At 60.1% G+C, this 55,998-nt stretch carries 53 protein-coding genes, 2 tRNA genes and 3 pseudogenes (1 of these 58 cut by a window edge); 15 read left to right on the top strand and 43 right to left on the bottom strand.

Going from position 1 to position 55,998, the window contains the following annotated elements; all coding sequences use genetic code 11:
• The 7 genes in view from YA0848_RS05980 to YA0848_RS05950 are tightly spaced (at most 52 nt apart) and all read right to left on the bottom strand, a layout consistent with a single transcriptional unit that may run on beyond the window.
• A protein-coding gene (locus YA0848_RS05980; protein WP_039594008.1) for a TIGR03752 family integrating conjugative element protein crosses the window boundary here: on the bottom strand, positions 1–1,011 show its 5' portion. It extends 426 nt beyond the left edge of the window; the window shows 1,011 of its 1,437 coding nt (coding positions 1–1,011); its start codon is at positions 1,009–1,011; its stop codon lies beyond the left edge, outside the window.
• Positions 1,001–1,909, bottom strand: coding sequence for a TIGR03749 family integrating conjugative element protein (locus tag YA0848_RS05975; protein ID WP_039594009.1), 909 nt, complete (start codon positions 1,907–1,909; stop codon positions 1,001–1,003). The genes YA0848_RS05980 and YA0848_RS05975 overlap by 11 nt, the downstream gene beginning before the upstream one ends.
• Complete coding sequence (locus tag YA0848_RS05970; protein WP_039594010.1) at positions 1,906–2,598, bottom strand: PFL_4703 family integrating conjugative element protein; 693 nt, start codon at positions 2,596–2,598, stop codon at positions 1,906–1,908. The genes YA0848_RS05975 and YA0848_RS05970 overlap by 4 nt, the downstream gene beginning before the upstream one ends.
• Positions 2,595–2,996, bottom strand: a complete 402-nt coding sequence (locus YA0848_RS05965; RefSeq protein ID WP_024718124.1) for a TIGR03750 family conjugal transfer protein — start codon at positions 2,994–2,996, stop codon at positions 2,595–2,597. The genes YA0848_RS05970 and YA0848_RS05965 overlap by 4 nt, the downstream gene beginning before the upstream one ends.
• A gap of 10 nt (positions 2,997–3,006) precedes the next feature.
• Positions 3,007–3,333 (bottom strand): TIGR03745 family integrating conjugative element membrane protein, encoded by a 327-nt coding sequence (locus tag YA0848_RS05960; RefSeq protein ID WP_232925047.1) that lies wholly within the window; start codon positions 3,331–3,333, stop codon positions 3,007–3,009.
• Between the two features lie 52 nt (positions 3,334–3,385).
• Positions 3,386–3,619, bottom strand: coding sequence for a TIGR03758 family integrating conjugative element protein (locus YA0848_RS05955; RefSeq protein WP_039594011.1), 234 nt, complete (start codon positions 3,617–3,619; stop codon positions 3,386–3,388).
• Entirely contained in the window at positions 3,616–3,972 is a 357-nt protein-coding gene (locus tag YA0848_RS05950) for an integrative conjugative element protein, RAQPRD family (RefSeq protein ID WP_039594058.1), read from the bottom strand. The genes YA0848_RS05955 and YA0848_RS05950 overlap by 4 nt, the downstream gene beginning before the upstream one ends.
• A gap of 375 nt (positions 3,973–4,347) precedes the next feature.
• On the opposite strand from YA0848_RS05950, the gene YA0848_RS05945 reads away from it, so the two are divergent.
• Both YA0848_RS05945 and YA0848_RS05940 read left to right on the top strand, forming a co-directional pair.
• A complete protein-coding gene (locus YA0848_RS05945; protein WP_024718120.1) occupies positions 4,348–4,671 on the top strand; it encodes a helix-turn-helix domain-containing protein in 324 nt (107 codons plus the stop codon).
• Positions 4,668–5,957, top strand: a complete 1,290-nt coding sequence (locus YA0848_RS05940; protein WP_039594012.1) for a type II toxin-antitoxin system HipA family toxin — start codon at positions 4,668–4,670, stop codon at positions 5,955–5,957. The genes YA0848_RS05945 and YA0848_RS05940 overlap by 4 nt, the downstream gene beginning before the upstream one ends.
• A 15-nt stretch (positions 5,958–5,972) precedes the next feature.
• Here YA0848_RS05940 and YA0848_RS05935 read toward each other — a convergent pair whose 3' ends face one another.
• The 16 genes and pseudogenes from YA0848_RS05935 to YA0848_RS05860 all read right to left on the bottom strand — a co-directional run bounded on the left by YA0848_RS05935 (position 5,973) and on the right by YA0848_RS05860 (position 24,541).
• The gene (locus YA0848_RS05935; RefSeq protein WP_039594013.1) at positions 5,973–6,722 is read right to left on the bottom strand and encodes a TIGR03747 family integrating conjugative element membrane protein; all 750 of its coding nucleotides are present in this window, start codon (positions 6,720–6,722) and stop codon (positions 5,973–5,975) included.
• A complete protein-coding gene (gene traD, locus YA0848_RS05930; RefSeq protein WP_039594014.1) occupies positions 6,715–8,889 on the bottom strand; it encodes a type IV conjugative transfer system coupling protein TraD in 2,175 nt (724 codons plus the stop codon). Before traD ends, YA0848_RS05935 begins: the two co-directional genes overlap by 8 nt.
• Positions 8,890–8,899: 10 nt before the next feature.
• Entirely contained in the window at positions 8,900–9,451 is a 552-nt protein-coding gene (locus tag YA0848_RS05925) for an integrating conjugative element protein (protein WP_024718116.1), read from the bottom strand.
• Positions 9,448–9,978 (bottom strand): transglycosylase SLT domain-containing protein, encoded by a 531-nt coding sequence (locus tag YA0848_RS05920; RefSeq protein ID WP_046510186.1) that lies wholly within the window; start codon positions 9,976–9,978, stop codon positions 9,448–9,450. Before YA0848_RS05920 ends, YA0848_RS05925 begins: the two co-directional genes overlap by 4 nt.
• A gap of 35 nt (positions 9,979–10,013) precedes the next feature.
• On the bottom strand, positions 10,014–10,751 hold the full coding sequence (locus YA0848_RS05915; protein ID WP_039594015.1) for a TIGR03759 family integrating conjugative element protein: 738 nt from the start codon (positions 10,749–10,751) through the stop codon (positions 10,014–10,016).
• A 9-nt stretch (positions 10,752–10,760) separates the two neighbouring features.
• The gene (locus YA0848_RS05910; RefSeq protein ID WP_039594016.1) at positions 10,761–11,417 is read right to left on the bottom strand and encodes a hypothetical protein; all 657 of its coding nucleotides are present in this window, start codon (positions 11,415–11,417) and stop codon (positions 10,761–10,763) included.
• Positions 11,414–12,001, bottom strand: coding sequence for a PFGI-1 class ICE element type IV pilus protein PilL2 (gene pilL2 / locus YA0848_RS05905; RefSeq protein WP_039594017.1), 588 nt, complete (start codon positions 11,999–12,001; stop codon positions 11,414–11,416). Before pilL2 ends, YA0848_RS05910 begins: the two co-directional genes overlap by 4 nt.
• Positions 12,002–12,227: 226 nt before the next feature.
• Positions 12,228–12,536 carry a hypothetical protein gene (locus tag YA0848_RS05900; RefSeq protein ID WP_024718111.1) on the bottom strand — a complete coding sequence of 103 codons (309 nt, stop codon included), beginning with the start codon at positions 12,534–12,536 and terminating at the stop codon, positions 12,228–12,230.
• Positions 12,537–12,968: 432 nt separating this feature from the next.
• On the bottom strand, positions 12,969–13,796 hold the full coding sequence (locus YA0848_RS05895; RefSeq protein WP_024718110.1) for a DUF932 domain-containing protein: 828 nt from the start codon (positions 13,794–13,796) through the stop codon (positions 12,969–12,971).
• 263 nt (positions 13,797–14,059) lie between these two features.
• The gene (locus tag YA0848_RS05890; protein WP_039594018.1) at positions 14,060–14,611 is read right to left on the bottom strand and encodes an STY4534 family ICE replication protein; all 552 of its coding nucleotides are present in this window, start codon (positions 14,609–14,611) and stop codon (positions 14,060–14,062) included.
• Positions 14,612–14,930: 319 nt separating this feature from the next.
• Positions 14,931–15,763 (bottom strand): annotated as a pseudogene (locus YA0848_RS05885) (phosphoadenosine phosphosulfate reductase domain-containing protein).
• 144 nt (positions 15,764–15,907) lie between these two features.
• Positions 15,908–16,270: a DUF3085 domain-containing protein gene (locus YA0848_RS05880; protein ID WP_039594019.1), complete on the bottom strand. Its 363-nt coding sequence runs from the start codon at positions 16,268–16,270 to the stop codon at positions 15,908–15,910.
• Positions 16,271–16,353: 83 nt separating this feature from the next.
• A pseudogene (locus YA0848_RS05875) lies at positions 16,354–17,156 on the bottom strand (GTPase).
• 308 nt (positions 17,157–17,464) lie between these two features.
• Positions 17,465–18,167, bottom strand: a pseudogene (locus YA0848_RS05870) (DUF5983 family protein).
• 1,603 nt (positions 18,168–19,770) lie between these two features.
• Positions 19,771–21,795: a DNA topoisomerase III gene (locus tag YA0848_RS05865; protein ID WP_039594020.1), complete on the bottom strand. Its 2,025-nt coding sequence runs from the start codon at positions 21,793–21,795 to the stop codon at positions 19,771–19,773.
• A gap of 430 nt (positions 21,796–22,225) precedes the next feature.
• A complete protein-coding gene (locus YA0848_RS05860; RefSeq protein WP_307847764.1) occupies positions 22,226–24,541 on the bottom strand; it encodes an ATP-binding protein in 2,316 nt (771 codons plus the stop codon).
• 460 nt (positions 24,542–25,001) lie between these two features.
• On the opposite strand from YA0848_RS05860, the gene YA0848_RS05855 reads away from it, so the two are divergent.
• Positions 25,002–25,199 (top strand): DUF7740 domain-containing protein, encoded by a 198-nt coding sequence (locus YA0848_RS05855; RefSeq protein ID WP_039594059.1) that lies wholly within the window; start codon positions 25,002–25,004, stop codon positions 25,197–25,199.
• Between the two features lie 205 nt (positions 25,200–25,404).
• Here YA0848_RS05855 and YA0848_RS05850 read toward each other — a convergent pair whose 3' ends face one another.
• The 10 genes from YA0848_RS05850 to YA0848_RS05805 form a co-directional block, all read right to left on the bottom strand.
• Entirely contained in the window at positions 25,405–25,800 is a 396-nt protein-coding gene (locus tag YA0848_RS05850; protein WP_019689279.1) for a single-stranded DNA-binding protein, read from the bottom strand.
• Positions 25,797–26,312, bottom strand: coding sequence for a DUF3158 family protein (locus tag YA0848_RS05845; protein WP_024718099.1), 516 nt, complete (start codon positions 26,310–26,312; stop codon positions 25,797–25,799). Before YA0848_RS05845 ends, YA0848_RS05850 begins: the two co-directional genes overlap by 4 nt.
• Positions 26,309–27,133 carry a PFL_4669 family integrating conjugative element protein gene (locus tag YA0848_RS05840; RefSeq protein WP_039594022.1) on the bottom strand — a complete coding sequence of 275 codons (825 nt, stop codon included), beginning with the start codon at positions 27,131–27,133 and terminating at the stop codon, positions 26,309–26,311. Before YA0848_RS05840 ends, YA0848_RS05845 begins: the two co-directional genes overlap by 4 nt.
• Before the next feature lie 617 nt (positions 27,134–27,750).
• Entirely contained in the window at positions 27,751–28,938 is a 1,188-nt protein-coding gene (locus tag YA0848_RS05835) for an STY4528 family pathogenicity island replication protein (protein WP_039594023.1), read from the bottom strand.
• Positions 28,938–29,498 carry a DUF2857 domain-containing protein gene (locus YA0848_RS05830; protein ID WP_039594060.1) on the bottom strand — a complete coding sequence of 187 codons (561 nt, stop codon included), beginning with the start codon at positions 29,496–29,498 and terminating at the stop codon, positions 28,938–28,940. Before YA0848_RS05830 ends, YA0848_RS05835 begins: the two co-directional genes overlap by 1 nt.
• A gap of 11 nt (positions 29,499–29,509) precedes the next feature.
• Positions 29,510–31,234 (bottom strand): ParB family protein, encoded by a 1,725-nt coding sequence (locus YA0848_RS05825; RefSeq protein WP_039594024.1) that lies wholly within the window; start codon positions 31,232–31,234, stop codon positions 29,510–29,512.
• On the bottom strand, positions 31,227–31,487 hold the full coding sequence (locus tag YA0848_RS05820; RefSeq protein WP_039594025.1) for a hypothetical protein: 261 nt from the start codon (positions 31,485–31,487) through the stop codon (positions 31,227–31,229). The genes YA0848_RS05825 and YA0848_RS05820 overlap by 8 nt, the downstream gene beginning before the upstream one ends.
• Positions 31,471–32,334, bottom strand: a complete 864-nt coding sequence (locus tag YA0848_RS05815; RefSeq protein ID WP_024718093.1) for a ParA family protein — start codon at positions 32,332–32,334, stop codon at positions 31,471–31,473. The genes YA0848_RS05820 and YA0848_RS05815 overlap by 17 nt, the downstream gene beginning before the upstream one ends.
• A gap of 36 nt (positions 32,335–32,370) precedes the next feature.
• Positions 32,371–32,583: an AlpA family transcriptional regulator gene (locus YA0848_RS05810; protein WP_024718092.1), complete on the bottom strand. Its 213-nt coding sequence runs from the start codon at positions 32,581–32,583 to the stop codon at positions 32,371–32,373.
• Positions 32,584–33,077: 494 nt separating this feature from the next.
• Positions 33,078–33,971 carry a LysR family transcriptional regulator gene (locus YA0848_RS05805; RefSeq protein WP_039594026.1) on the bottom strand — a complete coding sequence of 298 codons (894 nt, stop codon included), beginning with the start codon at positions 33,969–33,971 and terminating at the stop codon, positions 33,078–33,080.
• A gap of 728 nt (positions 33,972–34,699) precedes the next feature.
• Between YA0848_RS05805 and YA0848_RS05800 the strand changes: the two genes are divergently transcribed.
• Positions 34,700–34,775, top strand: a tRNA-Glu gene (locus YA0848_RS05800).
• 3 nt (positions 34,776–34,778) lie between these two features.
• A tRNA-Gly gene (locus YA0848_RS05795) sits at positions 34,779–34,854 on the top strand.
• 99 nt (positions 34,855–34,953) lie between these two features.
• On the opposite strand, the gene YA0848_RS05790 is transcribed toward YA0848_RS05795, so the two are convergent.
• The 6 genes from YA0848_RS05790 to YA0848_RS05765 all read right to left on the bottom strand — a co-directional run bounded on the left by YA0848_RS05790 (position 34,954) and on the right by YA0848_RS05765 (position 42,162).
• Positions 34,954–36,693: a dipeptidase gene (locus tag YA0848_RS05790; protein ID WP_169903247.1), complete on the bottom strand. Its 1,740-nt coding sequence runs from the start codon at positions 36,691–36,693 to the stop codon at positions 34,954–34,956.
• Positions 36,694–36,788: 95 nt separating this feature from the next.
• The gene (locus YA0848_RS05785) at positions 36,789–38,006 is read right to left on the bottom strand and encodes a phospholipase D-like domain-containing protein (RefSeq protein ID WP_169903246.1); all 1,218 of its coding nucleotides are present in this window, start codon (positions 38,004–38,006) and stop codon (positions 36,789–36,791) included.
• Between the two features lie 50 nt (positions 38,007–38,056).
• Positions 38,057–38,704, bottom strand: coding sequence for a MotA/TolQ/ExbB proton channel family protein (locus YA0848_RS05780; RefSeq protein ID WP_169903245.1), 648 nt, complete (start codon positions 38,702–38,704; stop codon positions 38,057–38,059).
• Between the two features lie 18 nt (positions 38,705–38,722).
• On the bottom strand, positions 38,723–41,002 hold the full coding sequence (locus tag YA0848_RS05775) for a TonB-dependent receptor (RefSeq protein ID WP_169903244.1): 2,280 nt from the start codon (positions 41,000–41,002) through the stop codon (positions 38,723–38,725).
• A gap of 24 nt (positions 41,003–41,026) precedes the next feature.
• Positions 41,027–41,752: an energy transducer TonB family protein gene (locus YA0848_RS05770; protein WP_034096702.1), complete on the bottom strand. Its 726-nt coding sequence runs from the start codon at positions 41,750–41,752 to the stop codon at positions 41,027–41,029.
• Between the two features lie 2 nt (positions 41,753–41,754).
• Positions 41,755–42,162, bottom strand: a complete 408-nt coding sequence (locus YA0848_RS05765; protein WP_034096703.1) for an ExbD/TolR family protein — start codon at positions 42,160–42,162, stop codon at positions 41,755–41,757.
• A 190-nt stretch (positions 42,163–42,352) separates the two neighbouring features.
• Here YA0848_RS05765 and YA0848_RS05760 point away from each other — a divergent pair, with 190 nt between their 5' ends.
• Together YA0848_RS05760 and YA0848_RS05755 are read left to right on the top strand one after the other, a co-directional pair.
• Positions 42,353–42,907, top strand: a complete 555-nt coding sequence (locus YA0848_RS05760; RefSeq protein WP_034096704.1) for a GNAT family N-acetyltransferase — start codon at positions 42,353–42,355, stop codon at positions 42,905–42,907.
• Positions 42,904–44,478, top strand: coding sequence for an alkaline phosphatase D family protein (locus YA0848_RS05755; RefSeq protein WP_034137622.1), 1,575 nt, complete (start codon positions 42,904–42,906; stop codon positions 44,476–44,478). Before YA0848_RS05760 ends, YA0848_RS05755 begins: the two co-directional genes overlap by 4 nt.
• Positions 44,479–44,509: 31 nt before the next feature.
• Here the strand turns inward: YA0848_RS05755 and YA0848_RS05750 are convergent, their stop codons facing one another.
• A complete protein-coding gene (locus YA0848_RS05750) occupies positions 44,510–45,136 on the bottom strand; it encodes an alanyl-tRNA editing protein (RefSeq protein ID WP_169903243.1) in 627 nt (208 codons plus the stop codon).
• 89 nt (positions 45,137–45,225) lie between these two features.
• Here YA0848_RS05750 and YA0848_RS05745 point away from each other — a divergent pair, with 89 nt between their 5' ends.
• Positions 45,226–46,158: a LysR family transcriptional regulator gene (locus YA0848_RS05745; protein ID WP_034112741.1), complete on the top strand. Its 933-nt coding sequence runs from the start codon at positions 45,226–45,228 to the stop codon at positions 46,156–46,158.
• Positions 46,159–46,184: 26 nt separating this feature from the next.
• On the opposite strand, the gene YA0848_RS05740 is transcribed toward YA0848_RS05745, so the two are convergent.
• Both YA0848_RS05740 and YA0848_RS05735 read right to left on the bottom strand, forming a co-directional pair.
• Positions 46,185–46,592 carry a PA2817 family protein gene (locus YA0848_RS05740; protein WP_034096707.1) on the bottom strand — a complete coding sequence of 136 codons (408 nt, stop codon included), beginning with the start codon at positions 46,590–46,592 and terminating at the stop codon, positions 46,185–46,187.
• A 74-nt stretch (positions 46,593–46,666) separates the two neighbouring features.
• Positions 46,667–49,114 (bottom strand): acyl-CoA dehydrogenase, encoded by a 2,448-nt coding sequence (locus YA0848_RS05735; RefSeq protein WP_169903242.1) that lies wholly within the window; start codon positions 49,112–49,114, stop codon positions 46,667–46,669.
• Between the two features lie 192 nt (positions 49,115–49,306).
• Here YA0848_RS05735 and YA0848_RS05730 point away from each other — a divergent pair, with 192 nt between their 5' ends.
• The 4 genes from YA0848_RS05730 (at position 49,307) to YA0848_RS05715 (ending at position 52,471) form a co-directional block, all read left to right on the top strand.
• Positions 49,307–49,966 carry a transglutaminase-like domain-containing protein gene (locus YA0848_RS05730; protein WP_034096709.1) on the top strand — a complete coding sequence of 220 codons (660 nt, stop codon included), beginning with the start codon at positions 49,307–49,309 and terminating at the stop codon, positions 49,964–49,966.
• A 44-nt stretch (positions 49,967–50,010) separates the two neighbouring features.
• Entirely contained in the window at positions 50,011–50,628 is a 618-nt protein-coding gene (locus YA0848_RS05725) for a glutathione S-transferase family protein (RefSeq protein WP_034096710.1), read from the top strand.
• 134 nt (positions 50,629–50,762) lie between these two features.
• On the top strand, positions 50,763–51,695 hold the full coding sequence (locus YA0848_RS05720) for an ABC transporter ATP-binding protein (protein WP_034137625.1): 933 nt from the start codon (positions 50,763–50,765) through the stop codon (positions 51,693–51,695).
• Complete coding sequence (locus YA0848_RS05715) at positions 51,692–52,471, top strand: ABC transporter permease (RefSeq protein WP_034096712.1); 780 nt, start codon at positions 51,692–51,694, stop codon at positions 52,469–52,471. Before YA0848_RS05720 ends, YA0848_RS05715 begins: the two co-directional genes overlap by 4 nt.
• A gap of 60 nt (positions 52,472–52,531) precedes the next feature.
• Here YA0848_RS05715 and YA0848_RS05710 read toward each other — a convergent pair whose 3' ends face one another.
• Complete coding sequence (locus YA0848_RS05710; RefSeq protein ID WP_034137626.1) at positions 52,532–53,071, bottom strand: TetR/AcrR family transcriptional regulator; 540 nt, start codon at positions 53,069–53,071, stop codon at positions 52,532–52,534.
• Positions 53,072–53,162: 91 nt separating this feature from the next.
• On the opposite strand from YA0848_RS05710, the gene YA0848_RS05705 reads away from it, so the two are divergent.
• The 3 genes from YA0848_RS05705 (at position 53,163) to YA0848_RS05695 (ending at position 55,965) form a co-directional block, all read left to right on the top strand.
• Positions 53,163–54,356 carry an MFS transporter gene (locus YA0848_RS05705; protein WP_169903241.1) on the top strand — a complete coding sequence of 398 codons (1,194 nt, stop codon included), beginning with the start codon at positions 53,163–53,165 and terminating at the stop codon, positions 54,354–54,356.
• 42 nt (positions 54,357–54,398) lie between these two features.
• Positions 54,399–54,710, top strand: a complete 312-nt coding sequence (locus tag YA0848_RS05700) for a cupin domain-containing protein (protein WP_034112745.1) — start codon at positions 54,399–54,401, stop codon at positions 54,708–54,710.
• A 106-nt stretch (positions 54,711–54,816) separates the two neighbouring features.
• Positions 54,817–55,965: a TDT family transporter gene (locus tag YA0848_RS05695; RefSeq protein WP_034096716.1), complete on the top strand. Its 1,149-nt coding sequence runs from the start codon at positions 54,817–54,819 to the stop codon at positions 55,963–55,965.
• Positions 55,966–55,998 lie beyond the last annotated feature (33 nt).

Raw genomic sequence — 55,998 nt, 5'->3', positions numbered from 1 at the left:
AGCGTTGCTGCCCCTGTTGTCCTGCTGCCAGTTGCCACTGCGCTCGCCCTCTTCGGGCACGGTGCGGATGGTGCCGTCATGGAACACGAACGTCACACTGCGGACCTGGCCGCGCACGCAGGACAGCGTCCAGTCGCCTGATGCGGTACCGCTGACCACCGCGCCGGACACCTCGGGGAGGTCGATGCCGTTGGCGGTGAGGTTGTCGGGACCAATGAGGATCTTGAACGGGTAGGGGTCATTCACCGTACCGTCCACCGGCACGCGCCCGATCAACGCAGTCATCGCAATCGAGCCCATCAGCGTGGCGTTGGTTGGTACGGTGTAAACCGGCGTTGCGGTGGACACACTCGCCGCCTTGCTGCCAGCTTCCACGACGGTCTCCCGGGTCGCTTCCAGCGTTTTCTGCGCGGGCCCGAAACGGGTGGGGAAGCTGAAGCTGTCGCGCTTGCCGGAGGCGCTACTTTTGTCATCGCGTCTGGCATCGTCCGGTTCAATCCAGTGAATACCGTCACTGCCGAGTCCATCGCCGTCCCCGGGTTTCAGGCCCAGCCCGATGGGAAGGTCGGCATCGCCACGTTGACTGGACAGCCCTTCGATTTGGCGCTGCAGGTCTTGCAGCAAGCCCTGAGCTTGCTGCCGCTCGCCGGAGACCTGTTCACGGTCGTTGCGCAACTGGTTGCGCTCAGTCTCCAGCGCACTTTGGATGCGCCGGTCAATTGAGCCTTCACGCTGACGCAACCGCTCGTTTTCAGACTTCTGCGTTTTGTTGTCCGCCATCGCACCCTGCAATTCGGTACGCAGTTGCTTGACCTGACCTACCAGCGTCGCCACGGTGTCGCGAGGCGTATCGCCTTCGATACCCAATGCCTTTGCCTCTTGCGATGTCAGCCGGGGAGTGCCGTCATTGACCGGTTGGGCGTTACCGCCGGAAAACAGCTTGATCCCGACGAACACCAGCAAGAGCGCCATGGGCACCATCAGCCACTTCAGCAGACCGTTACCTTTCATGACGAACTCCGTCCTTCGGGGCAGGCGTTGAGGGGGACGGCAGATTCAGCGCCGCATTGATCGGGCTCACTCTCGGCAGCAGAGATTCGGCCACGCCATGCCCCCGGGTCACCAGGTAAACCACCGAGGTGTCTTCCGATGTACCGGCAGGCCCCAGGCTTGAATGCTGAAACGTTGCGGTCGTGAAATCACCCAGCAGTTCGCGCGGATCGAGGGCGAGCCAGCGGGTCGACCTGTTGACCAACCTGACGGCGGTCACCCGCAGATCATCCAGCCGCCAGGCGGCGATGGCTCTGGCCTGAACGGGCAGGGTGGGCAGCAGCGCGTCTAGGGGCAGATGGCGGCGCAGGTTCACGCGCGTCACGCCAGGAACGGACTCGACCGTGCGCAGCGGGGCGTACAGGTTCTGCGCGGCGTAGCGGGTCAGTACCACGGGCACGGGTGTTTCATGAGCGGCGCGAGGCGGGCTGGTCGTCTCGGCGCTGCCATCAGAAGCCTGGGATGTCTGCGCCTCGCCGTAGCGTTGAGCCGGGCCCTCAGCCTCAACAATACGCACCGGCTCCATCGCTGCCCGACCTGCTTGAGCGGGCTCGGCAACGATGTCCAGCAGGATCAGTGTCCCGTTGTCAGCATCCTGCAGTTGCAGGCGTGTTGGTTCGATGGGCTCACTGGCGCGCAGATAGAGTGCACCACCGGCACTTTGTACCCGCAGGCGGCCGGCGAGCGTGGTAGGCACCCCCACGCGGACGTTGCGGTCGATGAACACGATCCGCTCCTGATCCACGACCAGGGAAACCGCCAGGGGCAGGCGCTCCCAGCGCAGGATCTCCACGGCGTGGACTGTCGGCGACAGCACAACGGTGAGCAGCAGGCTGAAGGCACAGAGCAGGTGTTTCATGGCGTCTCTCCCATAGCGCCACCCAGCCCGCCCGGCGTTGTGCTGGCAGGTGTGACGGGGGCGGGGGTGATGATGCGTTGCGGCGCGCCGCTGTAGCAGTCCAGGGCCAGGCCGAAAGGGTTGCGCTCGGGGTCGACGTCCACCCGTACGACCTTGAGCGGGTAACGAACCAGCGCTCGTTTGACCTGCTCGGCGCCGTAGTACTCATCCGCCGTCACATCAAGCGTGACGATCCAATCGCGGTCGGAGACGACTTTCACTCGCTGGGCCGGGTTCTCGCCGTAGCCACGCCCCGGAATTTCATAAATGCCTCTTACCCGCTGGCGTAACTCACCTGCCGTACGACGGTATTCATAGTCATTGCGCAGAAAGGTTTGGCAGGCAGGGGTGAAGTAGGGCGCAAGTACATGAATGTTGCGCGCATAGTCTTCGTCACCGTTGGTGGGCCAACGCTGGAGTTGCTGCCAGATGTAGAACGAGAAGGCGTAGACGCTTTCGGGTGGCACTTCCCACCATTTCCGGGTACTGCCGGAGCGCAGGTCGGGCGGGACGTGCACGGTCAGGTCACGCGGTGCGCTCCACCAGCCGCCGCCCATCACCAAGGCGATAACAAGTAGTGCACCAAGCCCCAGCCGCAAGGTCTTGATGTGCGACTGGAGGTGAGTGATTTCGTTCTTGAACCGGCTCACGCTGCCTTGCTCCTGCGCGTGCTCCAGTAACCCGATCGGATCACTAACGCGTGCGCGCCCACAAAAGACGCTAAGGCTGGATGACGCTGTGCAATACGCCACTGCAGTTGGCGATACAGCCAGGTATCGGGTCTGCCACGTTTCTGGCGACGCAGCATGCCTCCACCTGCCAACACCCCGGCAGCGATGCCCAGCATGATGGCCGTGGGCACGATGGCGATCGTCGAAAATACAAAGGCCAGCGGCACGCCAACCACCAGGCTGCCTGCTGCCGATAGCCCGGCGCAGATCCACAGCTCATCCGCGGTAAGGCCGCGGACGACCACGGGGTGACGGTTGAGACGGTGTGGAAGAAACACCACCGTCCCGTCAGGCCGAATGTCCTGATGCGTGCTCATGGCATGACTCCTAGAGCACGCCGGTGGCTTCAGTGAGCAGCCAGACACCAACGACCAGCAGGACGGCGCCCACGGCCACCGTCAGGCCGAATTGCCCCCAGGTTTTGCGGCCCGTGTGGATTTCCGCATAGGTACCGTAGGCGTGGTAGCAGACACCGACAAACATCGAGGCGACCACCAGCAAGGCAACAAGCATCACGATGTCGTAACCGTAATTGCGCAGCGTCTCCATGATGCCCGAGCCGGTGCCCCTCGACGGTTCTTCCAGGGTTGGGAGGTCGGCCCGGGCAAACGTCGGCAGCATGGCGAGTGTGGATGCCGAAGCCAGGACGGCCATACGTGCCGAATGCAAGCGATACGAGAGCAGGTTCATGATGTGAGCCTTTGCGTTAGGAGAGCAGGAAAAAAGTCAGCACCACGTACATCGCGATAAACCTCACCGCAACGCCGACGAACTGACGCTGGGAAATCCGCTGTTCCGACACGCCGACATAGGCTGTGCGCAGGGCCCATACGCCCCACAGCAGCAGGGTTGCGAACACGGCGCCGAGCAGTACGCCGGCGACAGCAGAGGGGGTGAAGCCTCCATTGGCCTGAAAGGCGGCAAGCTGGTTGGCGTTCATCGGTCATCCTCCTGTTCGGCGTCCTGGCGGTAATCGCCAAGCAGTGCAGAGGGATCGCGTGGCTGTGCACGCTGAGGCGTCAGGTAGTCGTTGATGCCCGACCGCATGCGCTGCAGGTCGGCATCCAGACGCCGATAATCGAAGTGATAGCGGGAGCGTGACTCGGGAGCGGTGCTGGCGGATTGTTTGGCCAGACGGTCAAGCAGGTCGAGTTGGCGGGCGACGGCCGCCAGGTGTTCACGCTCATACCCATCGTCAGTTGCAGCGGCGAGCTGTGTGATGAAGATACTGGTGAGCAGCAACGCTACGACAGGACGTCGCCATGCGTAAGCCGAATTGTGAAACCTTGCCATTGCGCCATTTCCGATGGGCTCGAATGGCTCGATGCTGCGGGGATGGCTGGTGGAAAGCCGCAAACAATGGGGAGTTACTCCTCACCACTTTCCTTACACATTTTTTTGGTGGTGTTGCGTTGTGCATTCTGAAGAGAGTGGCAGGGGCGACTGTTTCATCGCAGAACAGCTATCTCTTCATCTGTGTCTCTGCGTATCGAAATCGTGGACGCTAAGGGCTGATATATTGTCAGATTTCACTTTAGCATTCTGATTGGAGTGCTAATCGCTTACTAGCGCTCCCATGGGATGTTTATTGACAACAGTAACGAGGCGTGAGGTAATTGTTCTCATAGGAACTGATAATAGCCTTAAGCGTTCCTATGAGGATGATAAATGAGTACACCACTGCCGTTACCCGTCGAGCGGGCGCTCCGCAAGCTCGGCAGCGACATTGAGCTTGCACGCAGGCGTCGACGGATTTCACAGGCCTCGCTTGCAGAGCGAATGGGGGCTTCTGTATCCACTGTTCGGCGCATGGAGAAAGGGGATATGCGGGTGCCTATTCATTTCTTCGCCCGCGCCTTGCACGTGTTCGGTGAGGTACAGGCGCTGGCCAACCTGCTGGATACGGCGCACGACGACATCGGGCTGACGCTGATGGATGAACAATTGCCTAAACGTGTACGCAGTAAACCGCCGGCATCGGGGGCATTATGAAATCGGTTACTTCAGTTCGCCAGCAAGTCCAGGTCTGTCTTGGTAAGGCGGGAATAGCTGTTGGCACTCTTATTTACGTCAAGCAGGGACGCCGTGAGAACACCACCTTTGCCTATGAGCAGGGATGGTTGGGGAATCAGGAGGGGTTCAATGTTTCTGCCGATCTCAGCCTGATCTCGGGTTATCAGCCACGTAGATCTCCCTCAGCTCACGATTCGGTCTTTCATTTCGCCATTGCCGATACGACACCGGACGCTTGGGGACGCCGGGTCATCGCACGTGACCATGCCAAGCGTCGTAAGGGTAATCCATCGCTCGCGTCGCTGACAGAGATGGACTACCTGCTGGCGGTTGACGATTTCAGCCGGATCGGCGCGCTGAGACTGCGTGATCAGAACGGACATTATTGCCGGACGATTGAAGATGGACGGCGCGCTACACCGCCACTGCTGGAATTGCAGCGCATCTACCAGGCCAGCCGGGCAGTTGAGAAAGGTCAGGAAAGCACTGAAGATTTGCGTTACCTTCAGGGCAAAGGCACATCGCTCGGCGGGATGCGCCCCAAGAGCACGGTGGTCGATGAGGATGGCGCACTCGCCATTGGAAAATTCCCAAGCGTGAGCGACACCCGTAGCGTGACGCGCGGCGAAGTGCTGGCCTTATGCTTGGCAAAACAAGCAGGTATCAATGCCGCGCCGGCCCGTATCATAGAGCTGGATGGCGTACCGGTCGCTATCATCCGCCGTTTCGATCGCGATGGTGCTGATGGGCGTATTCCATACCAGTCCGCCGCGTCTTTGCTGCAGGCGTCGCGCGAAGAGGATCGAAGCTATACTGAAATTGCCGATGCTATCCGTTCCGTGGGGCATGCACCGACCGTAGATGTGCAGCAGCTATGGCGGCGACTGGTTTTTAACCTACTGATCACCAATGTGGATGACCACCTGCAGAACCATGGCTTTCTTCATGTGGAAAAGGGGCTCTGGCGGCTGGCACCGGCATTCGACGTCAATCCCTTCCCGGACAAAGAGCGAGAATCGAAAACCTGGCTGTCGGAGGAGGATGGACCGATCACCAATCTTGAGATGCTGCTGGCGCGGAGCACTTATTTTTCGTTGAGTCGGGAGGATGCGTTGGCCGTGCTGGCAGAAGTGTATGACGCCGTGCTGGACTGGCGGCAGATGGCGCTCAGTGCAGTGGTGGGGTTGCAAGCGAGCGAGTTGGACGATTTTGCGCCAGCGTTTGAGCACGAGCAAATGGAGGCGGCGCAGGCATTACTGGCCTGAAATACCGGTCAGCACTTATAGGTATTTTTTGAAGCTGCCTGCTGCGAGGTCTGTTGCGGCACCTAACAGAATTGCGCAGGGAACCAAGATAAGAAGCGGGTGTGCGCTGACGGGCAGGGTCAGGTAAAGGACCCAAGGCATGACGGCGAGAGGCATCAGACTGGCCTTTGCCCGGTGGTAGACAAAGCCTGACTCACGGCCCGCACCAAAGCGCCTGATGTCCCGCCGCACCAGGCCATCGACCAGTCCGACGAAAGCTGCCATCAGGAACAGTGGGATGGTCAGTACCAGCACCAGCAGCCGGACGAGGAACACCAGTAGCGTGTACGCACTGGCGATCAGGTCGTTCTCCAGATACACATAAACCTGACTCAGATAAAAACGGAAATCCCGACCCGTTCCCTGGCTGGGTGAACTGGCTTTGGCCGATGCGTCGCGCATCCAGTCGATGAGTCCGCTTTTGACGAACACCCATTGGTAAGCCGTTTCTACCAACCAGGACGCCGTTTGTCCCGGTTCCTGCACCACGGCGCTGCGTGTGAAGTGTTGTGAGAGTTGCGTCAGTTCGTAGTCCAGCATGCCTTGCGCGTGCCGCCAGCCTTGATCTCCCCAGAACAGGTGCATACCCACACATTCGATCACGATGGACAGAAACAAAGACCCCAAAAGCACGGCCACAAACCGGAATGGCAGCGTGATGATGCCGGTGATCAAACCCTGCTGTTGGGTCTGCTGGCGCTGCGCTGTGTTGGCCGGGTCACTCACGGTTGCGCCTCTCAGCAGTCGTTTCGGCGGTCGCCATATGCCGGAACCCGTCAAGTAGGTCATCAGGCAGGGGGGCATCCTGCAGGCCCGGTAGTGCTTTGCTGTCCCACCAGTCACCCGCCTCGACGTAGTGTTGGCGCATGTACCCAGCAAGCTGCTGCAGGTCCCTAGGCATCACTTCGTCAGGGTCGGGTGCCGGCAGCGGCATGCGGATCTTCCAGAGGTTGCCGCCCTCAATCAGTGCAAAGCACTGCCCCTTGGGCAGGCCGACAACATGGGCGGGTTCGATCAGGGGCACACTCGTCGTCGTGATGCGGTCCTGGGTGTTGCTGGTAAAATCGGTCTTGCCATGAATGTCGGAGCTGTCGGTGGCGCCGCTCATCAGTGAAGTGGTGTACACCTCAACCTTGGGCAATTGCTTCGTGAGTAACTCGGCGGTCGCAGTTTCCCGCACCCTCAACATAAACAGATTGTTGAAGTTACCGACCACCTGACCGGCTTTGGCGCGGTTGCCGATACGCGCTTCAATGTCACTGAGCGTTTGCGTGTAGGCGGTGACCTGGAGACCGGCACCGCCGCCTTTGTTGACCATGGGGATGAACTCATCACCCATCAGTTCGTTGAACTCGTCGGCGTGCACGTTGATCGGTACTTTGACCCCAGACGCCGTGCCGGGTAGACCATCGTCAATACCGAACTTGTAGATGTGTCCAGCGACCGACACCAAGTCGCTGAACATGCTGTTGCCCACGGCGGCTGAAACCTCGGCATCCGAGAGCGCATCGAGGCCCACATACACCACGGCCTTCTTCCGGATAATCTGCATCCAGTCGAAAATGGGCCGCGGGTCGGCCAGATCGGCATAGTTCGGGGCCAGCAACTGAGAGATCTTGCCGGTCGTGAGTTTTTCCAGCAGGGGCAGCAACGAGGCGACAATTTTGTCAAAGTAGGTGCGGTCGTAACGCACCGCAGACCTCAGCCCATCCAGTACCGGATCGTAGACCCTGACCTGTGACAGGTATTGTTCGAGCGCAATGACGCGCTTCTCGCGGCCGATCATGTTGCGTGGAATGTTCTTGTCGTTGAGCCTGGCCTCGATCTGCACGATGACTTCCCAGGCCTTCGGCTCGTTGCTCGCGAAGTAGTGCTGGGCGTATTCGATAAACAAGGCATCGATGTTCACCACGTGCCGCTGGATCAGCAGGTAGTCGGGCCGCTGCCCCAGCTCGACGAGTGCACGGGCGATGATGTTGACGAAGCGCCAGGCGAACTCGCGAAACGCTGCGGAATTACCCTCGCCGGAGAGTTGGCCGGCAATGCGCGTGGCCACCTCGCTGATGCGACCAAACCGTCCCACGGCGTTGTAACGGGCGGAAATATCTGGCCAGCCGAGGTGGAAAACATAGAACTCGCCCTCGCGCCCGGCGCGTTTGGCCTCGACATACATGCGCTTGAGCAGGTCCGCATCGCCTTTGGGGTCGAAGACGATGACCACTTCATGCTCGCCGGCTGCGTTACGCCGCCGGATGTCCTGGGTGATGAACAGCTCGGCGAGTCTTGTTTTGCCCACCCGCGTGGTGCCCAGGACGAGTGAATGCCCAACCCGTTCCCCCAGCGGCAGCGTGATGTCCACCTCATGCGGTTCAATGCCATGCAGGCGCGGCATGCCACCGACTGGAGGTAGCGGCCGCGCCGGATTAAATGGGCTGTCCCAGGTCGTCAGTCGGGCAAGTTTTGAGAGTGGAAAGCGTGCGAATTCCAGCCGCTCTTCCAAACGGCGGGCGATGCGGTAGGCGGCCGTGGGTTCCACATAACGACGAAACTCGGGGCGGTACGTTTGCATCAGCCGATGCGTGTGCCGCTGATCCCAGCGAAACCCTCGGCCGATGAACAGGCGCTGCTGACTGACCGGCACAGCACGGCTGGTCATCACGTACTTCGGCAGGCGGCGGATATTGCGGCGGTAGCGCAGGATGGCCCAGGCTTCCCGCAGGCGGATCGAGCCAAAGGCGAAGAATGCCAGGGCCGAGCCCAGGCCGAGCAGCGGATTGAGCGCGAGCGACCATGGCGCCACCAGGCACAGAAGCGTGGCAGCGGCGCAGACGACCACGGTGTACAGCTCCACCGCTGGCCGTAGTAGGACTTCCACCGCATGAGGCTGGGCCATGGCGAGCGGCTCACTGCTCAATTCCGGTGGCAGTGACCAGCACGGGGTAATGGCGCAACCCCAGACGTTCTGCGAGATCGTCGCCCGATACCGGCGACAGTGTCAGGCCCGGGACCAGCCTGCGCAAGGTGGCAAGGGCGTTGGCAGATGCCACGTTGACGACCAAGCCGACCGCCTTCAATTTGCCCAGGATTGCTGCGCGCTCGCGTAACCATTGGCGCGAGTGGTCGTCATCGCCGACCAGAAACATTGGCCGCAGCCCGGAGGCCTGGATGACCCTGCGCGGCTCCTCCCCCGGCGACAGCCGCCCGGAACGAACCGGCAGCATGTCTGTTTCGCTGAAACGTTGCTGTGACGGATGAGGTGCGGAGAGGGAAGGAGCTAACGGCTGGTCCTGGCCTGGTCGTAGATTCAGTGATTGGTAGTAGGGCCATGCCGAAACACCGCCACGGTCTTCGACCACGATCAACGAGGCGGCGTCTGCGAGCGCTCCCCCGGTGGCCAGGCATAGCAGGCCGAACAGCGATGGGGCGGCGATTCGCAGAGGAGGATGGAGCTTCATAGTGTTTTTCTCCTGAGGGCGTTTTCAGCGAGGGCGCCGCCGAGCACGCGCTGCAGCTGCTTGTGCACTCTCATGCGGTAGCGGGCAGCCGGTGCCCCACCTGCTGGGCGGTGGTAGCGTCCAATGGCGAGCAGCCAGTCCTCGCCGTCGGTGTGCTGTTCGCGCAGAATTTCCGCTGCGATAGCGAGGTTGCGATATGGGTCGAATAGATCGCAGGGCTGCGGGTAGCGGTGCTTCTGATAACCCAGATTGATCTGGCCGAGGCCGGCGTCGACCCGTGTGGGAGGAGCCTCCCGCAGCGCCTTTTGCAGACCCGTACAGGCTTTGGCGCGGGAACTGAAACGGCGCGATACGCCTGCCACGTTCAGAGTCCAGGGCCATGGCACCAGCCGGCCATCGCGTTGCAGGCCGCTCTCCTGCAACGCCACCGCATACAGTACCGCAGAGGGAATGCCAGCCCGGTGAGCGGCGATCTGGTACGCCGGAGGCGGTACGTCCTGCGCGCCGGCGGGGACGACGATGGCCATCCACCCCAGTACCACGAGCCGATGACGCCAGCGGGTCACTGCCGTTGCCATTGGCCACTGACCTGTCGCACAACGGCAGGCAGGTCCCCCGGCAGGCCCAAAGACAGCCACCGACCGGCATCGTGGTTGAGCGTGATTGAACCGTTGCGTACGCGATCTGGATTGATACTGGCGCGTTTTGCCCAGTCGCGAATGAGCGCGTCGTTGGCGCGGCTGCCAACCATGTAGAGGTCGAAGCCGACATCGGATACCTGCAACTGCTGAACCGCCAGGCCACAGGGCGCGCAGCCGTCCTTGATGAACACGGCGATGCGGTCGGTGCTGTTGGCGGTGGTGGAGGAACTGCTTGGAGTATGGCCGGGCAGGGTGACACGTTGCATGCCCGGGTGTAGACGTTGCCAGGCGGTGTCGTAGGCCCGCTGGTATGCCAGCGTCTTTTCGACGCGGCGGGCTTCAACCTGAACCTGCAACTCGGCATAGCGGTCGCGTTCTTCCTCGGCGCGCGCTTCGATGCCGAGTGCGGTCAATGGGTCGAGGTTGGGCGAAAAAAGGCCCAGCGGTCCCTGCATCAATTGGCGATAACGAGCCCATTCCTCCGTGCGCAACCCCCAGTCACGAGCCTGTTGTTCATCGCTGATGCGTGAGGTCGCTGTTTGTTCCTCGCTGGGCGCGACGGTGGAGGCGATCGTGCGAGCGTTCTGTGCGATTGCCGGAGAGAGAAAGGAGACGGCCAGGCTCAGCGTTAACGCGCGGAAGACGAGAGTTTTGTTCATCCGGAGCCCCTATGGCAGCGTCAATCGATGCGTCTGACCGTCGTTCTCGCGCTGGAACACGGCGGTCTGGCCATCGATGGCTTGCAGGCGCCAGCCGCTGTCGGTCTCACCGGGACGCAGGACGCGCATCTCGGAAAAGGCGGCAGTGCCGGTTGGCAGTATCGACAGAAATCGTTCGCCGCCGCGAAGCTCAATCCCCATAACCGTGAACGGTAGGTTTGCTGTTTGGGTCGGCTTTGTCGGGTATGTCACACGGGTGTGCACCGGTACTGGAGTCGTCTGGTTGGGTTTATCCAGACGGGTGGTCAACTGGTCGATGCGTGTTTCCAAGGAAGACAGGCTGGCTGCTGTCAGACGTTGCTCGAGTCCGATTTCGATGGCGGTCATTCGTTGCTCAAGTGTTTTGCTATCAGTCTCATAACGGGCCTGGGTCAAGGCAACAGGTAGTTTTAGCAGGGCGTCGAGGCGCTGGCTCAGATCAGTCAGCCGAGCCTCCAGGGCAACAACCTGGCTACCCTGAGCGCTGGCACTGGTCTGGGTGGCCAGACTCGACAGCGAGACGTGGTTGATGATCGTCGCTGCGCTAATCAGGATCAGCCATGCGATGCCAGCCGCACGCAACAGCATGCTGCGGGAGTCGCCTGGGGTGGATTGAAATCCCCTCATGGCCTGGCCTCCGTTTTCAGTGGAGGCCGCGCTATGTCGACAGGGGAGACCGGTCCGGATTGGGGAAGGGCGCCACCGGTGGTGGGATGTGCTGCGCGTGTGAAGCAGATCCGGCGTGCGCCGTCGTCGACCTCCAGATCCCAGGCAGGACCGGCCAGCGTGAGCAGGGCATCACGCAACAACAGCGGGCCCAGTCGGTAATGCGAAGCCGGTAGCGGGAGCGCATTCAGCGCTGCGATATCACTGCTGGAACACAACTGGTAGCCAGAACGGAGCAGGACATGACGCAGGGCGTCCCCCACGGTGGCTGTGCGTGTCTCGGGAACGGCCACATCGACGACCTGAAGCAGCAGGTCCTGTTGCGCTGATGCCGGGGCCAACTCGACCAGGGTGTACCGGCCATAACGCACCACCGGGGTGAACTCCGGCACCCCGCGCGCGGACGCGCTGGGACCGTTCTTTGCGGGTTCTGCCGGAGTGGGCGGGGTAGGCGCGGATGCCGTCGTGCAGCCGTTGGTTAGAGCAGCTGTTATCAGCAGGCAGAGTAAGACCCTGCTGGGGTGATTTTGGCTGAATGCTGGCATCGGTCGATTCTCTGGAGCGTGGAACCGACACCATCGCCTCACAAGGCCGGTGTATCAGTAAACAATAGGATTCGCCGAGTCACCAGATTGATCATGCCTTTGGCCTCGCTCGGAAACTCTGCCTTAGGCGAAGGGGGACAGGGGCCGAGTTAGGCCCCCGGGCAGTGAAAAAAGTGACTGACCGGTACTGGCGACCGGAAGTCGGTAGATAATGGCAAGAGCGGCCTCAGCGTTCCGACGGTAGCCGGATCATGGTGGCACTGCGGTCGGCCTCGGACATGATGCTAAGGCTGATTTCGCGGGTGACCACGTAGAATGAATTGAGCTGCCCGTCGATCTTCAGCGCGGCGTTGTTGGCGTACCATGTCTCGTCGGAAACCTGGCCCCAGTCACCACGCGCATGACGTTGAAAGAACGGCATTGGATCAAGGCGACCTTCACGCATCAGGCGATCGACGCCCTTGCTGAAGATCAACGCGCCAACCGGAAACAACAGCTTGGAGTGGCGGCGGTGGTATCTGGATGAATGTGCCATGGAAGTCTCCTTGTTGAGGACCACAGCACCCTTGGGGGGAAGGGCCCCAACGGGTGATAAACTGAAATCTCGGCCTTCAGGGGGCAACTGTCTCGACGAGTAATTGAATGATCGTGAGACTGCGTTGCTCGTCAGTGTTAACCACCAACGCTAAATCACCACTGGTGGCACGGTGCTCATTGGGCGGAGAAGGGCTGCGCGGAGCGCAGATGTGGTATCGAAGGTTCATGGTAAAGCTCCTTTGGGATAAAGAAGTCGGTCCGTGGATGCGCAGTAGCGGATGCACGAGGCATGGTGATGTCCTTACGAAGAAGCTAGGACGGCACCAGCCCGCGAGGCCAGTACAGTCCTTTGGGGATTGAAGAGCGCTCTGGCAGGAGCGATGTGTGAGAATCGCTGACTCTGCTCGGAGTGGGCAAAGTCAGCGAGCGGTCAAGCTTTGAGCTGTCGCAAACCTTCGGCCAGCAACCACAATGCCCGATTGAGGCGTACGTTTTGATCGATGCCTTGCACCGGGCGTGTGCGTTGATGACGACCGTTGGCAGTCCGGCCGGACAGACCTCCTTTGACCAGATTTTCCTGTACTCGGTTAAACACCGACCACAGATCCGTGCGTTGGTCATCGAACCGGCGTGTCGCCAACACCTGGCTTTCAGTGATCGGCAGCACCTTGTCCGGGCTGTCGTACTTGAGCATCAGTGCCGAGCGCGCAAAGACCTCTGCTTCGCCATCGTCGAGCGTGATAGCTCGCATGGCTTCGTGGGAGTCCTGTACTTGGTCGAAGCCACGCAGGACTTCATAGGCGCCCTCGATGACATGTTCCGTCACGTTGCCCTTGTGAGGCACGCGGACGTCACCGACGATGTTGCCGCACACCAGACCGTTTTGGCAGACAAAGCGGAACATGCCCGCCAGCATCTGATAGCTGCTCGTACCGTCGTGACTATTGAGCAAGATAATTTCATTGGCCTCTTTGCCATTGATCTGGCTCGCATGACGAAGCCGGAGCATGTGCTTGGTGAATTCACGACGGTCTTCGTGACGCACGCGGGTCTGGCACACCATGAAGGGCTCGAACCCTTCATCGCGTAGTTTCGCCAGTACAGCGCAGGTCGGTATGTAGCTGTACCGTTCGGAACGGCTTTCATGCGGGTTTTCCGCGAAGATGGAAGGGGCGATTGCGCGGATCTGGTCATCGGACAGCGGATGATCAGCACGTAGCACGGGGGAACGTGAAGCAAAACGAGAGGCAAGTTGCATGACAAACTCCTTGAAAATTGAGCAGCCGACAACGACTGGCTAGGAGCCAGGCGAGCACGGGTGCATAGGACAAAAAGCCCCGCGATGCAGGGGTTGGACGAAAATTGGCAGGAAGAAGCCCATCTGCATGTCGGTCGTACCGATGCGGATGGATACGCCAATGGCGTAATAACCCAATAGGCAATGAAGGAAGTCCGGGGCTAATGTTGGCCCGATATCAACCGCACGAGGGTTGAATCGAAGGACCACCCCGGCGTTACGGATCAGAACGACTCGGCCAGTACCGGTGTTTGTGCATCGGTGGCTTCGTCGACAGGTTCTGCAACAGGCTCGGAGATTTCCGAAGCGGGTGCTTCCTGGCTGACAGGTGTTTCGGAAGCCGCTGGGGCTTGCGATTCGCTTTCATCGGCCTTGGTCGATTTCGGCTCGGCCTTGTAAACCAAAGCACTGTCGACCTTGATCCAACTGATGAACAGCAGACGGGCCTTGAGGCTCACTCCCTGTTCGCCTGCACGTTTACCTTTGGTGTAGGTGAACGTATCAGCCCACAGGTCGCTGAGTCGGAACCCGATCATCACTTTCTTCTCCGCCTCGACGGCCTCGATGCAGCGACGAACCAGGTGTTGTGCTTCCGAGCCCGATACGCGCGTATCAAAACGCACGTACGAGACGTTGTCGCTCGGACCATTGAGCGCTGCGATATCGCAGGCCAGGAACGGATCACCTTTCTTTGGCTTCACTTCGCGAACGCGATTGAGATAACCGAGGCCGGTGATGTGAAGATCGAAAAAAGTTTTTTCGGATGAAGTGGTCATGGTGAATCTCCAGACTGGCAGGACAAGAGTGCGGAGACACACCGACCCGGACGGGAGGTGTGTAACCCCCGCGTGGGTTGATGGATCCTGGGATCAGGTACAACTAGACTGGCATCACCATCGAAGACTCGATGGGCGTTCGCATCTGGGATGCCGAGTGCGAACTGGATTGATCAACGCGGACGGAACCGCGCCGTAGTCTTGAAGATCGTGACCACCTGGGCATGTTGCTGACAACGTCAGCGGAACATGGCTGTAACGTGGCACCCGTGGGATGTGCCCGCTACCGGAAATCGGTACTGGCGTGCATCCCCATTGTTCAGTCACCACAAAAATAGGCGATGGACGCTTCGTCGGAATCGAGCATGTCGCGCTGGTGGGCGGCGAATCGGGCCAGGTCGGCATAGGTCGGGCCATCGTCGCGAAAGCGGGCGCCGCTGGGTTTGCTGGCAAGACTCAAAGACTCCATACGTATCCACCAGACGGCGGACCCCGGTTTGGCCTTGAACAGTGCCAGCCGCTGTCCCTGCGGCTTGAGAAAGCACAGATCGCAGTTGCTTTCGAGCGCGCGGCCGTTCACGGTCAGCAATGCCAGATCGAAGGGCTGGGCCTACCAGAAGGCGGTCACCTCGCGCACGCTCACGCCAGCCTCGGCCAACGGCATGCACATCGTCTCTCTGCTGGACTCTGTGGAATGACCGCGCGTCCTGATCTTCGCCACGCGGCGCTGCTCGTCAGCCCGGATGCCGATGAACTGATCCCAGTCGGTCCAACCCAAACTGCGTACGAACTTGTGCATTTCACGGATTTTCAGGGAGGTGGTGCAGCCCCCATCTACCGGGTTGGGCAGGTACTGGCGCTTGCGGATTAGCGCCTCGAAGGGTTCGCCTTGCCGGCTGTGGCTTGCGAAATCGACCACCGTGACGCATCGCGGTATTCGAGCCAGTGGATCGGCACCTGCCACCGTACGCTGCACTCGCGCACGAAACGCAGCGTGGCCTCCACTTCCTTGCCGGTGTTGGCGAAGCAGACTACGGTATCCGCAGGCAGGCCCGCATTGGCTTGCAGCACTCGCCACAGCATGTAGGCGCTGGTGCGACCGCCGCTGAAACTGATACAGGTGGGTTGGTCAATCTTGAATGGGTCGCGCATGTGAGCTGTCTCCAGGCTGGTGTGCCGACAGGCACCGACGGCAGAGGGAACTCCTTGTGAAGGGAACGAGAGACAGGCATGCGGTAACATGGCCGTTGTTCAGAAAAAGGCCCCCGGATGGAGGCCTTGTGATCAGGTGGTGAGCTAGCCTTTACCAGGCTTGGACGCAACGGCTTGCAGCGAAAGCTGTGTCGGCGTGGCCGACAATTCAAGATCGTCTTCACTGTTGAGGATGCGGGTGAAGACAGCATCGTGAGGATCAAGAAGCTCCCCGAAGTCATCCCCGCCAAGCTCGGTGCGGGCGAGTTCCCACCAGTCATCGAATGGATCGATGTCGGGATCGCAGCCAACGGCGTAGGCCAGCAGTTTTTGCTGCCCTTCGGGTGTACGCTCGCCGAACTCGGCCAGGAAATACACCCCATGATCCTTGGCGAGGATGAGGCGACCCTTGTGAGCGATAGCCTCGGCCAGCACGGGACGCAAATCTTTACCTTTGAATCGCAACATGGTGGTCTCCATTGCTTGAGGAAAATGCTTCCCGCCAGGAAGGCAGGAAGCTGGACAGGTAAGGAGTGGTGTTGGGCGACTGATCAATGCCGGATCGGCTTGCGCCCGTCCGACAGGATTTCCACCTGGATCTGCCGCCAATGCCCGTCGTCGATCAGGTGTTCCAGCGTTTCGCCGAGCATGTCAAAGTACACCTCGTCCACGCGCTGGATGAGTTCATCAGCGTGGCGCAACTCCACGGCGTAATGGTCGCCGGCACGGTCATAGAGCACCGTAACGCGGCCCTGGAATTTCTCCGTGGAGACCGTGAAGCTGATCGCGGGTGGCGTCTCGATGATGTTGTTGGGCAACGGGTCGACCCAGGTGAAATCCCTGGCCTTGGCATCCACCAGGAGGTGGGTGATGCGCCGGAAACCATCGGGAGCGGGCAGTTGCTCCAGTTGATGAACGAGTTCCTGCAACTCCGGGCAACGCAGTTCAGGGGCCGGCAACTTGGCCGGTGCTGATCCGAGAATGTGTGTCTCCACCGTGTATGGAGTGCCGTCTGAGGCCACTTCTGTGCGCTCTTCGGGCGTATCCGCGCGAAGACCGTCGAAGCGGCGACGAACACATAGGGTTGGACTTGTACCTTGGTGCCTTCGTCGGGTTCCTGGCTCACCTGGTGGCGATCCAGTACGGCGAATTCGGCACGACCGATCTTGACCACAATGACCTGATCGGTCTTGGCGACAATTTTGCCCTCGAAGGGCTGCGGGTCCATACGGACGCCGAGCGAGGATTCCTGCGGAAGGTCTTCGTAGATGCGGAACTTGAAGCTGCGAACATTGCGCGGAACATGGGCCGACACCAACGCTGGTATCTGCGTGCGAATGGATGAGTGATCCATGGGGAGACTCCTTTGAGGAAAACAAGGGACTCCTGCCCGCAGGGAGGGTATCCCTTGGGGGGGGGTAAATAGATGCTGCGTGCATCAGGGAGCACAGTGACCAGCGCGCAAAGCCGCACCGAAGTCTTGAAGGTCTCGACTACCTGGGATGGTGCCGGCTACGCCAGCAAACCTGTGTGCAGAATGACATCTGCCACACGGCGGTAGGCCCGCGTCAATCGGCAACCGGCGTGCCCCGTATTTGTCGTTTTATCCGAGCAGAAAAAAGCCCCTCGGTTGAGGGGCTAGAAGGTATGTCGTGGCAAGGGTCATTCTTCGTACAACGGCAAGCCGTCGAGTACCGGTGCGTCGGCGTCGAAGATTAGGATGCGGGCATCAGCCAGCGCGGCCAGAAGAACATTCACCAGCGACTCCGGCATGCCTTTGTCGCATTGTGCCGCAATTGCTCGGCGGTGATGCTTCGACGTACTGCAGGTTGGCATCGGTCCAGGGCGTGGCAATCACCTTGACGCCGATCGCTGGGCTGTATGGGATCCGGAAAGCGACGAACAGAAAGCCGATCGGCGTGGCGATGTCTGCAAGCTCTGTCAGGTAGCAACCCGCTTCTTCGGTGATGTGCGCCGTGCTGATTTCCCAGCATCGGCTGTAGAAGCAAGTCTCAAAAGTCAGGCGCCGTACAACTTCCCGCGCGTCCTCAGCGGCGTAGGTATCGCCGATGTGGATGGGCTGCCCGGCATCGCCGCCGAGGACGGCGTAGACCACCGAGCGGACGATTCCTTCGGTTTGGCACTTTGCCTCAAGGTCGTCGCCGACCTCCTGGCCTTCCGTGATCAGCGCGAAGTCGTTGCATAGGATGCAGGGAAATTGCGCGATTTGATCGTCCAGAAGGTGTGCTTGGCTGGGATGAAGTTGCCGCCGTACGGGCGGGCTGTCGTCTTCATAGGTGACGCAGAGAGTACGAACGACATGCAGGTTTTGGTAGCCTCGGATGAAAGGATTGGGAGTCTGCATGGTATTTCTCCAGCAGAGGTTAGGCGGAGCCCATCCCCAACTGGGGATCGGGTCCCAGTGGGTGAATAAATGCAGGTGCTTCAGTCGAAGCACTCAGCTCGGAGGTATCAAGCAGAAGCTGCGCAACGTGCGCTCGCAGGATCGCTTGAATATGCAGGTCGGAGATGCCGACAAGTAGGCTCACCGTCTAGCGCTTGAGTAGGCATGATGTTTCATCGATCTGGTTCTGCAGCACGGCCTCGCGCAGTTGTTCGCCGAGATTCAATGCCTGTGTTGAGTCGTGGGTGGAATATCACCTCGTTGCTGATGACGCAGCCATGGCCGCTGAACTCGAATAGTCGTGATTTGCTGCACAGTGCCATGGGAGCCTCCAGAAAACGATGCGCTATAGGCGCGGTGGATTGAATTCGCGTAAGCCGACACGACGGCAGTTCTGAACTGGTTAATGCCATGCGGCGAATGCAGAAACGCGGGGTTGCGCGGGAATGAAGAGCATCGGCGCTAGGTGTGGCGCACGTCCGCGTAAAACGATGCGAAACGGACTGGATCGGTCTACGTGGAACCTCCACGTTGCAGTCTGAGGACCGTGGCTGCTGGCATGGTGCTGACCGGAGTTAGCAACAGATGGTGGCAGAATGGCAAAGCGGCTTCATGGCGTCTGCCGACAATAGGCTTTTTACGCACCCGTGTTATTGCAAGACCTGTTGCAGGTGTCGTCCGAGCTAGGCCGCAAGACACGGCCATTGAGTTGCCAATGGCTTTGCAGCGAGGTGCACGCGATACGGCACCAGGGTGTAGTCGTCCGGTATGCCTTAAAGGCGGCACTCCTTGGGCATTAGCCGGAGCCCGCGTCATTGGTACCTGTCCGCTGTGCCGGGGTATTCCCGTAGTAGCAGAAATAGGGTTTCGTAGTTCGGCACCGGTATGGGGCTTTCGTCATCATTACCGGTGCTGACGCCTAATTATGGCTACATGCCACTCACCCTGTTCGGCGGCCAAGTGCATGACTTTGATGCGGCGGCACACGCTGCCGTACCGAAGGGGTTGAAGGTGCATATGTCCATCTTCTGTTCTGGTTGTGGCGAAGTCACCTGGTTCTGGACAGGTCGCAGGCAGACGGCGTTCAAGATGCAGAGAGGAACAAGGCGCTGGAGGCAGTACGTCTCCAGCGGGGGACAGGGATACCACCTGTGGCTGTCGCAGGGACTCTGGCCGTCGTCAACGCCTGTCGCTGGAGCAGATCTCACCCGACCCGTTTCGTGGCTGGGGTCGATATCTTTCGGCGCACATCCGCGCACAAAAGGAGCCCGTTGTTGCACCGGCGGGCACCGGGGGAGAACACCGTCGTCCCCGAAGGGTCTCCTGGCATCTCGCGCTCAAGGTGCCAGGAGACCCTTCGGGCCGGACGTAGAGAGTGCCGATCAATAGGCCGTGCATCCGGCCGGGCAGGAAAGCACCTTCAATCCTCCCGACGACACGAGCCGCTGGAGAGGTACATGCCATTGCAGAAGGCGGGGGCATGCTTGGGATGCCCCGCGGGTAGCGGGGCCATGCCTGACAACCGCTGGAAAACGCGGCTGGGGCAGGACGTGTCTGGCAGGCGTCAGGAAGCTCTGGGAGCGATCCGCCGCTTGCGCGAAGCGGCTCGCTTGCCACCGGACGATTCGATTGCTACGGTGCCTTTACAGTCGGGATAACGGTTGCACGACCAAAAAGGGCCGGTTTTTCCGGTGCGCTGCCGCGTCGCTGCACCACACAATGGGCACGCCGGACCTTCGGGAATCTGGATGGACAAGGTGATGTCACGGTACTGTTGCACCAGTTGCGTGATCCAGACCGATTGCTTCTCGATGAAGGTGTCCAGGGTCAACTGACCGGTTTCGATCATGTCCAATGCCTGTTCCCAGATGGCGGTCGTGCCCGGGTCGGCGATGGCCGCTGGAACTGCGTCGATCAGGGTGAAAGCCGCCTCGGAGGCGCGGACGGATCGACCTTTTTTGACCAGGTAGCTTCGGCCCAGCAAGCCGTTGATGATATTCGCACGGGTGGCCTCGGTGCCGATGCCCGTGGATTCCTTCAACTTCTGTTTCAGGCGTGGGTCGGTCACCAGTTTGGCGACACCCTTCATGGCTTTGATCAACTCACCCTGCGTGAACGGCTTGGGTGGCAGTGTTTTCAGCGCTTTCAGATCGACTGAGCCGACCTGGCAATGTGTGCCCTCGGATAGCCGCGGCAGGACCTGGCTACGTTGGGTAGGCTCGTCGTCCGTATTGTCGGGTGCTGCTGGTCCGCTGTTGATTAACGCCAGGCGCCATCCCAGGACGGCAACCTGCTTACCCGTCGCCTGCAGTGTCTGGCCGCCGCCTGACATCGTGGCGACTGTTCTGTCGAACTCATGGTGAGGTAGAAACTGGGCCAGGTAATGCGAACGGATGAGCCGATAAACGGCTTGCTCCTTCTCCGACATGACAGAAAGGTTGGTCGGCTCCAGCGTGGGAATGATGCCGTGGTGAGCAGTGACTTTCTCGTCGTTCCAGGCGCGTGAGCGTTGGGTGCGGTCGAGTTGGTCGAGCAAGGGGCGTAGGCTGGGATCAGTGGCGAGGATGGCGTTGAGTACCGTCGGCACTTCGGCCAGCATGCTCTCCGGCAGGTAGCCTGAATCCGAGCGAGGATAGGTGGTCGCCTTATGCGTCTCGTACAGCGATTGCGCGATGTCCAGTGTTTCTTGCACGTCGAGGCCAAACTGGCGCGAACAGACCTCCTGCAACGTGCTGAGATCGAACGGGAGAGGCGCGACTTCGCGGACCCGCTCGGTTTCAACGGACAATACCTGCGCCTCACGAGCGCCGCCGATTTGGCTTACTGCCTGCTGGGCCGTTCGTTGGTCCAGGCACCGACCTGCAGCATCGGTGGTGGCGTCGGGCGGCATCCAGTTCGCGGTGAAAGAATTGCCGGCGTACGATAGCTGCACGTCGACGGACCAAAACGGAACTGACACGAACCGCGCGATCTCGCGGTCGCGATCAACCACAAGACCCACCGTGGGCGTCTGCACACGACCGACTGAGAGGACGCCCTGGTAACCGGCTTGGCGGCCGAGCACCGTGAACAATCGGCTGAGGTTCATGCCGATCAACCAATCGGCACGAGAGCGGGCGAGTGCCGAGTAATACAGCGGCAGGGTCTCGTTCGAAGGCTTGAGCGCGTCCAGCGCTTTGCGAATGGAGGCGTCATTCAATGCCGACAGCCACAGCCGTTGAATGGAGCCACGGTAGCCGCACAGATCGATGATTTCGCGGGCGATCATTTCGCCTTCGCGATCAGCATCGGTAGCAATCACCAGTTCGCTGGCCTGGCCGAGCAATTGTTTGACGACCTTGAATTGCGCGGCAGTGGAGGCCTTGACCTCGCTGCGCCAGTGCTCGGGAAGAATGGGAAGCTGTTCAATGGACCAGCGCTTGTACTGCTCACCATAGGCTTCCGGTGGTGCCGCCTCGATCAGGTGACCGATGCACCAGGTCACGACAATGCCTGGTCCGTTGTAGCAGCCAGTTCCGCGCTGTTTCGCACCCAGCACACGCGCGATGTCTTTGCCTTGCGAAGGCTTCTCGCACAGATACAGGCGCATGCAACCTCCTCGGAAATAGCGTGGTATCCATCGAATGAGCATCAGCATGTCCGTGGAGACCGCGAGAGACAGCAAACAAGGTGGATTCGATAATGACCGGCTTGTTGGCCCTGGGAGACAAGATTGCGGGAGTTGAGTCCAGGGTAGTTCAGGAGATCGCCAGAGCAGGCGCTTCGTTTTGGGCGCGCGCGTGGACCTCAGTGGACGTCCATGGCGCTATACCCTGGGTATAGCGGTGTCCGCTGAAAGCCGGTACTTGGGAGGCCGATAGGCGCTGGCGCATTGAGGGCGACCATCGGTTGCTACAGCCGCCCTCGGATCAGGCATCCGGTTCTTCACGCCACTTCAGATAGTCACCCACACGAAAGAAGCCAGCAGCGGCCGCATTGCGCTCAAGCGTCCATGCTGTCTCGCCAGGACGGATCAACACCTATAGGTCTTCGGAGACGTGCGCTGTCGGGCCATCACAAGAGGCTCCTTGACGACCATCGGGCGGGTCGACTGCTTCGAGGTCGCCGTCTTCAAGTTCGTCATCGCCAGAGTACTCCTGGTCGTCAGCCTCCCAGGGCTTTGCAGCCCACAGGGCATGAAGCTCTTCATCGCTCAGATCCTCGCGCAGCAAGTAGCACAGTGCGTCAGGATGGACCTCTTCAATCTGTACATTGAATCGCGTGGCGAATCGACGCCGTGCAGCCTCTTCGGCCTCGGTCTGGGCTTTCTCATAGGCTTCGATCTCGGCCCAATACGTGGACTCTTCCTCGTCGTACTTGATCTGCGCTGCGATACCTTGTGCTGTGTCAACCCGGTGCTGCGCCTCGATGAGCTTCTGGTCAGCCTCGGCACGCGTCAGGACCTCCGACCAGTCGGGTGCCGGGGAGCCGGTGTCAGCCACAGTAAGAAGCGTGTTCTGGTAGTCGATGAAGGCTATGTTTTCGCCAGGAACCGGGTCGACGACGACAGGGTCGTTGCTGACATCTTCGATGGTCGGGGGAAGGCCGCGTTTCTCGCGACCGCTGCCGGCACGGTCGACCAGATAACGTTCACGCCAGGCCTCGCCGCGCGCTCGCTTTCCATCGCCCTCCATGCTCGTGGTGTACTTCATCAGCCACAGGTGCATATAGCGCTGGCGTTGCTCGCTGTGTTGCAGCGCCAGGTCATGGAAGCGACGATAGAACGCTTCATCGTGGCCGCAGTCGAGGCTGTCGCCTTCGTGGGCAACCTCGTGCTCGATGAGAGAAAAAATATAAGCAGCGCTCCTGAGCGGACTGGACTTGAGCCGCTTCACAAGGGTCACGTCGACGGCGATGTAACTGCTGCCGTCGGTCCACGCCTCGGCGATGTTGGACTGCCCGAGCAGAATGTGAAGCGATTTACCCTCACGCACTTGCCCCCCGTACGCAGGCTGGCCACCCGTGCACAGGGCGGCGTAGTGATGCAGGCACCAGCGCAAAGCAGTCCAGGCGCGGCGTGTCTCGCGATCGAGCGCATCTTTCTCGGTCACGATGCTGGTCCGCTCAATGAACGCGTCGCGCAGTGTTGAAAACGCGATCAAGTCCGGCACGTAGAGGCCGTTCAGCCACCAGTACGGTGTGCCGTTCTGCTCCACGTCGTGGCGCAGGTTGGCGTGGACCCGAATGATGCAGTCGAGAAAATCCTGTGCGTTGTAGCAGCCGAAGCGGTCGAGCGTGGTGGGGTGAACAATCACGGCGATACCTTCGCGGGCGATGGCTTCCCCCTTCGGGACCTCGAAGGCATTTTCTACGACCGCGAACCTGCCGCCTTGCCGCTGGTTGTGGCTATAACGGCATTTGCGCAGAAAGTCCTCCAACGACACGTGCCGCTTGCCGGGCAGAAGCGTGACGACCTCTTCCCTGGAGTAGATTTGAACGATGTTGGCATCGCCCGAAAGCAACGCCCGCGCAGATTTTTCACGGCGAGCCTCTGTTTTACGGTGATCACCAAGACGGGACTCCGTCTGGTCAGCCATCTGGCCAAATTGCCTGGCAATTGATTTCCACACCGGGCAGGTCTTGCGCAGGATTTCGGTGCGGGAGACGTTCAGGCCGATTGCCTTTTTGGAAACGATGAGGCCGCCAGCACCCCACAAATGCGCGGGATCGTGACGCACCAGTACGCCCTTGTTGTAGATGGCAACCGCGCCGTCCGCTTTCACCCGATACCAGGCGAACTCGTCCTCGGCATCCCAGCGCTCGGTGCGCGGATCGCGGGTGATGCGCTGGCCATTCAGCTCAACGCTGACGGGGGTGTAACGCACCAGGTCCCGAACCTCCTGGATGGCCGACATCAGCTCCGCATCACTCAGGACTTCGTACCAGTCGCCAGAGATCGAACAGCCCGGCGACGCGTCCTGGAGGTAGTCAAGATCGTAGTGATAGCCCATCGCACGTGTATCGACGGTCATCCTCCAGGCATTGGAGCGCCAGACTGTCTTGGCATGCGCCATGATCTGGCCGCGCCCGAGGCGGAAACGGCCGTAGGTGGCGTCGCCTTCATCGTGTGGCGTGCCGAACCGACCGAAGTACCGAACGACATCGTCGCGGCTGGCAAAGCCCTGGCCGTCGTCGCTGCAGGTGTAGCCACTACGGGTCAGTGAAAGATGCACAGAGCTGGCCCTGGCATCGACCGAGTTCATTAGCAACTCGATGAGGGCTTTGCCGATGGAGCCCGCCTGGCTGTAAATGATGTGATGGATGATCTGCGGATCGAGCTCGAATGGCAGACGCATGGACCCTCCTTGTAGCGTTAGGTCAAGATATTGATGAATACGCCGTCCATTTCATTGCTGATCGCAATAGAGTCCGGCATTCGACCTGTGCACCGGGAGAGAATGGACACGCGACCATTGATGCCGGTGATTACCGGGGTTGTCGAAAACCTAACCGAGCCATCGCTCATCCGTATTCAGCGTGAGTGGGTGTGAGCAGATCGACGTAAGCGGCGAGTGATGGAGTGCTCAGGAGGTTCAAGCGTGTCGTGAGATGGAACATCGGGGGCATCGTCATGTACCGCGGACAGCAATCTCAGTGGACGTCAGTGGAGCAACTTGAGATGATTCAGACCCAAGCGGGTGGGTACAAAGTGGTGAGACAGCGAGTAATGGCCATTAAGCTGCCCCCTGATCAGCCGAAGAAAGACACTATGCAATGGGCCGAGCGTTAGTGACGATTTGCAACGAGAGTGAGGTGATGGCGAAGACACTTACCGATGCATACCTGGTGCTGCTGTTGGCGGCGACCATCCACGGTACGGATGCCGCCGTGCGGGATACGGCGAAGCGCTGTGCCAAAACGCTGCCGAGAAGCAGGCGGGAGGTGATGTACCAGATAGTCGACAGCAAGGAACCGCTCAAACTTGTGTTCCATATCGCGGAAAATTTGGACTGATGTGGCAAGCGAGAAGCGTCTGCAAGAGTAGCCGGAAGCGATGAGGCCGCGAATGGAGGCCGTAAGGTTGGTTCTCCGGAAACTTCTCCATGTGCCGCGAGCGGTGGATCTCAGTGGAACGCCATGGACGCTGGCTGTTGCCCGGTGAGCGACTGGTGGTTGACGCAATCGCTCAACGGGAAAGGGGCACGCAGGGCGGGAATGATCACTCGTTCTCGGCTGGCTCCGCTGCCGCGGGCTTGGCCCCGAGCACGACAGACTCAATGCGATAAGGCAGGATGCCAGCGCGACGCGCTTCGATCTTGAAGGTCACGCGCTCGTTTTCGTCCGCATCCTCCCAATCGTCTTTCACCGCCCGACCTTCGACCAAGACGCGCATGCCCTTCTGGTACAGCGCGGCCCAGCGCTCGGCGTCGCGATGCCAGATCTCGACCGGCGCCCAGAACCCACCGCGATCTTCAAAGCCCTCCTTGGTAGGCACGGGATTGTCGAAATAGACATTCAGGCGTAGCAGCCTGCGCGGCTCATTGTTGCCGTTCGGAAACTCGCGGAATTCTGGCGCAGAACCGATGTTGCCCTCGCCGTAGAAATGCGTGCTCATGGGTGCGACTCCTTGGGGGTGGTGGCGTGGACACGCCGTTGGTAAGCCCCCTCGACGTGGACCAACTTGCTGGCGCACTCCGAGGTTTGGCGAACGATGCTGTGAGTGAGGCTAATCTGCAGGTTCAGCACGATGCGCTGCACCTCCATGGCGTAGAGGTCGTCGATCAGCGATGCCGGTGTGCCGGGGCTGGCAAGCAGCTCCTCCCACAACGCCGTACCCATGCGCGAGCGATCAAGGTTGCGCCAGCGCAGAAAGGTCGTGCCTGCGCCAGTGGTTTGCTGGGCCAGTTGCACAGGAAGGAGGTTGAAGGGGTGGCTGCGGGCCTGCGACAGCACCTTGCGCTGCGCCAGTCCGATCAGATCGTCCCGCAGTGCTTTGCACTGGCTGGCCCAGGTCGCAAGCTCCCCATTACCTTTAAAAGGTTTTAAAAGGCCTTTTAGGTAGCCTGCGTGTTCCAGCCGCTGGAAGTCCGCCTGTTCCAGTGCCAAGAAGCGGTTGGATGCGGTCATGCTGGGTGGTCCTCGCGGTCCAACGAGACGGAAGAATCTTCGCCCAGAGGTCTCCCGGCAGATACGGCTGGCTCAGCCGCGTCGGGTTCACCGGCTGGCGCAATATCGGAGGTTGTTGACGGAGTTAGCGCCGCAAAAGGGGCACGACGGATGAGCGGCGGTGCGAAGCGTGAACGGCGCGTGCCTTCCAGCACGTCCTGCGGCAGTTCACCGTATTTCTCCAGGGCGGCACGCGCCGCGGCGTTGTTTGCGGCGAAATCATCGCGCTTCGTACCGGAGTAGCGGTACTGCTGCGCCAGGCTGAAAAGGCTGCGCAGCGCATGTGCGCCCTCATTGAGCCAGCGCTCAAGGGTGCTGCGCTCAATCAAGGCGGTGTGATGCGCCAGGATCAGGCGCCGGGCCAGGTCGTCGTAGTCGGCCAGCAGATAGACCGCCATGAAGCCGAGTTGCGAGGCCACGAACAGGGGTAGCTTTACCGGCTGGACGTTGAGGTTCTCGCCCAGACTGAGTGCCGCCGGCACATCGGCCAGCGCCTGATCAACCTGTTCGCGTAAGGTCTGAAGCTGTTCTTTGGTGGCGCTGAGCTTGTCCTCAATGCGCAGCATCCACCAGTCGGAGTACGGATCATCCTGCTCGGCGCCGCGTTTGAGCTTGGTCATGATGGCGACAAAGCCGTTGAGCCCGACAATGCCGGGTTTGCCCTCGGAGGGCGCGCGTCCATGCCAGATGCGAGATGCATGATGGGTATGTAGCGTTAGCGACATGGCGCTGCGCAGTGACCCAAGGTTCAACTGCAGGGGAGATTCGGGTTCGGTGGCCATCGTGACGACTCTCGGTGAAGAAACGAGTCGCCAGCATCGGCATTGGCCGGAAGGGTGTCAGTCATCAAACCGCACCGCATGACCGCCTGTTTGTGAATTCGCACTGCCGCAGTGGAATCTTGCACCTCCCTGCGGATGAGAGGGTGGCGTGAGGCATTCTGCGTCCGTTGCCCGACACCGTTGCCGGAAGGCAGCCTGTTCAACTATACCAGTGGTATAGGCGACGGTGGCTTTCGGTGGACTCTTCAAGCTGATGACCTGAGGCTGGAGGTGATACGTTGCAAGGAAGGCAGTCTGTTCAACTATACCAGTGGTATAGGCGACGGTGGCCTTCGGTGGACTCTTCAGGCGAATGACTCTGCGGCTGGAGGTGATGCGTTGCAAGGAAGGCAGCCTGTTCAACTATACCAGTGGTATAGGCGACGATGGCCTTCGGTGGACGCTTCAGGCGGAAGACCCCGGGGCTGGAGGTGATGCATTGAAGGGAAGGCAGTGTGTTCGACTATACCAGTGGTATAGGCGATCATGGACGTCGTTGGACTTGCTGGCAGAGGTATAGGACAAACCCTGAGGTTGAGCATTGGCAAAACGCCATTGACGCCCCGTGGGTGCTGCTTTCACCTGCCGAGCAGAGAGCGCAGCCTTGCGATGTTCTTTCGGGCGACTTCAGGGGCGACAGCCTGCGTTGGCGGTGGCTGTGAGGGCTGGCTTACCGGGGGGCTGGTTGTCTTCTGACCGACCCAGGCGTGAAACTCACCCTTCATGGCCTTCTGAATGATGCCAAACAGGTAGCCCGCAGGGCTACGCACCGAGCTTGCCCGACACCGCCCATCCCATTCGTCGAGGATGGCCTGGTGCAACTCGGTATCCACGGGCTGCAATGCAGTCAGCGCGCCTAATTGCTGCTCTGCTTTGAGTGACAGGAAGCGTTCGGGTAGGCGAAGTTTCCCCCGCTCGCGCGGTACTGTACGTACTTCTTTTAATTCTTTTTCTTTACGTACAGTACTATCGGTCTTCGGATTCCGAAGTGAGTCGGTTTTACTGGGTTTTACGCCTGCTTCGGATTCCGAAGTCGGGGGGGGCGGATTCCGAAGTAAGTCTTTGGGACCTTCTTCGGATTCGTGGTCATCCCCAGGTTGTGGATAACGTTGCTCTTCGGTCCAGCCTTGCGCAGCCAATCGCTGCGACAGCACCCGGAGCCTGCTCGGCAGTATCCGCCCGCTGAGCAGCGGGTCGTCGGCCATTTCTTTGAGCGTGTGCACACCGACACGCTGGACGGACTTGCTGGCGCGATTCAATGCCTGGCTGACCAGACCCAAATAATCCGGGTCGAGCTGAATGGCTTCATAGGGCGTCAGGGGCTCGTCATGCAGCACATAGAGATTGCCCTGTATTTGTCCTGTTTTCGGATCACGACGGCGCCTCACCAGACTGATCCAGCGCGTCAGGCGCAGCAACGTTAGCGCACGCGCGACGGTCTCATGGGACGCACGGGCCGTGCACGGCATTGAGGCCAGATAGGGGCAGAGCTGATCGTAGGTGGGGAAGGCGGTGACCCCGTCATCGTTGAGCAGCAGACGAAAGACCTGCCAGGCATTTCGTTCAAGCGGGGTCAGCCGGTTATCCAGCAGCAACGCACGTGGCACGCTGTCATGGCGGTTGCCGCTGAAGATGAATCCATCAGAGGGAGGGGTTGCCGGAGTCGGCGCCGGTGTTGTGTCCGGGGGAGGTTGCATGTGCTGCAGTGCCTGGTCGAATAGCTCCCCCAGCGATACGGGACCGCGTGAATGACGTGGACTGCCCATCAGACCAGCCCTTCATCAATCCACCCTCGGATAGCGCTCCAGATCACTGAGATGGGCAGGCCCGTGCATTCGGCAAGATCGGCTGTAATCACCAGCACTGCCATGTCGTCGTTCAACGCGGTGCCACGGCCTTTAACGGTCTCTGACCAGCGATGCCAGAGATCAGCGTCCTGTTCTTCTGACAGGACCGGATGCCGGCCCTTGCGTTTCGGTAGCCCGATGACGTCGCGCCTGAGGGCGATCTCCTGGTGAGTCAAACCGTAGAACTTGCTGATGAGTTCCGTGCTCGCGCCCAACCGCAGAAGCCGATCGATTTCTTCAATCTCCCGGGTGACATCATTCACTTGGCTCAGGAGATGATGCAGCACCTCCTGGTTCACGCTCACTGAGCACCATTTAACGGTCGCGTTGGCCAGGAGACTGGCCATGGCCGGGTGCTTGAGCGCCTCCAGCGCCGTGTCGTCGAATCCCATGGATTTTGCCCGGCGCAGCTGGCCGTTGCGCAAATCATGGAGTGCTTGCGCGATCACGGCCTGATTGAGCGGATGGGGATCGGGCATGGCGGCCGTCCTCATGATCCGTTCATGGCGGTGTCGCCATCAGTGATGCGGGCCTCGATGTCCAGCAATCGCCTGGCAAGCCTCAACAAGCGGAAAAGCTTCACCAACCCACTGTCGCTCAGACGCACGACTTGCTGCGATGAGGGCGTGCGCACCTGCCCCAGTAAAAGAGTGCCCAGGTCCTCGGCCAGTTGTGCTGTGTTGATGCGTACAGGCAACGTGCCGACCGGCTGATAGGGGGCGCTCAAGGCATGCAGCAGTGACAGTAACGCGCCAGGGAGATTTGATGGCGTGTCCAACTCGCCAAACGTTCGTGCGCACGTGAAGCCGATGCCCTCGTTGCAGGCGGCGATGCCATCATCCCGACCCGCTTCGTTGGCGATCTCACGCGCGAATTGAGCGATGTGGATGCGCAACCGATCGGGTGTATCGAGGCTGGGATCGATGTACCAGACATCCGAGATCGGATAGAGACCTCCCGCCTGGACAGGGATGGCCTGCAGGACGTTTGTTCCGAAATCAGGTGGTGCCTCGCCGGTGTGGTCAGCCACCAGTCGCTGGATCGACTGCAGGCGATCGGTGGTCTCGGCAGGCGAAACGATATGTTCCTGAAACAAGGCCGAGCGATCGTCCTTGTCCTGTTGATCCTCAACCGCGTCGGCCGGAGGACGTGTTGCCGATACACCTTGGAGCGTATGGGGCTCGCTTGCAGATGTTCGGGATGTCTCCGTCGTCCGCGGTGTGGATGCTGACGGAGGCTGTGCGACCGTCGATGGCAATGTTGGCTGGCTCGTGGGTGTCTGTCCGGTAGTCGCCGTGCTGGACGTGTTGTGGGGGGCACTATTTAGCAGTTGCCAGCGTTTCTCGGAATCGGTGATCTCGAATGCCAGCGTGTCATAGTCCACCCCAAGCAAATCGGCCATTTGACCGATCAGCTCATCCTGTACTCGCTGCGCCGCAAAGCTCCCTGGGGAGTCAAATACCATCAGGACGTCCTGGAACAGCGTCGCAAAATCAATGCTCGCACTGTTTCTGGTCATGCGCGCATCCCAGATCCGGGAACCGGCCCTACGCAGGCTGGTCAGTTGCTCGACTTGGGGGCGCCCGAGGCCGGCATAGAGCACCTTCGGTATCGCGGGCAGCAGGAACTGGATGGCCTCCTGCATGCGGCTGATGTGGGGCTGAGGCACGGGGTAGCCATCAGCCTTGAGGCGTCGGGCAAGCTCTGACTGCGACAGCGATTTACCATCCTCCTGCTCATAGAGCTCACGGACTTTTTCAACACCCATGGCACGTTCGATAAACGACAGGCCACCGTGAAGTTCGTTTTCTGCCAGATGTCCCGTCAGGGCAACGATCTCACCGCGCTCCGGCCATGGGCGGAACAGGCAGCCGATACGGAAGAATCGCTCGTCTTTGCTCTCACGCCACAGATCGCGCAGTACCGCCAGGCGCGTGTTGCCGCCGTTACGGATGATGTAGTGATCGGCACCGGGGCGTCGGGTGATCGGCGGGGGGGCATCCAGCCCTCGCTGGCGGATGGACGCTTTGATCTCCTCGTACAGCGGATTGCGCGTCAGCCTCGGATCGAGCTCATAGGAGCGCAACTGGTCCAGCGTCACCACCATTGGCGTGTCGGCGATCGGATCGCTCATCGAACTCGCTACCGGGCCGTTGCGTGTGAAACCATCGCTCAGGAGCTTGCTGGCGATGTCTTCTGGGGAGGCATCAGTCATAGTCAGCCGCCTCCTGGACATGGTGCTCGACCACGGTGGCGTGACGTTGTGCGCGCCGCAGCATGGCGCGCGCATTGCATTCTGCCCGGTGATCGCTGGCTGTCGCGCTGGTATAAATCGGCGGTAAGCCCGGCTTGACCAATTTCAAGTGCCCGCCAGGTGTTCGGGAGACATTCCAACCCTCGCTCAGGGCATGTTCAATCAGCGGAAGGAGTCGCTTGTGGCCACGGGCCAGTTCATGGGCGTTCGACATGAGAATGTCTCCCCTCACACTTCCCGGTGACCAGGGCGAACTGTTCCTGCCATTGCGGGCACAGTTCGCTGGCCAGCCCGCGGACAATGTCCAGTGCGGCTGCCGCGACTCGGCCAGTGGGCCGTCGGTGCTCAACCCTATGGACCGGCAAACCACGCGTTGCCGCTCGGGGAAATGCCTCGATCGCGGGGATCTCGGTACGCAGGACGTGAACCCCTTCCTGATCTCGGTAGATCAAACGCAGTGTCTGTTGGATCAGCTTTGCATTGGCTGACACCGCGGGTACGCGGTTGAGCAGGAGATGAAGGTGTGGCGGGTTAATGCCCAAATGCCTATAGGGGGCGATGTCTTCGATGAGCTGCAGAGTGCCTCGGCGCATTTCACGCGCGGCGAGGATCTCGGGGGTTACGGGCGAGACCGCCTGCTCGGACGCCAGCACGGCCATCTCGAGCAGCACACTGCGAGCGCCTTGAGTATCGAGTAGCACCAGGTCGTAATGCGGCTGTAACACCGGTAGCAGGTGCCGCAGTCGAAGCCGCCCATCCGGGGCATGCAGCAAGAGGGTGTTTAACTGTCGATGCGCGTCATTGGACAGAATCACGTCCAGCCGGTCTATGACGGTGCGCGATACCAGCCGCGCAATGTCGCGCTCGTTGAATGCCAGCAGCTCATAGATCCCGCATGGCGCGCGACGGGCAAGCTCGTAGTAGGATGACAGCGTCGGCTGCATATCAAGATCGAGCAGCAGAACCCTTAGGCCGGCATCGGCAATAAAGCCGCCGAGGTTCGCGGCTACGGTGGTTTTTCCTACGCCGCCTTTGGTCGAGATAACAGAAATCACCTGCATGGCGTGCTCCTCTTTGGTAAGGAATGGGGAGCTCAGTCAGGCGCGTTCTTTAAGACGGTCAGTGATCCACTGGTCGATCTCAGCGGAGTCCCAGCCAACGGCACGGACGCCAAGTTTTATGGCTTTGGGGAATTGTCCCGCCTTCATGAGGCTGTAAAGATAGGCACGCTTGAAGCCTGTCTTTGCCTCGACTTCAGGCCGGCGGAGAATGCGCCGCTCCGTAATCGGAGCCGAGTTCTGTTCAGACATAATGGTCACTCCTTAATGCTCAGTGGCACGTGTTGGGCGTGACCCGTATTGAATCGATGTCACCCCTGACGCACATCAAACAATAGGATTGTGCTGACCGTCGTATTCATGCTTCGTCATTGAAGCTAAGGCTGCGAGGCGAAGCATTGCGGCCAACGCTATCCGTGGAACTGACACTGTTAAAAGGTTCGGCGTCTTGATAAATAGTCCGTCTGGCGGACGCTCGCTGTTTAATCTATGCGCGAGTGAGCGCGACATTTTCTATCATGCGGGCGACAAAAAATGTCCGTCAGTAACGGTAGGTTGCGATTGACAAGCGCTACAAGCTAGCGCGCTTGTGCATGAGCCGGTGCACACCAAGAATTCAAAGGCTATCCCCATTATCTCGCGACGATGAAGGGAATATTTGGGTCGTGCCCCAGACAAAAATGTATGGAACTTAATGTGAGAGTCCAGATCTGAGGATTGGGTGATCATTCTTGCTCACGCATCGGTCATGCTTCCCCGATTTGTTGCGCTCTTTTAATGAAGCGCTTCAGCTCTGCTGAAATTGGCCTCTCCGGTACAACGATGAATGTTGCCGTGTCGGGGATATCGTCGATAGCCGGCCGAACAATGACGTCAGGGTGGTTGTAAATGGAAAGCTGCGATTCCAACCCGATACCAATGCCATAGCCAGCGGCCACCAGCATCATCATGGGCTCATGACCAGAAACATGTTCAGCAATGTTGGGAGAGGGCAGCGAGTCGTCCTCAAACCAATGATTAATGACATTACGTCCGCCGGCGCAACGTTCAGGATGGCAGAGAATCAGGGGGTACCGGAGTGCTTCCCCAAGAGGCACTTTATCCAGGGAAAGCAGTGGATGGTGAGTCGGAATAGCAATGGCAGGGCGTTCGGCCCAAACCCTAAACTTTGTGAGTCCATTGGTGGCTACTGTGCTGTCGACAGTGAAACCCGCATCTATCTCGTCGTGTAAGAGCGCTTTGTGCATCTCGTTGACAGTCATTTCAACAATCCGAATCTCGGTGGTAGGTTCCTCCTCTCGGCATCGAGCCAGTAGCTGTGTCAGCCGAGGCTGAGCCAGGCTATCGGCGATGGCTATACGTACCCTGCCGCGATAGCCCTGGGAGGCCGATTGCACTCGTGTCAGGGCGTTATCCATGAAGGCAAGTACGCGGCGAGCCTCTTCACGGAAAATCTCCCCAGGCCAAGTCAGCTGTATACGCCCCTTGGTGCGATGGAGCAGTCGGACACCGAGATAGGATTCAAGATCTCTTATGGCTCTGGACAACGGGGAAGGTTCGATGTGAACTCTGGCCGCCGCACGAGCAAAGCTTTGTTCTTCAGCGACGATAAGGAAATAGCGCAGGTGACGTATTCTCATGGTGTATCTTCCTTGTTGGTTGTTGACATGCTCTTTGACCGCGAGCAGTGCTCTGTTATTCGCGCACTGGTAGTGGTTTCGGTGAATTGCTGTGTGATGCAATCCATAAGTTTTGACGTGGCCAAAGTGGACATGCACAAATCGCAATTGTGTGACTGCTTCCTGAAGTGTTGATCCTACCGGCGCCGCTGCGTGACCCTGCCGTTGCGAAAGGTGCTTGATCGGTGGGGCGGGCCAGCCGTGCGCGTTGGTGCTTTGCCGAGCGCAGATCACTGCTGGCAATCGCCGAGACGTTGCGTTACGAGCGGGGCTTGGGCTTGGGCTGGTCTGAGGATGAGGGGCGGCCTGTCATGACACCCTCACATGCACTGCCGAGCGACCGTCTCGTTGGGGCAACGAGGTCTTATTGCCCCTCCACGAACAACTCGCCTCAGGGACGTGTGAAGGGTGAGTCATGGTTGTTGTTGGCCGTCTGTGGCCATCAATGGAAAAAAACTTGGTTTAGGACTTGCCAATGGGCCAGAACAAGTCCACAATAGCGTCCATTCCTGAGATAGGAAGCAAGGAAAACCTTTTTAAATCATAAGGTTAGAGGCTAGATTCTAGTCCCGTTTCCCGCTCCAATTTTTAAGCAGTGTTGCTCTCGGGCGGCACTGAGTGAAACCAGGACCAAGTCTTCGGATGAGGCCTCTGGGCACTGAAATACACACCATGTGTTTCAGTAGCGTGTCCCCTTCGTCTAGTGGCCTAGGACACCGCCCTTTCACGGCGGTAACAGGGGTTCGAGTCCCCTAGGGGACGCCATTTGCGGGAATAGCTCAGTTGGTAGAGCACGACCTTGCCAAGGTCGGGGTCGCGAGTTCGAGTCTCGTTTCCCGCTCCATATTCAATGAAAACGCCGATCAGCGATGATCGGCGTTTTTGTGTGCGCTTGATTTTTATCAAGCTGGAGAAGCCCGCCAACACGGCGGGCTTTTTGCTATTACAGCTTCGGCAACTGCCCGACGCGCCCCATCATTTCAGTGACGATCTGCAAGTCCAGCAAGAACTGATCGACCGTCTTGAACTCATTGTCGGTATGCCCGGTGTACTTCACTTCCGGGCGAGCCAGGCCGAATTGCACGCCGTTGGGCAGTTCATGCACCGAGGTGGCGCCGGCCGAGGTGCCGAATTTATGTTCCATGCCCAGGTTTTCAGTGGCGACCGCCAGCAACGCTTTGACCCATTCGCCTTCCGGGTTGCGGTACATCGGCTCGGCAATCGAATAGGTGAAGTCCACCGCCACTTTGCTGTTTTTGTCCCAGGCGCTGAGTTTGTCGGCGATTTCTTTTTTGAGCGTTTCCGGCGACTTGCCCTTCGGCACGCGCAGGTTCACCGCTAGCTTGAAGGCTTTGTCGTCCTGGCCGACGAATGTCAGCGAGGTGGTCAGCGGGCCCATAAATTCGTCGGCAAAGCCCACGCCCAACTTGCCGCCCAGGTAATCCAGGCCCCAATTGTCCGACGCATAACGCGCGGCATCGGTGATGTGGTTGTGCTTGAGGGCAATCTTGCCGTCGACGCTGTGGATCAACTCCAGCATGCGCGCCACCGGGTTGACACCCGACTCCGGCTCGGACGAGTGTGCCGACACGCCGGTGACGGTCAGTTTCACATCCTTGCCCTCAACCTTGGCGGCCACTTCGAAATCACCACCGTTGCGCTTGGCATATTCCGCGCCGGCCTTTTGCAGGCTAGCCGCCAGTTCGGCCGGCTGATCGGTGACAAACGTGGCAACCGATGCCGATGGAATCTGGTTGGTGGCCATGCCGCCGGTCATCGCCACGATTTCCGCGCCGCTGCCTTCACCTTTGCGACGCGGGAACGTGGCCATGACCGTGCCGTAGCCTTTCTCGGCAATCACCACCGGGTAACCGCCATCCAGTGCCAGGTTGTACTGCGGGGTCGGGTTGTGTTCGAAGTAATACGGGATGGCGTCGCCGGACGTTTCCTCGGTGGTGTCCACCAGCAGCTTGAACTGGCGCGCCAGCGGCAGCTTCTCTTCCTTGATCACCTTCATGGCATATATCGCCACTACGATGCCGTTTTTGTCGTCTTCGGTGCCGCGGCCGTACATGCGATCGCCGATCAGTGTGACTTTGAACGGGTCGAGCTTGGTGCCGTCCTTCAGCACCCAATTTTCCGGGGTCACCGGCACCACATCGGCGTGGGCATGGATGCCGACCACTTCATCGCCGCTGCCTTCCAGGGAAATTTCGTACACGCGGTTGTCGATGTTACGGAAGTTCAGGTTGAAAGCTTTGGCCAGGGCCTGGATCTTGTCGGCGATCTTGAGGAATTCCGGGTTCTGGTACTGCGGTACGCCGTCCACGTTGAAGGTCGGGATTTCCACCAGTTCCCGCAGCGTCTCCAGAGCGGCCTTGCCGTATTTGATCCGCGTGTAAATGCCCAGCAAACGGTTGATTTCGTTCTGCTGCTCGGCACTCAGGGTTTTGTTGTCGAGAAAGGCGTTGATCGCCGGGCCCACATCGGCGGTCTTGCCCAGATCGCCCTTGCCCAGGGTGGCGAGGAAACCGCGGAAATCGCTGACTGGCGTTTCACCAAATTGCTTGAGAATCGCTGTGCTTTGCTCGGCGGTGATGTTGGCGAAGGCCGGTGTTGTAATGGCCGTGAGGCTGGCCGCGAATAGGCTCGCAGCTACTAATTGTTTGAGTGGAAAGTGCATGGACAGTCGCATTCCTTTGCCAGTAGTGAGTAGGACGTTTCTGATCAAACTGTCAGAAACATTTCTACACACTACCACCACTCAGGTGTATCGGGTCAATGCTGGCCAGGGTGGGGCGCTGGATACTCATCGGTCACGTTCAGGGCTCTAGCGTAGGGGCCGTCCCACAACTGTCGGTGCAAATCCCCGACACGCTTGGCCATGGTTTCGCTGCGCATCACCACCTCCAGGTTGCGCGAATTATCCAGATAGCCGCCCAGCCAATTACTGGTGCCCACCCACGCGAGCTGACCATCGATCTCCATGGTCTTGCTGTGAATTACCCGCGAGTAGGGGATAAAACCCTGTTTGGCCTCGGGCAGGGTGACAATTTTGATCTGCACATTGGGCAGCACGGCCAGACTCTTGAGGTAAGGCAGTTCCAGTTTGTCGGTGTTCCAGTTGGACACCATCAGCTTGATCGACACACCGCGCGCGGCCGCGGCCCGCACGGCATTGTCGATCACTGCATAGTAGGGGCGCGTATTGTCCGGTCCATAGGACAGCGGTGCGTAGTCGAGCAATTGCACGCGGACTTCTTTTTTCGCTTCCGCCAACAAGCGGGGCAATTCCAGCTGTGAGTCGCCCACCCCCGGCGGGTTGTAACGCTGCGGGCTGGCCACCAGGTAATTGCCGGTGCGTACAGGCGCCTGGCCGGTCGCCGGCAATGGCACCGGTCGGTGCTCGGCCAGCGCCTGCTGGGCTTGCCAGTCCTGATCGAAAATCGCCTGTACCTGGCCCACCACCGTGGCATCGCTGATGCGCAACCCGGTTTCATGGATATGTTCCAGGGAGCGCCAGTCGAAATTCTGGCTGCCGACAAATGCCTGCCGAGCGTCCACAATCATGTATTTGGCGTGGATGATGCCGCCGCTGACTTGCCCGTAGGGCATCACGCGGAAGGTCAGGTTGGGGATCGCACGCAAGCGTTCCAGGGTTGAACCCTCCGATAACTTGATGCCTTTTTCTTCCATCAAAAAGCGAATCTTCACACCGCGCTTGCCAGCGGCCTCCAGGTGGTCGATGACCTTGTCCATGACCGACCCAGGATGATCGGCCGCGTAGAACTGGCCGATATCAATGGTGTTTTTCGCCCCGTCGAACAGTTCGATCCAGACCGGGCCCGGCTGACGTAGATCGGCGGTGCCGAGGGCAGTGTCCACTGGTACGGTGTGTACCAATTCAAATCCTGGAATTGAAAAGTCCGCCTGGGCAAGCGGACTGAGGAGCAAACCGGCAAGGCCTGCGATACGCATTTTCAAGGAGGCGGACATAAGGCTCTCTTTTAAATAGAAGCGGGCGCATTGCGCGCCCGCTCAAACGGTTATGCGGTGCGGCTGTGCAACGGCGTCGGCACCAGGTGCGGCGTTTCGCTCTGCACGCGGGCGCCAGTGGCGGCGCGGATCAGCAGGATTTTCAACTGATCGTTGATGCGCTCCAGGCTGTCTTGGAAGAAGTTATGAAACACCACGCAGAACAGCGCGATGGCAATCCCCAAGCCCGTGGCGAACAACGCCGTACCGATGCCGCCGGAAATCTGCCCAGGGTCCGACACCCCCGCCGTGGCCAACGCCTTGAAGGTGTCGATAATGCCGAGGATGGTGCCCAGCAAGCCCAACAAAGGCGCGGCGGTGGTGATGGTTTCGATGATCCACAGGCTGCGGGCCAACGGTGCGCGAGTGCTCAGGTACTGGCTTTCGATTACGTCATCCAGGTCTTTGCGCGAGCCGTGGGAGGCTTTTTGTGCCAGTACTGGCAAGACCATATCCAACGGCAGGCTATGGCGACGGGCCAACTCCTGAGGCAAGTCGCGTTCGCTGTGCACATTGGCGCCAAGCACTTTGTTAAGGGCGCGGGCCTGGCGGCGCACATAGGCGAAGTAGATGCCGCGCTCGATGGTGATAAATATGGCAATCGCCATCGCGGCGTACATCACATAGAAGGTGATGTCGTGGAGCAAATTCATGTCCATGTTCACTGACCTCGCAAGTTAGAAATTGGCTTCCAGGGAAACCGTCACGGTACGTTCCAGGCCTACGATGTACGCCGGGTCGCCGTCGCGAAAACCGCTGTAGCTGGCGGAGTTGGTCTTGGTGGTGTAGACGCCGTCCAGGTACTTCTTGTCGAACAGGTTGTCGACGTTCAGGCGCAGGGTCGCGTCCTTCACCACTTTCTTGTCCACCGGCAGGTAGATACCGGCACCGGCGTTGAATACGGTGCGGCCGGAGATGGCTTCGTCGTTGGTCAGGTCGCCGTAGAGCTTGCTGGTGTATTTGCCGCCGAAGGTGCCGTAGTAGTGGCCATCGTCATAACCGATGTTGGCCGCCAGCATGTTCTTCGGCACGTTGGCGAACTGCTTGCCGCTGGTGGGCAACAGGATGGCTTTGCCGGCGTTATAAACGGTGAGGTCGTCTTGCTGCTCGGCCTTGGTGTAGGTGTAGGAGGTGTAGTAGTTGAAGTGGTGGGGCAGCAGGCCGCTCCATTCCAGTTCCAGGCCACTGTTGTTGACGGAGCCGGCGTTGATATCGGCGAAGTCGCCGTTGATGTCCTTGGAGGAGACCTGGCGATCCTTGAACTGCATGTAGAACAGCGTGGCGGCCACGGTCATGTCGTCATCGGTGTAGCGCCAGCCCAGCTCGTGGTTCCAGCTGGTTTCCGGTTTGGCGTCGATGGAGCCGGCGCCCTTGTCGTACAGCACGTAGTTCTGCGGGATGCGCATGTTGCGCGAGAGGCTATAGAACAACTGGTCCCGCTCATCCAACTGGTATTTGAGGCCGGCGTTGGGCAGCAGTTTGTTGTAGGTCTGGTTACGTTTTTCGGCTTGCTCGGTGAGGCTGCCGTGGTTGGTGCCGTCACGCTTGACGTTCATGTAGGCAAGGCCGGCCACCAGGGTCCAGTCCGGGTTGATGTACCAGGTGTCCTGGGCCCAGACCTTCTGCGCCGGGGTCACGGTAAAGCGGTCGCGACCCTGTACGGTGTTGCCGTTGGCATCGACCACGGCATCGCCATCCGGCCAGGTGTCGCTGGGCTTGCCGCTGTTTTTCAGGGCAATGAACGGCTGGGTCTGGCTTTGGCGCGCGCGCTCATACCAGTAACCGAATTGCAGGCTGTGCTCTTCCAGGTCCCAGTTCAGCTTGGTGGTGATGCCGGGGCGCCAGGTCTGCGTGCGTGAAGGACGGTAGTAAACGCCGGTGGTGGACGAACCGTCGGCGTTGTACTGCGCGGCGGTCGGCAAATTGCTCAGGTCGAACACCCCACCGACGTTGGAGCTGCGGTTGAGTGCATAGCTGGACGAACCGACCCCGCTGCCGTTGCCCCAGTAGTAATACGGGATCACCGACAGGGCCAGGTTGTCGGCCAGTTTGAATTGGGTGTTGAGCACGCCGGTAAAAGTCTGGAACGGGTTCTGTGCCAGGGCGTAATAGCTGTTGACCTTGCCGTTGCTGCCCACCGATGGGGTGGCGGGGTAGGGGTCGAACTTGCGGCCGTTCTGTTGGAACTGGCTCTTGGTCAACTGGCTGTAACTGTTGTTGTCCTGCTCGTGGTACTTGAGGATCAGGTTGGCGGTGTTGCCATCGCCGGCGTCGAAAAAGCTGTTCCACTCGACTTTATCCGCGCGCACGGCGCCGGAACCACGCCACATGTCCCCTTCGGTATGCGAAGCCGACAGCCAGTTGCTCAGGCCGTTGATCTCTCCGGTATTTAGCCGCGCGAAGGTCTTGCGCGTGGCGTTGCTGCCCATGATCTGTTTGACGAATGCGCCGGTTTCTTTGGTTGGGCGAACGGTCACGATCCCGATGTTGCCGCCGCTGGAGCCGATGTGCGGGCCGTCGGCCTCCGCTGAGCCTTGGGTGACGAAGATCTGCTCAATGTTTTCCGGGTCGCCCAGCAGGTTGGAATACAGCGCGTAGTTGCCCGAGTCGTTGATCGGCATGCCATCCACCGACATCCCCACCTGGTCGGAGTTGAGGCCGCGCATGGTGAAGCGAAAGCCCGACAGCCCGGTGTTGTCTTCGCTGGAGATGTTCAGGCCCGGGGTGTATTTGAGCTTGTCCACGGCGTTGCCGGTGGCGGTCTGTTTATCCAGCGCTTCCTTGGTCACCGTGGAGCGGCCCTTGATGCTTTCTTCCTGCACCATGTAGCCGCCACCCGCCGTGGCCTTGCCTTGCACGCCAATGGTGCCGACATCGCTGTCGTTGGTGTCGGCCATGACCATGCCATGCCCCATGCTCGCGGCAACGAGTGCCAGATGAATCCGTGTGAACCTCATCAGTGTCGTCCTGGTGTCGGGTGCTTATTGCACGCTGTAGTTAAAGGTGGCGGTGAAGCGCTGCTCATTGCGGCCCCCGAAGGCTTGCTCGGGGAACGGCTTGACTTGCTTGATACGACGCAAGCTGTTGATGGCGGCCCGGTTGAGCAACATGCTCGACGCCTGGGTCTGTAGGCCGGAATCCAGCACGCGGCCCTGGCGATCCACCAACAACCAAACCACCACCTCGCCGCTCGGGCGTTCGAGGGATGCCTGGCGGCCGGTGGGATACTGCTTGTACGTGTCCAACTCGTTGCGCAGGCCCTTGAGATAGCCACCCTCCAAGGCTTGGCCGTCGACTTTCGGCGGCGCGGGCGGTGCCGGCGCAGGTGCCGCTGGGGCGGTTACGGCTGGTACCGGTTTGGCGGCGGCAACCGGGGGCGGAGTAGGCGCGGCTTTCGCCACTACCGGTTTGGGCAGCGGTTTGGGCTTGGGCTTGGGTTCGGGTTTTGGCAACGGTTTAGGCGGTGGAGGCGGCGGCGCCGGCTCGGCGTCGGCTTCCTCGATCACCGGTGGTGGCGGCTCAACCACCGGTTCCGGGATGACTGGCGGCTCTGGCTCCGGATCGACCAGGGCCAGCTCGACCGCCGACTCGTCATACACCGGCTCGACCTTCAATGTCTGGGACTGGATCCCCATGGCAATCAGCACCAGGGCGATCACGGCCGGGACACTGCCCAGCAGTTGGCGCACACGAAACAGAACGTACATGGTCAGGACTTACGCGTGGCAATGGACACGGAGGTGAAGCCACCCAGGCGCAGGGTGTCCATCACTTCCACCAGGCGCGAAACCTCCACGCCCTTATCGCTGTTGACGATGATCGTCGACTTGGTATCGGGCTTCTCTGCGGCTTTGAGCGCCGGTACCAGGGCGTCGACGGTGAGGTCCTTGCCGTCGAGTTGCAACTGGCCTTCCACGCCCAGGGTCAGGATGAATTTGTTCTGCGGCTTGAGCTGCTGCGAGCTGCTGGCGCTGGGCAGTTGCGTCTTCATGCCGAGGGCCGGAATCACGTTCAGGCTCACGAGTACGAAAAACACCAGAAGGAACATCATCACGTCGATCATCGGGATCAATTCGATGTGCGCCTTGCGTTTTTTCGGTTCGTCCCAGGTTCTCATTCCCTTACCCCGTTATTGAATTAGGGGCGACACGCTAACAAGCAAAAATGACCGATTGGTTAACTTTAATTGACGTTTTGAGGGCTCTAGGACGGGTCTTACAGAAGACTCTAGGGTCATTTTTCCGGCGTAACAGAATTGAAATCCAAGGCGCGCATTCTCAAAAAATTTACATTGAGGGCCCTTAGGAATGAGTTGCCAATTGCCGTATCTGTCGACCCCGCGCCTGCTGCTGCACGCACTGGAACCGCACCAGGCCGAGCGGTTATGCGCCCTGGCCAACGGGCCGAAGATCGCCGATAACACGGCCAGCATTCCGTCGCCCTACACGCTGCAAACCGCGCAGGATTTTATCGAGGGGATGCAGGAAAAGTTTCGCGCCACGGGGTTGCTGAGCCTGGGTATGCACCGGCGCGACGATGATGAATTGATCGGCGTCGTCAGTCTGCGCATCAACGCGGCACACGGGTATGGGCACTTGGGCGGCTGGGTGGCGGCGTCTGAGCGCAACCAAGGGTTTGCGGCTGAGGCCGCCACTGCCTTGATGGCCTATGGGTTTGAGGCGTTGGGGCTGCACCGCGTGGGCAGTCAGTGCTTCAGCCGTAATAAAGAATCGGCGCGGGTCATGGAAAAAATCGGTCTGCACTACGAGGGGTGTCTGCGCGGGGCGTTTCTTAAGAACGGTGTGCATGAGGACATGCTGGTGTTCGCCGCCCTGCGTTCTGAGTGGGAGCACCGCGTATGAACGGCCCGGTCGATCAGGGGCGACGTCGGGTGCTGGCCGGGCTGGCGGTGGCCACCACGTTTTCGATCCTCAGTCCATTCGCCCGCAGTGCCGGGGTGGACTATCCGTTCACCCTCGGGGTGGCCTCGGGGGATCCGCTGCCGGATGGCTTTGTGATCTGGACGCGGCTGGCGCCGCGGTTCAATGCCGTAGACGGACGCGGTGGCTTGAGCCGCGCGGTGCCGGTGCGTTGGCGGGTGGCCAGCGATGCGGCGATGACGCGCATCGTGCGCCAGGGGGAGGTCATGGCCAGCGAGCGCTGGGCGCATTCGGTGCATGTGGAGGTGGCAGGGCTGCAGGCGGGGCGGCCGTATTGGTATCAGTTTGAAGGGCTGGGCGCGCAGAGCCCGGTGGGGCAATCACGTACGGCGCCACCGTTGCAGGCAATGACATCGGCGCGTGTGGGATTTGTCTCGTGCTCCCATTGGGAGCGTGGCTATTTCAGTGCGTATCGCCACTTGGCCGCCGAGCAGCCGGACCTGGTATTTTTCCTGGGCGACTATATCTACGACAGTTCCTACGCGCCGGAGTCAGGCAAGGTATTTCGCGCCCATGGCAGTGGCAACGCGGTGAGCCTCAGCGATTACCGCAACCGCTATGCACTGTATAAAACCGATCCGGATTTGCAGGCCCTGCACGCTGCCGCCCCCAGCGTGGCGACCTGGGACGACCACGAAGTGCAGAACGACTACGCCAACCGTTGGTCCCAGGACCCGAGAACCCCGATGGCGCCATTTCTCCAGCAGAGGGCGGCGGCTTATCAGGCGTATTACGAACATATGCCGCTGCGCGCCAGCAGCCAGCCCAAAGGCGCCGATATGCGCATTTACCGGCGCCTGGACTACGGGCGACTCGCCCGTTTTCATGTACTCGATGGTCGGCAATACCGCTCCGAGCAACCCTGCGTGTTGGCCAATGGCAGTCATCAGGGGCATGTGGTGACTAACCCGTGCAGCGAGTTGCGCGATCCTGGCCGCACGATGCTGGGGTGGCAGCAAGAGGCTTGGCTGGATCAGGGCTTTGCCCACTCCAGGGCGCAGTGGAATGTGATCGCTCAAGACTTATTGGTGGCGCCGCTGGTGCAACGGGACCTGACCAACCACAAGCCGGGCCGCTGGACCGACGGTTGGGATGGCTACATGGCCAATCGTTCAAGGATGCTGGCGTCTATTCAGCGCAACCGGGTGAACAACCCGGTGTTCTGGGGCGGTGATATCCACTCGTTTTGGGCCAACGACCTACACGTCGATGGCAATGACCCGGATTCGCCGGTGATCGCCACCGAATTCGTCGGCACCTCGGTGACTTCCGATGGGCCGCCGTTCGAGGCGTTCAGCAAAATCCTGCCCATGAACCCCCATGTGAAGTTTTTCGACAGCCGCCAGCGCGGCTACGTTTCGGTGGAGATGCAGGAGCGGCAGATGCTTACGCACCTGCGTGTCATCAGTGACCCGCAGGACCCTGCGGCGACGGTGTCGACCCTCAAATCGTTCGCGGTGGAGCCGGGGAGAGCAGGGGCGGTCGCGATTTGAGGGCGTAATGGGTGAACGCTCAACACACGCTTCAATCCAGGGTATAGCGCACCGACAGCGCGCCCTTTTTCTCGGACAGGGCCTGGATGGTAACTTGGCCCAATTCGCTCAATGTCTGCACATGCGTACCGCCGCAGGCGTAGGCGGGCAGTTCGCCGAAGCCGACTTCGCGAGTGCCGTTGCCCACGGCCATATGACGGGGATAGTCGGCGGCGATCCATTCGTTGAGCTGCTGTTGAATCGCCTCGGCCTGCATGGCTTGCGCCGCGTCGCCTCGGATAAACGTCACTTTGGCTTCGCCCGGCCAGTGGTGGGCTTTGATCGGCATCCAGCCGAGGGTTTCGCCGACGTTGCCGATCAAGTGACCGGCCGAATGCAGGCGCGTGTGCAGGGCGCGGCGCTGTTCATCGACCCTTGCGGTGATCGGACCGGGTTCTACAGGGCGGTCGACATAATGCACCACGCGGTCGGCCTCCTGGGTGACACGCAGCACCTGGCTTTCGCCCAGCCAGCCGGTGTCGAACGGCTGCCCGCCGCCTTGAGGGTGGAAGAGGGTCGATTGCAGGATCACCGCGAAGTGATCGTCGTGGGGCGTGCAACTCAGCACTTCAAGCTCGGCGGTCAGGTGGTCGTGGGTAAAAAACAGGCGTTCGGTCATCATTTGCATCCGCATCAGGGTTCTACGGGCAGTATAAATACTGCTCGAATGGGTGATAATCCGTTCAATTATCAATGGACCTGTGCGTCATGAGCATTAATCTTCCGTTGCCCCTGTTGGGGGAAATGGCGATGTTCGTCAAAGTGGTAGAGGCCGGCAGCTTTTCCGAAGCGGCGCGCCAACTGAGCGTTTCGCCTTCGGCGGTGAGTCGCAGTATTTCGCGTCTTGAGCGGGCGCTGGCGACCCGCTTGCTGCAACGCACCACGCGCAAACTGCGCCTTAGCGAGGGCGGTGAAGAGGTGTTCAAGCGCTGCCAGGAAATGGTCAACGCGGCGCGTTCGGTGATGGAGATCAGTGGCCAGTTCACCCATGAAGCCGAGGGGCTGGTGCGGGTCAGCGTGCCCAAGGCGGTGGGGCGGTTTGTCGTACATCCGCACATGCCGGAATTCCTGCGACGCTATCCCCAGGTGGATGTGCAGCTGATCCTTGAGGATCGCCATGTGGACCTGATCGACGACAACGTCGACCTGAGTATCCGCATCACCGACAGCCCGCCGCCGGGGCTGGTGGGCCGGCAGTTGTTGCCGATCGAACATTTGCTCTGTGCGACACCGCAGTACCTGGCCGAGCACGGTACGCCGGGCCATCCCCATGATCTGGCGGCGCACAGCTGCATTTATCTTGGCGAGACACCGGCGGATTCACGCTGGAAGTTTCGTCAGGGCACCAAGGCCGTGACCGTTGCGGTACGCGGGCGCTATGCGGCGAACCATACCGGCGTGCGTCTGGATGCGGTGTTGCAGCATGTGGGTATTGGCAGCCTGCCGTATTTCACGGCGCGCCATGCCTTGGAGGAGGGGCGCTTGGTGCAGGTGTTGCCGGCGTGGGATTTTATTGCGTCGTACCACGGTGAGGCGTGGCTGCTGCATTCGCCGACACGCTATTTGCCGCCGAAGCTACGGGTATTTATCGATTACCTGGTGGCGTGCATGGCCAAGGAGCCGACGCTGAGAAAACGTTAGGAGCGAGCAGGCTCGCTCCTGGCAGATCAGTGCTTGCTCTGGTCGTCCGGCATGGCTAGCAGCTGCTTTTCTTGGTTCCAGTCGAACGGTTCGTCGTTCTGTTCGGCTTCGTAGCGACGTTCTTCCAGGGCCTGGTACAGGTCCAGTTCTTCATCGGGCATGAAGTGCAGGCAGTCGCCGCCAAAGAACCACAGCAGGTCGCGCGGTACGAGGTGGGCAATTTGCGGGTACCGCAGGATGACCTGACTCATCAGGTCTTGGCCCAGGTACTGGCTTTCGATTGGGTCGATGGGCAACAGGGCGCGCAGTTCGTCGAAGCGCTCCAGGAACAGGGCGTGACTTTCCTCGGGCACCTGTTCGGCTTCGCCGACGGCTACCAGGATGCTGCGCAGGTGGTCGAGCAAGACGAGATGATCGGCAACGACGTTGGACACGAGATAAGTCCTCAAAGCAAAAACGGGCGCGAGAGTATATAGCTCACGCGCCCGTAATTATATGACCGCTCGTATCAGCGGACTTTGCCCTCAGCCTGGGCCAGTTCTTCCTTGCTGAAATCATCCACGTCGATCACCTTGCGGCGTGCCGCTTCGGCGTCGCGCAGTGTCTGCGCTTCAGCCGCCTGCAACACGCCGGCGTTGAGTGCCGCGTCGATGGCGTGCTCGCCGGCAGCCGGTTTGAGCTGGCCGCTTTTGAGCGCGGTATGCAGTTTCTTTTGCAGCGGGTGGCTGGCGTTCAGCAGATCGTAGGCATGTTGCAGCGCGCCCACCGGATCTTCCGCCGATTGCGGGCGATAGCAGCCGGCCAGCAATTCTTCCAGGGTCGGGTCGTCTTTCGCACGACCGATCACTGCGGCCACTTCGGCATCCAGCGCATCCGACGGGCCAGTATGGCGACGCCCGAAGGGGAATACGATTACCCGCATCAGGCAGCCAAGCACCTTGTTCGGGAAGTTGCTCAGCAGTTCATCCAATGCACGCTCCGACTCACCGAGGCTTTCCTCCATGGCCCAGACGAACAAGGGTTCCAAGTGATCCGGCGAATCCAGGTCGTGATAGCGCTTGAGTGCCGCCGATGCCAGGTACATGTGGCTCAGTACATCCCCCAGACGCGCCGAGAGGCGTTCGCGACGTTTCAATTCGCCGCCCAGCAACATCATGCTCAGGTCGGCGAGCAGCGCAAACGCCGCTGCCTGGCGGTTCAATGCACGGAAGTAGCCCTGGCTCAGGCGGTTGCCCGGCGCTTTCTCGAAGTGGCCGATGCCCAGGTTCAGCACCAGCGTGCTGGCAGCGTTACTGACAGCGAAGCCGATGTGCTGCATCAGCAGGCTGTCGAATTCCTTGAGTGCCTGGTCCTTATCTTCACGCCCGGCCAGCGCCATTTCCTTGAGCACGAAGGGATGGCAACGGATGGCACCCTGGCCAAAGATCATCAGGTTGCGCGACAGGATGTTCGCGCCTTCCACGGTGATGAAGATCGGCGCGCCTTGCCAACTGCGGCCTAGGTAGTTGTTCGGGCCCATGATGATGCCCTTGCCGCCATGCACGTCCATGGCGTGGCCGATACATTCGCGGCCCCGCTCGGTGAGGTGGTACTTGAGAATCGCCGACAGCACCGAAGGTTTTTCGCCCTGGTCGACGGCATTGGCGGTGAGCATCCGCGCGCTGTCCATCAGCCAGGCGTTACCGCCGATACGGGCCAGGGCTTCCTGGATGCCTTCGAAGGCCGATAGCGGCACGTTGAACTGTTCACGTACCTGGGCGTACTGGCCGGTCACCAGGCTGGTGAACTTCGCGGCGCCGGTGCCCACCGCCGGCAGGGAAATCGAACGGCCTACCGACAGGCAGTTCATCAGCATCATCCAGCCCTTGCCGAGCATTTCCTGGCCGCCGATCAGGTAGCTCAGGGGGATAAAGACGTCCTTGCCGGAGTTGGGGCCATTCATAAAGGCCGCGCCCAAAGGCAGATGGCGACGGCCGATTTCAACACCGGGGGTGTCGGTGGGAATCAAGGCCAGGCTGATGCCCAGGTCTTCTTCCTCGCCCAACAGGTGGTCGGGGTCGTAGGCCTTGAACGCCAGCCCCAGCAGGGTCGCGACCGGGCCGAGGGTGATGTAGCGTTTTTCCCAGTTCAAACGCAGACCGATGGTTTCCTGGCCTTGCCATTCACCTTTGCAGATCACGCCGGTATCGGGCATGGCGCCGGCGTCGGAACCGGCCAGCGGACCGGTCAGGGCGAAGCAGGGGATATCGTCGCCACGCGCCAGGCGCGGCAGGTAGTGGTTGCGTTGTTCGTCGGTGCCGTAATGCAGCAGCAATTCGGCCGGGCCGAGGGAGTTGGGCACCATTACGGTGGAAGCCAGGTCACCGCTGCGGGTTGCGAGCTTCATCGCAACCTGTGAGTGGGCGTAGGCCGAAAAGCCCTTGCCACCGTATTCCTTGGGAATGATCAGGGCGAAGAAACCGTGGGTCTTGATGTGCTCCCAGGCGGCTGGAGGCAGGTCCATGGCCTGGCCGATTTCCCAGTCGCTGACCATCGCACAGAGTTCTTCGGTGGGGCCGTCGATGAAGGCTTGTTCTTCTTCAGTCAACTGCACCTTGGGGTAGGCGAGCAATTTGTCCCAGTCGGGACGCCCGCTGAACAGTTCGCCGTCCCACCACACCGTACCGGCGTCAATGGCGTCGCGCTCGGTTTCGGACATCGGCGGCAGGACTTTCTGGAACCAGCTGAACAGCGGCTTGGTAAAATATTGGCGACGCAGGTCCGGCAGCAGCAGCGGCGCCGCGACGACGGCCAGCAGCACCCAAAGGATCACCAACAACCAGCCCGGTGCGTGGCTCCAGGCGCCCATCGCCAACAGGTAAACGGCGACCACTCCCAGGGCGGGCAGGGGCGCGGTGCGGCGGTGTGCCAGGTAGGCAATGCCGACCACCAGAACCAGTATCCACAACAACAGCATATTCAATCCTCCGTGAAACCAAGGGCGAAACCACCAAGGAGCTTAGTCGGCATCCGAGAAAACGCGGTGGTCAGGGTGTAACCAGTTGTGCTGACAGCCCCCTGCAGCGGGCGCCGACATTTGGCCGAATCGTCGTTATCCGTGGGGTGAGCCTGTGGTTAAACTCCAGGCTTGCCTCGGAGATGAAACATCATGAATGCGTACTTGAGTCCCAGCCGCTTCATCGATAGTGACCACCCTGCGGTGGTGGAGTTCGCGGTAAAACATCGCGGAACCAGCGCGGATTTAAGTGACCAGGCGGTCAGTCTTTACTATGCCGTGCGTGAGGCGATTCGCTATAACCCCTACACCTTCAGTCGCGATCCGCGCACCCTCAGTGCCAGTTTCGCCCTGGCCAGCCGTGAGAGTTACTGCGTGCCCAAGGCCACTTTGCTCGCCGCCTGCGCCCGGCATTGCGGCATCCCCGCGCGCATCGGCCTGGCGGACGTGCGCAACCACCTGTCGACCCCACGCCTGATCGCATTGCTCAAGAGTGATGTGTTCGCCATGCATGGGTACACCGAACTGTATCTGCACGGTCGCTGGGTCAAGGCCACGCCGGCGTTCAATGCCCAGCTGTGTGAACTTTTCGATGTGCCGCCCTTGGCGTTCGACGGTATCAACGATAGCGTTTTCCACCCCTTCAATCGCCAAGGCCAGCGCTCGATGGAATACGTGGTGGACCATGGGCAATTTACCGATGTGCCGGAGGCTTTTTTCTTTTCCCACCTGCAGAAATGTTACCCGCACCTGTTTGACGATGGGCTGCCTCCCTTGCTCGGCGACTTGCAGACGGATTTAAGCCGCTCGTGAACCGGCGTATGCTGCTGCGTCCACCCAACCACTAAGGCGCGGTCATGCTGAAAATCTGGGGTCGTAAAAATTCATCGAATGTCAGGAAGGCACTGTGGTGCGCCGAGGAGCTCGGCCTGGACTATGAGGCCATCGATGCGGGCGGTGCTTTTGGGGTGGTCGACACGCCGCAGTACCGTGCGTTGAACCCCAATGGTCGGGTGCCGATGATCGAAGACGGCGACTTCGTGTTGTGGGAATCCAATACCATCGTGCGCTACCTGTGCGCCAAGCACGGGGCGAGCTGGTATCCGACCGACCTCAAGGCCCGCGCCAACGCGGAAAAGTGGATGGACTGGACCACCTCGACCCTCGCCGAGCCATTCAAAGCAGTGTTCTGGGGCATCGTGCGCACCCCAGCGGAGCAACGGAACTGGGATGCCATCAATGCCGGGCGCAACGCCTGCATTGACGCGCTCGGTATGGTGGACAAGGCGCTGGCCGAACAACCCTACCTGTCCGGCGACGCCATCGGCATGGGCGATATTCCCCTGGGCAGCTTTATCTACGCGTGGTTTGAAATGCCCATCGAACGGCCGGCCATGCCGCATCTGGAGGCGTGGTACCAGCGTTTGCAGCAACGCCCGGCCTACCGAAAAGCCGTCATGACCGCGTTGACTTAATACCTACTATTAATACGGGTGACTGTACTTGTGCGGCGCGGCCAAGCACCATGCCTGTCCTGCGCTGTCGTTGAACTAAGGGCGGTGCGCCCTCATCTACTCTTTCTATTCCCTTCTCTGGTGCGTAATCCGATATGAGTTCCGCTCTGTCCATCCGGCAGCTAACCAAAACCTACGGCAACGGTTTCCAGGCCCTGAGTGGTATCGATCTGGACGTTGCTGAGGGTGACTTCTTCGCCTTGCTCGGCCCCAACGGTGCCGGCAAATCCACCACCATCGGCATCTTGTCGACCCTGGTCAACAAAACCAGCGGCACGGTGAATATTTTCGGTAATGACCTGGACCAGTCCCCGGCGGCGCTCAAGCGTTGCATCGGTGTGGTGCCCCAGGAATTCAACTTCAACCAGTTCGAAAAGACTTTCGACATCGTCGTGACCCAGGCGGGCTACTACGGCATCCCGGCGAAAATCGCCAAGGAGCGCGCCGAGCAGTACCTCACCCAATTGGGCCTGTGGGACAAGCGCGACGTGCCTTCGCGTTCGCTGTCCGGCGGCATGAAGCGGCGTTTGATGATCGCCCGCGCCTTGGTGCATGAGCCGCGCCTGCTGATCCTCGATGAGCCCACCGCCGGCGTGGACATTGAGCTGCGGCGTTCGATGTGGACCTTTCTCACCGAGCTGAACGAGAAGGGCATCACCATCATCCTCACTACCCACTACCTGGAAGAGGCTGAGCAGCTTTGCCGCAATATCGGCATCATCGACCACGGCACCATCGTCGAGAACACCAGCATGCGTAACCTGCTGAGCCAGTTGCATGTGGAAACGTTCCTGCTGGACTTGAAGAACAATCTGACCGTCGCACCGCAACTGCTCGGCTACCCCTGCCGCCTGGTGGATAGCCATACCCTGGAAGTCCAGGTGGACAAAGCCATGGGCATCACCGCGCTGTTCACCCAATTGGCGACCCAGAACATCGAAGTGCTGAGCCTGCGTAATAAAACCAATCGCCTTGAGGAGTTGTTCGTGTCCCTGGTGGAGAAAAATCTGGCGAAGGTGGCGGTATGAGTTCCGAACTGCAACCCAACCTCGTCGCCCTGCAGACCATCGTCTATCGCGAAGTGAAGCGCTTTACCCGGATCTGGCCGCAGACGTTGCTGCCGCCTGCAATCACCATGGTCTTGTACTTTGTAATCTTCGGGAACCTGATCGGTCGGCAGATCGGCGACATGGGTGGCTTCACCTACATGGAGTACATCGTGCCGGGCCTGATCATGATGTCGGTGATCACCAACTCCTACGGCAACGTGGTCTCCAGCTTCTTTGGCAGCAAGTTTCAGCGCTCCATCGAGGAACTGATGGTGTCGCCGGTGTCGCCCCACACGATCCTTATCGGTTACACCCTGGGTGGTGTGCTGCGCGGTTTGATGGTGGGCGTGATCGTGACGCTGTTGTCGCTGTTCTTCACCCATCTGCAGGTGCATCACCTGGGGGTGACGATTCTGGTGGTGGTGCTAACGGCGACGATTTTCTCGCTGCTGGGCTTTATCAACGCGGTGTTTGCGCGCAATTTCGATGACATCTCGATCATCCCGACTTTCGTGCTGACACCGCTGACGTACCTGGGCGGGGTGTTCTACTCCATCAGCCTGCTGCCGCCTTTCTGGCAGACCGTATCGTTGGCAAACCCTGTCCTGCACATGGTCAATGCCTTCCGTTACGGCATCCTCGGCGTATCGGATATCAAGATCAGCGTGGCGATCACTTTTATGATCGTGGCCACTGTGGTGCTTTACATCGGGTGTGCACGGTTGCTGGTCAGTGGGCGCGGGATGCGCACCTAAGCTGATCAGAACGCAGTGAAATGTGGGAGGGCCAAGCGCTCTCCCACCTATGGTTTTGCATCAGGTCTTCAGTGCCAGCTCGATCAGCTCGTGCAGTTCTTCAACTGCCAACGGCGCGCTCGAGAACAGAATACGAAACACTGTCGGCGCCGCCAGCAGGTTGATCAAGCGGTCCACGCTTGGCGCTGTTTCGCCGGGGTAGCGATCGACAATTGTCTGCAACTGCCCGCTCAGAATGCTAACGCAGTAGCCTGGCGTTGGGCTGCATTGCACGTCGCGCATCATCATGCGCCCCGGTTCCGAACTCATCTCATCCAGGTACTGCTCGGCCCAGGCTCGCAGGTCGCCGCGCAGGCTGCCGGTATCGGCCGGCTCGCTGTCCGGGCGCATGCGTGCAACGGCCACATCGGCGAGCAGGGCGGAGAGGTCCCCCCAGCGTCGGTAGATGGTCGACGGCGTCACCCCGGCGCGCGCGGCAATCATCGGCACAGTCACGCTGGATCGCTCGTGGGCTTCCAACAGTTCACGCACGGCGCAATGTACCGATGCTTGTACCCGGGCACTGCGGCCTCCCGGGCGAAGGCCTTCTTTAATCACCATGGACGCGACCTTAACACAAAGAATTTGCTTTAAGCGTCGGCGAGTCGCACACTGCACAAAAGCAAAATATTAGCTTTAGCGGAGCGTGCCCATGTCCAGTCTCACTTCCCATCGCCCCAGCCTGGTGTTCCTGGCGATCACCTTGCTGACGTTTCTCGCCGCCTCCAGCGCGCCGACGCCGTTGTATCACCTGTATCAGCAGCACTTGGACTTTTCCGCAGGCATGCTCACGCTGATCTTTGGTGTGTACGCCCTGAGCTTGTTAGCGGCGCTGCTGACCGTGGGCTCGCTGTCGGATTACCTGGGGCGCAAGCCGGTGATCTTCGCCGCACTGATCGTTGAGATGCTGGCGATGCTGCTGTTTATCAATGAAAGCAGTGTGGCCTGGCTGATCGTCGCGCGCACATTACAGGGCTTCGCCACTGGTATGGCCACCGCAGTGCTGGGCGCAGCGCTGCTGGATACCGATCGCGAACAGGGCCCACTGATCAACAGCCTTGCGCCGTTGCTGGGCATGGCCTGCGGAGCGATGGGCTGCAGCCTGCTGGTGGAGTTCGCGCCATTTCCGACCCAGTTGATTTACTGGGTGCTGTTCGGCGCGATGCTGCTACAAGCCTTGCTTGTGTGGCGCCTGCCGGAAAGCGTCAGTCCCATCGCCGGGGCGTTAGCGTCGTTGTGGCCTACGTTGCATGTGCCTGCCCAGGCGCGCCGCGCATTGTGGATTGCATTGCCGGTGGATATCGCGGTGTGGGCCATGGGCGGTTTCTATTTATCCCTGGCGCCTTCTCTGGTGCGGGCGGCGACCGGGTCGACATCAAACCTGATCGGCGGTGCATTGGTGGCGGTGCTGACCGTCAGCGGAGCGCTGATGATTTACGGCCTGCGCCACCGTGCGGCTGACAAAGTCCTGCGTCTGGGCGCCATGCTGTTGGCGCTGGGCGTGGCGCTGATCCTCGGCGCCGTACACACAGCCAGCCTGCCGCTGTTCTTCGTCGCCACCCTGATCGCCGGCAGCGGGTTCGGCGCCGGGTTTCTGGGCGCTGTGCGCAGCGTCGTGCCATTGGCTCAGCCCCACGAGCGCGCAGGCTTGATGTCGGCGTTTTACGTCCTGAGCTACTTGGCGTTCTGCATACCCTCGTTGTTGGCGGGCACCCTGACGCGCGCGTTCGGCCCGATCGCCACCACCGACGGCTATGGCGCCTCGTTGATCGTGTTGGCCCTCAGTGCCTTGATGGCGTTGCTGCTCCAGGACTGCACCAGGAGCCGCGCGACATCCAGTCGGTGATCCGGTCATAATCCGCGACTTCAACAGCCGAAGGGTTCGACGATGAAGATTATCCGCAGCAAAGACTTCACCGGCAGCCGTGCCTGGGAGGCGCTGGATATTGCCACTATGAACGGCATTACCACCCGTTTGCACTGGACCGATCAACCGTACCGCTGGCACATCAACGACGGCGAAGAAGTATTTGTCGTGCTCGACGGACGGGTGCTGATGCACTACCGCGATAACGGCTTTGAACAGGTAGCTGAGTTGGCGGTGGGGGACATCTTTTATGCCAGCGTCGGTACCGAGCATGTCGCCCATCCCCAAGGTCCGGCACGCATCCTGGTGATCGAAAGTGAAGGCAGTGTCTGATGCTTATCGGTTAAATAGATAACAGTTAGAGAAATTACCCGTTATATAGATATGTGAACAGGTTCTATCATGAAATCAACCTCATAAGAGGAAGAGGACTGACACGATGACCTGCTCCACAACGCTTAGATATAAACCTTTCAGTCACCTGACCCGGCCTCGGGAAGTGATTCGCCAGTTCACACCCAATTGGTTCGCCGCGACCATGGGCACCGGCGTGCTCGCGCTGGCCTTGGCCCAATTGCCGGTGGCGCTGCCGGGCCTGCATGTTTTGGCCGAAGCGCTGTGGCTGTTCACCATCGTCTTGTTCATGCTGTTCAGTGGGCTGTATGCCGCGCGTTGGGTGATGTTCTTCCATGAAGCGCGACGGATCTTCGGGCACTCCACGGTTTCGATGTTCTTCGGCACCATCCCCATGGGCCTGGCCACGATTCTCAACGGCTTGCTGCTGTTCGGTCTGCCGCGCTGGGGCAGTGCCGTGGTGCCGTTGGCCGAGGTGCTGTGGTGGCTGGATGTGGCTATGGCCTTGGCCTGCGGCGTGCTGATCCCGTTCATGATGTTCACGCGCCAGGAGCACAGCATCGACCAGATGACCGCCGTGTGGTTGTTGCCCGTGGTCGCCGCCGAGGTCGCTGCTGCCAGTGGTGGGCTGTTGGCGCCGCACCTGGCCGATGCCCATTCGCAACTGGTGATGTTGGTGACCAGCTACGTGCTGTGGGCGTTTTCCCTGCCGGTGGCATTCAGCATCCTGACCATTCTGATGCTGCGCATGGCCTTGCACAAACTGCCCCACGCCAACATGGCCGCATCCAGCTGGCTGGCCTTAGGTCCCATCGGCACCGGCGCCCTCGGCATGTTGCTGCTGGGGGGCGATGCACCGGCGATCTTCGCCGCCAACGGCTTGCCAGGCATCGGTGACATCGCCAACGGCCTCGGCATGGTGGCCGGTATTACGCTGTGGGGCTTCGGTTTGTGGTGGATGCTGATCGCCGTGTTGATCACGCTGCGTTACCTGCGCGCCGAAATCCCCTTCAACCTGGGCTGGTGGGGCTTTACCTTCCCTCTGGGGGTGTACGCCTTGACCACTCTGAAACTGGCGAACGTGTTGCACTTGGCGTTCTTCAATGTAGTGGGCAGCGTGCTGGTGGCGGCGTTGGCATGGATGTGGTTGATCGTGACCAAGCGCACCGTGGTGGGGGCCTATAAAGGTGAGCTTTTTGTTTCACCGTGTATTGCAGGATTAGGGAATAAGTAACCAGGATTAGGTAAAGTCGTGGCCTGATAATCG

Origin of the sequence: Pseudomonas sp. S4_EA_1b, assembly GCF_016307435.1 — a bacterium.
GTDB classification, from domain to species: domain Bacteria; phylum Pseudomonadota; class Gammaproteobacteria; order Pseudomonadales; family Pseudomonadaceae; genus Aquipseudomonas; species Aquipseudomonas rhodesiae.
The sequence above is the reverse complement of the archived record's forward strand: the minus strand, read 5'-3'. Positions and strand labels throughout refer to the sequence as shown.

Bases quoted from the DNA above. Each gene is read 5' to 3' on its own strand.
- YA0848_RS05755 (WP_034137622.1), top strand. From the start codon at position 42,904: ATGAACGGCCCGGTCGATCAGGGGCGACGTCGGGTGCTGGCCGGGCTG.
- YA0848_RS05830 (WP_039594060.1), bottom strand. From the start codon at position 29,498: ATGCCCGATCCCCATCCGCTCAATCAGGCCGTGATCGCGCAAGCACTC.
- YA0848_RS05895 (WP_024718110.1), bottom strand. From the start codon at position 13,796: ATGCAACTTGCCTCTCGTTTTGCTTCACGTTCCCCCGTGCTACGTGCT.
- YA0848_RS05705 (WP_169903241.1), top strand. From the start codon at position 53,163: ATGTCCAGTCTCACTTCCCATCGCCCCAGCCTGGTGTTCCTGGCGATC.
- YA0848_RS05880 (WP_039594019.1), bottom strand. From the start codon at position 16,270: ATGTTGCGATTCAAAGGTAAAGATTTGCGTCCCGTGCTGGCCGAGGCT.
- YA0848_RS05835 (WP_039594023.1), bottom strand. From the start codon at position 28,938: ATGGGCAGTCCACGTCATTCACGCGGTCCCGTATCGCTGGGGGAGCTA.
- YA0848_RS05725 (WP_034096710.1), top strand. From the start codon at position 50,011: ATGCTGAAAATCTGGGGTCGTAAAAATTCATCGAATGTCAGGAAGGCA.
- YA0848_RS05775 (WP_169903244.1), bottom strand. From the start codon at position 41,002: ATGAGGTTCACACGGATTCATCTGGCACTCGTTGCCGCGAGCATGGGG.
- YA0848_RS05850 (WP_019689279.1), bottom strand. From the start codon at position 25,800: ATGAGCACGCATTTCTACGGCGAGGGCAACATCGGTTCTGCGCCAGAA.
- YA0848_RS05950 (WP_039594058.1), bottom strand. From the start codon at position 3,972: ATGGCAAGGTTTCACAATTCGGCTTACGCATGGCGACGTCCTGTCGTA.
- YA0848_RS05760 (WP_034096704.1), top strand. From the start codon at position 42,353: ATGAGTTGCCAATTGCCGTATCTGTCGACCCCGCGCCTGCTGCTGCAC.
- YA0848_RS05695 (WP_034096716.1), top strand. From the start codon at position 54,817: ATGACCTGCTCCACAACGCTTAGATATAAACCTTTCAGTCACCTGACC.
- YA0848_RS05925 (WP_024718116.1), bottom strand. From the start codon at position 9,451: ATGAAGCTCCATCCTCCTCTGCGAATCGCCGCCCCATCGCTGTTCGGC.
- YA0848_RS05780 (WP_169903245.1), bottom strand. From the start codon at position 38,704: ATGGACATGAATTTGCTCCACGACATCACCTTCTATGTGATGTACGCC.
- YA0848_RS05785 (WP_169903246.1), bottom strand. From the start codon at position 38,006: ATGTCCGCCTCCTTGAAAATGCGTATCGCAGGCCTTGCCGGTTTGCTC.
- YA0848_RS05745 (WP_034112741.1), top strand. From the start codon at position 45,226: ATGAGCATTAATCTTCCGTTGCCCCTGTTGGGGGAAATGGCGATGTTC.
- YA0848_RS05920 (WP_046510186.1), bottom strand. From the start codon at position 9,978: ATGGCCATCGTCGTCCCCGCCGGCGCGCAGGACGTACCGCCTCCGGCG.
- pilL2 (WP_039594017.1), bottom strand. From the start codon at position 12,001: ATGCCAGCATTCAGCCAAAATCACCCCAGCAGGGTCTTACTCTGCCTG.
- YA0848_RS05890 (WP_039594018.1), bottom strand. From the start codon at position 14,611: ATGACCACTTCATCCGAAAAAACTTTTTTCGATCTTCACATCACCGGC.
- YA0848_RS05940 (WP_039594012.1), top strand. From the start codon at position 4,668: ATGAAATCGGTTACTTCAGTTCGCCAGCAAGTCCAGGTCTGTCTTGGT.
- YA0848_RS05790 (WP_169903247.1), bottom strand. From the start codon at position 36,693: ATGCACTTTCCACTCAAACAATTAGTAGCTGCGAGCCTATTCGCGGCC.
- YA0848_RS05915 (WP_039594015.1), bottom strand. From the start codon at position 10,751: ATGAACAAAACTCTCGTCTTCCGCGCGTTAACGCTGAGCCTGGCCGTC.
- YA0848_RS05855 (WP_039594059.1), top strand. From the start codon at position 25,002: ATGGCGAAGACACTTACCGATGCATACCTGGTGCTGCTGTTGGCGGCG.
- YA0848_RS05715 (WP_034096712.1), top strand. From the start codon at position 51,692: ATGAGTTCCGAACTGCAACCCAACCTCGTCGCCCTGCAGACCATCGTC.
- YA0848_RS05960 (WP_232925047.1), bottom strand. From the start codon at position 3,333: ATGGCCGTCCTGGCTTCGGCATCCACACTCGCCATGCTGCCGACGTTT.
- YA0848_RS05910 (WP_039594016.1), bottom strand. From the start codon at position 11,417: ATGAGGGGATTTCAATCCACCCCAGGCGACTCCCGCAGCATGCTGTTG.
- YA0848_RS05735 (WP_169903242.1), bottom strand. From the start codon at position 49,114: ATGCTGTTGTTGTGGATACTGGTTCTGGTGGTCGGCATTGCCTACCTG.
- YA0848_RS05700 (WP_034112745.1), top strand. From the start codon at position 54,399: ATGAAGATTATCCGCAGCAAAGACTTCACCGGCAGCCGTGCCTGGGAG.
- YA0848_RS05805 (WP_039594026.1), bottom strand. From the start codon at position 33,971: ATGAGAATACGTCACCTGCGCTATTTCCTTATCGTCGCTGAAGAACAA.
- YA0848_RS05825 (WP_039594024.1), bottom strand. From the start codon at position 31,234: ATGACTGATGCCTCCCCAGAAGACATCGCCAGCAAGCTCCTGAGCGAT.
- YA0848_RS05845 (WP_024718099.1), bottom strand. From the start codon at position 26,312: ATGACCGCATCCAACCGCTTCTTGGCACTGGAACAGGCGGACTTCCAG.
- YA0848_RS05865 (WP_039594020.1), bottom strand. From the start codon at position 21,795: ATGCGCCTGTATCTGTGCGAGAAGCCTTCGCAAGGCAAAGACATCGCG.
- YA0848_RS05955 (WP_039594011.1), bottom strand. From the start codon at position 3,619: ATGAACGCCAACCAGCTTGCCGCCTTTCAGGCCAATGGAGGCTTCACC.
- YA0848_RS05840 (WP_039594022.1), bottom strand. From the start codon at position 27,133: ATGGCCACCGAACCCGAATCTCCCCTGCAGTTGAACCTTGGGTCACTG.
- YA0848_RS05820 (WP_039594025.1), bottom strand. From the start codon at position 31,487: ATGTCGAACGCCCATGAACTGGCCCGTGGCCACAAGCGACTCCTTCCG.
- YA0848_RS05815 (WP_024718093.1), bottom strand. From the start codon at position 32,334: ATGCAGGTGATTTCTGTTATCTCGACCAAAGGCGGCGTAGGAAAAACC.
- YA0848_RS05900 (WP_024718111.1), bottom strand. From the start codon at position 12,536: ATGGCACATTCATCCAGATACCACCGCCGCCACTCCAAGCTGTTGTTT.
- YA0848_RS05730 (WP_034096709.1), top strand. From the start codon at position 49,307: ATGAATGCGTACTTGAGTCCCAGCCGCTTCATCGATAGTGACCACCCT.
- YA0848_RS05710 (WP_034137626.1), bottom strand. From the start codon at position 53,071: ATGGTGATTAAAGAAGGCCTTCGCCCGGGAGGCCGCAGTGCCCGGGTA.
- YA0848_RS05810 (WP_024718092.1), bottom strand. From the start codon at position 32,583: ATGTCTGAACAGAACTCGGCTCCGATTACGGAGCGGCGCATTCTCCGC.
- YA0848_RS05945 (WP_024718120.1), top strand. From the start codon at position 4,348: ATGAGTACACCACTGCCGTTACCCGTCGAGCGGGCGCTCCGCAAGCTC.
- YA0848_RS05975 (WP_039594009.1), bottom strand. From the start codon at position 1,909: ATGAAACACCTGCTCTGTGCCTTCAGCCTGCTGCTCACCGTTGTGCTG.
- YA0848_RS05720 (WP_034137625.1), top strand. From the start codon at position 50,763: ATGAGTTCCGCTCTGTCCATCCGGCAGCTAACCAAAACCTACGGCAAC.
- traD (WP_039594014.1), bottom strand. From the start codon at position 8,889: ATGGCCCAGCCTCATGCGGTGGAAGTCCTACTACGGCCAGCGGTGGAG.
- YA0848_RS05770 (WP_034096702.1), bottom strand. From the start codon at position 41,752: ATGTACGTTCTGTTTCGTGTGCGCCAACTGCTGGGCAGTGTCCCGGCC.
- YA0848_RS05765 (WP_034096703.1), bottom strand. From the start codon at position 42,162: ATGAGAACCTGGGACGAACCGAAAAAACGCAAGGCGCACATCGAATTG.
- YA0848_RS05860 (WP_307847764.1), bottom strand. From the start codon at position 24,541: ATGCGTCTGCCATTCGAGCTCGATCCGCAGATCATCCATCACATCATT.
- YA0848_RS05965 (WP_024718124.1), bottom strand. From the start codon at position 2,996: ATGAGCACGCATCAGGACATTCGGCCTGACGGGACGGTGGTGTTTCTT.
- YA0848_RS05750 (WP_169903243.1), bottom strand. From the start codon at position 45,136: ATGACCGAACGCCTGTTTTTTACCCACGACCACCTGACCGCCGAGCTT.